Source organism: Acinetobacter sp. YH12094 (assembly GCF_013419295.1).
GTDB classification, from domain to species: domain Bacteria; phylum Pseudomonadota; class Gammaproteobacteria; order Pseudomonadales; family Moraxellaceae; genus Acinetobacter; species Acinetobacter amyesii.
Map to the genome: position 1 here is coordinate 1 of NZ_VPAK01000026.1, position 42,325 is coordinate 42,325.

At 40.5% G+C, this 42,325-nt stretch carries 41 protein-coding genes and 1 pseudogene; 21 read left to right on the forward strand and 21 right to left on the reverse strand.

Features of this window, described 5'->3' with window-relative positions:
- Positions 1–299 precede the first annotated feature (299 nt).
- Positions 300–644: a hypothetical protein gene (locus FTU34_RS14780; protein WP_228157220.1), complete on the forward strand. Its 345-nt coding sequence runs from the start codon at positions 300–302 to the stop codon at positions 642–644.
- A gap of 129 nt (positions 645–773) precedes the next feature.
- On the opposite strand, the gene FTU34_RS14785 is transcribed toward FTU34_RS14780, so the two are convergent.
- A complete protein-coding gene (locus tag FTU34_RS14785) occupies positions 774–1,112 on the reverse strand; it encodes a DMT family protein (protein WP_078189529.1) in 339 nt (112 codons plus the stop codon).
- Positions 1,113–1,386: 274 nt separating this feature from the next.
- Here FTU34_RS14785 and mpl point away from each other — a divergent pair, with 274 nt between their 5' ends.
- A complete protein-coding gene (gene mpl, locus FTU34_RS14790; protein ID WP_180036063.1) occupies positions 1,387–2,751 on the forward strand; it encodes a UDP-N-acetylmuramate:L-alanyl-gamma-D-glutamyl-meso-diaminopimelate ligase in 1,365 nt (454 codons plus the stop codon).
- A 61-nt stretch (positions 2,752–2,812) separates the two neighbouring features.
- Here mpl and FTU34_RS14795 read toward each other — a convergent pair whose 3' ends face one another.
- The 4 genes from FTU34_RS14795 to FTU34_RS14810 form a co-directional block, all read right to left on the reverse strand.
- On the reverse strand, positions 2,813–3,283 hold the full coding sequence (locus tag FTU34_RS14795) for a BLUF domain-containing protein (protein ID WP_180036062.1): 471 nt from the start codon (positions 3,281–3,283) through the stop codon (positions 2,813–2,815).
- A 161-nt stretch (positions 3,284–3,444) separates the two neighbouring features.
- Positions 3,445–3,630 (reverse strand): hypothetical protein, encoded by a 186-nt coding sequence (locus FTU34_RS14800; protein ID WP_168379504.1) that lies wholly within the window; start codon positions 3,628–3,630, stop codon positions 3,445–3,447.
- Positions 3,631–3,885: 255 nt separating this feature from the next.
- Entirely contained in the window at positions 3,886–4,212 is a 327-nt protein-coding gene (locus tag FTU34_RS14805) for a GNAT family N-acetyltransferase (protein ID WP_257226301.1), read from the reverse strand.
- A gap of 313 nt (positions 4,213–4,525) precedes the next feature.
- Positions 4,526–4,831 (reverse strand): GNAT family N-acetyltransferase, encoded by a 306-nt coding sequence (locus tag FTU34_RS14810; RefSeq protein WP_373686510.1) that lies wholly within the window; start codon positions 4,829–4,831, stop codon positions 4,526–4,528.
- A gap of 132 nt (positions 4,832–4,963) precedes the next feature.
- On the opposite strand from FTU34_RS14810, the gene FTU34_RS14815 reads away from it, so the two are divergent.
- The gene (locus FTU34_RS14815) at positions 4,964–6,157 is read left to right on the forward strand and encodes a sugar transporter (protein ID WP_180036059.1); all 1,194 of its coding nucleotides are present in this window, start codon (positions 4,964–4,966) and stop codon (positions 6,155–6,157) included.
- Positions 6,158–6,459: 302 nt separating this feature from the next.
- Complete coding sequence (locus FTU34_RS14820) at positions 6,460–7,425, forward strand: TerC family protein (protein ID WP_180036058.1); 966 nt, start codon at positions 6,460–6,462, stop codon at positions 7,423–7,425.
- Positions 7,426–7,491: 66 nt separating this feature from the next.
- Here the strand turns inward: FTU34_RS14820 and FTU34_RS14825 are convergent, their stop codons facing one another.
- A complete protein-coding gene (locus FTU34_RS14825; protein WP_180009163.1) occupies positions 7,492–8,094 on the reverse strand; it encodes a nucleotidyltransferase family protein in 603 nt (200 codons plus the stop codon).
- A 220-nt stretch (positions 8,095–8,314) separates the two neighbouring features.
- Here FTU34_RS14825 and guaD point away from each other — a divergent pair, with 220 nt between their 5' ends.
- The 3 genes from guaD (at position 8,315) to FTU34_RS14840 (ending at position 10,822) form a co-directional block, all read left to right on the forward strand.
- Positions 8,315–9,631 carry a guanine deaminase gene (gene guaD / locus FTU34_RS14830; protein WP_180036057.1) on the forward strand — a complete coding sequence of 439 codons (1,317 nt, stop codon included), beginning with the start codon at positions 8,315–8,317 and terminating at the stop codon, positions 9,629–9,631.
- Between the two features lie 225 nt (positions 9,632–9,856).
- A complete protein-coding gene (gene hpt / locus FTU34_RS14835; RefSeq protein WP_078194457.1) occupies positions 9,857–10,384 on the forward strand; it encodes a hypoxanthine phosphoribosyltransferase in 528 nt (175 codons plus the stop codon).
- 180 nt (positions 10,385–10,564) lie between these two features.
- Positions 10,565–10,822, forward strand: coding sequence for a GlsB/YeaQ/YmgE family stress response membrane protein (locus FTU34_RS14840; protein ID WP_180027157.1), 258 nt, complete (start codon positions 10,565–10,567; stop codon positions 10,820–10,822).
- 81 nt (positions 10,823–10,903) lie between these two features.
- Here FTU34_RS14840 and FTU34_RS14845 read toward each other — a convergent pair whose 3' ends face one another.
- The gene (locus FTU34_RS14845; RefSeq protein ID WP_180036065.1) at positions 10,904–11,602 is read right to left on the reverse strand and encodes a DsbC family protein; all 699 of its coding nucleotides are present in this window, start codon (positions 11,600–11,602) and stop codon (positions 10,904–10,906) included.
- Between the two features lie 116 nt (positions 11,603–11,718).
- Positions 11,719–12,651: a CDF family Co(II)/Ni(II) efflux transporter DmeF gene (gene dmeF / locus FTU34_RS14850; protein WP_180036056.1), complete on the reverse strand. Its 933-nt coding sequence runs from the start codon at positions 12,649–12,651 to the stop codon at positions 11,719–11,721.
- 56 nt (positions 12,652–12,707) lie between these two features.
- On the opposite strand from dmeF, the gene FTU34_RS14855 reads away from it, so the two are divergent.
- Together FTU34_RS14855 and FTU34_RS14860 are read left to right on the forward strand one after the other, a co-directional pair.
- The gene (locus FTU34_RS14855) at positions 12,708–12,974 is read left to right on the forward strand and encodes a metal/formaldehyde-sensitive transcriptional repressor (protein WP_180036055.1); all 267 of its coding nucleotides are present in this window, start codon (positions 12,708–12,710) and stop codon (positions 12,972–12,974) included.
- A 115-nt stretch (positions 12,975–13,089) separates the two neighbouring features.
- Positions 13,090–14,271, forward strand: a complete 1,182-nt coding sequence (locus tag FTU34_RS14860; protein ID WP_257222263.1) for an MFS transporter — start codon at positions 13,090–13,092, stop codon at positions 14,269–14,271.
- A 15-nt stretch (positions 14,272–14,286) separates the two neighbouring features.
- Here FTU34_RS14860 and FTU34_RS14865 read toward each other — a convergent pair whose 3' ends face one another.
- From FTU34_RS14865 to rpmH, 6 genes are all read right to left on the reverse strand, one after another.
- The gene (locus FTU34_RS14865; protein WP_180036054.1) at positions 14,287–14,727 is read right to left on the reverse strand and encodes a hypothetical protein; all 441 of its coding nucleotides are present in this window, start codon (positions 14,725–14,727) and stop codon (positions 14,287–14,289) included.
- Between the two features lie 13 nt (positions 14,728–14,740).
- Positions 14,741–16,096: a tRNA uridine-5-carboxymethylaminomethyl(34) synthesis GTPase MnmE gene (mnmE, locus tag FTU34_RS14870; RefSeq protein ID WP_180036053.1), complete on the reverse strand. Its 1,356-nt coding sequence runs from the start codon at positions 16,094–16,096 to the stop codon at positions 14,741–14,743.
- A 92-nt stretch (positions 16,097–16,188) separates the two neighbouring features.
- Positions 16,189–17,955, reverse strand: a complete 1,767-nt coding sequence (yidC, locus tag FTU34_RS14875; RefSeq protein WP_180036052.1) for a membrane protein insertase YidC — start codon at positions 17,953–17,955, stop codon at positions 16,189–16,191.
- A 5-nt stretch (positions 17,956–17,960) separates the two neighbouring features.
- Entirely contained in the window at positions 17,961–18,281 is a 321-nt protein-coding gene (yidD, locus tag FTU34_RS14880) for a membrane protein insertion efficiency factor YidD (protein ID WP_078189510.1), read from the reverse strand.
- A gap of 9 nt (positions 18,282–18,290) precedes the next feature.
- Positions 18,291–18,683, reverse strand: a complete 393-nt coding sequence (gene rnpA / locus FTU34_RS14885) for a ribonuclease P protein component (protein WP_078189509.1) — start codon at positions 18,681–18,683, stop codon at positions 18,291–18,293.
- A gap of 31 nt (positions 18,684–18,714) precedes the next feature.
- On the reverse strand, positions 18,715–18,849 hold the full coding sequence (gene rpmH, locus FTU34_RS14890; RefSeq protein ID WP_000831329.1) for a 50S ribosomal protein L34: 135 nt from the start codon (positions 18,847–18,849) through the stop codon (positions 18,715–18,717).
- 660 nt (positions 18,850–19,509) lie between these two features.
- Here rpmH and dnaA point away from each other — a divergent pair.
- The 5 genes from dnaA to FTU34_RS14915 all read left to right on the forward strand — a co-directional run bounded on the left by dnaA (position 19,510) and on the right by FTU34_RS14915 (position 26,315).
- Positions 19,510–20,895: a chromosomal replication initiator protein DnaA gene (dnaA, locus tag FTU34_RS14895; RefSeq protein WP_168379515.1), complete on the forward strand. Its 1,386-nt coding sequence runs from the start codon at positions 19,510–19,512 to the stop codon at positions 20,893–20,895.
- Between the two features lie 108 nt (positions 20,896–21,003).
- Positions 21,004–22,152, forward strand: coding sequence for a DNA polymerase III subunit beta (dnaN, locus tag FTU34_RS14900; protein ID WP_180036051.1), 1,149 nt, complete (start codon positions 21,004–21,006; stop codon positions 22,150–22,152).
- Positions 22,153–22,175: 23 nt separating this feature from the next.
- The gene (gene recF, locus FTU34_RS14905; protein ID WP_180009130.1) at positions 22,176–23,258 is read left to right on the forward strand and encodes a DNA replication/repair protein RecF; all 1,083 of its coding nucleotides are present in this window, start codon (positions 22,176–22,178) and stop codon (positions 23,256–23,258) included.
- Positions 23,259–23,301: 43 nt separating this feature from the next.
- Entirely contained in the window at positions 23,302–25,770 is a 2,469-nt protein-coding gene (gene gyrB / locus FTU34_RS14910; RefSeq protein WP_180027161.1) for a DNA topoisomerase (ATP-hydrolyzing) subunit B, read from the forward strand.
- Between the two features lie 170 nt (positions 25,771–25,940).
- Entirely contained in the window at positions 25,941–26,315 is a 375-nt protein-coding gene (locus FTU34_RS14915; RefSeq protein WP_180036050.1) for a hypothetical protein, read from the forward strand.
- 529 nt (positions 26,316–26,844) lie between these two features.
- Here FTU34_RS14915 and FTU34_RS14920 read toward each other — a convergent pair.
- Positions 26,845–28,782, reverse strand: coding sequence for an ATP-binding cassette domain-containing protein (locus tag FTU34_RS14920; protein ID WP_180036049.1), 1,938 nt, complete (start codon positions 28,780–28,782; stop codon positions 26,845–26,847).
- A 196-nt stretch (positions 28,783–28,978) separates the two neighbouring features.
- On the opposite strand from FTU34_RS14920, the pseudogene FTU34_RS14925 reads away from it, so the two are divergent.
- The 4 genes and pseudogenes from FTU34_RS14925 (at position 28,979) to erpA (ending at position 32,929) form a co-directional block, all read left to right on the forward strand.
- Positions 28,979–29,983: pseudogene (locus tag FTU34_RS14925) on the forward strand (putative solute-binding protein).
- A 256-nt stretch (positions 29,984–30,239) separates the two neighbouring features.
- Complete coding sequence (locus FTU34_RS14930; protein WP_180005536.1) at positions 30,240–31,250, forward strand: putative solute-binding protein; 1,011 nt, start codon at positions 30,240–30,242, stop codon at positions 31,248–31,250.
- 201 nt (positions 31,251–31,451) lie between these two features.
- Positions 31,452–32,459 (forward strand): putative solute-binding protein, encoded by a 1,008-nt coding sequence (locus FTU34_RS14935; RefSeq protein ID WP_180005535.1) that lies wholly within the window; start codon positions 31,452–31,454, stop codon positions 32,457–32,459.
- A gap of 134 nt (positions 32,460–32,593) precedes the next feature.
- Positions 32,594–32,929, forward strand: coding sequence for an iron-sulfur cluster insertion protein ErpA (erpA, locus tag FTU34_RS14940; protein WP_078189499.1), 336 nt, complete (start codon positions 32,594–32,596; stop codon positions 32,927–32,929).
- Between the two features lie 68 nt (positions 32,930–32,997).
- Here the strand turns inward: erpA and FTU34_RS14945 are convergent, their stop codons facing one another.
- The 4 genes from FTU34_RS14945 to grpE all read right to left on the reverse strand — a co-directional run bounded on the left by FTU34_RS14945 (position 32,998) and on the right by grpE (position 37,257).
- On the reverse strand, positions 32,998–33,375 hold the full coding sequence (locus FTU34_RS14945) for a hypothetical protein (protein ID WP_180005534.1): 378 nt from the start codon (positions 33,373–33,375) through the stop codon (positions 32,998–33,000).
- A 120-nt stretch (positions 33,376–33,495) separates the two neighbouring features.
- Positions 33,496–34,407: a matrixin family metalloprotease gene (locus FTU34_RS14950; RefSeq protein WP_180022964.1), complete on the reverse strand. Its 912-nt coding sequence runs from the start codon at positions 34,405–34,407 to the stop codon at positions 33,496–33,498.
- A 215-nt stretch (positions 34,408–34,622) separates the two neighbouring features.
- Complete coding sequence (gene dnaK, locus FTU34_RS14955) at positions 34,623–36,563, reverse strand: molecular chaperone DnaK (protein ID WP_078194438.1); 1,941 nt, start codon at positions 36,561–36,563, stop codon at positions 34,623–34,625.
- A gap of 154 nt (positions 36,564–36,717) precedes the next feature.
- Complete coding sequence (gene grpE / locus FTU34_RS14960; RefSeq protein WP_111885723.1) at positions 36,718–37,257, reverse strand: nucleotide exchange factor GrpE; 540 nt, start codon at positions 37,255–37,257, stop codon at positions 36,718–36,720.
- 936 nt (positions 37,258–38,193) lie between these two features.
- Between grpE and FTU34_RS14965 the strand changes: the two genes are divergently transcribed.
- Positions 38,194–38,415, forward strand: coding sequence for a hypothetical protein (locus tag FTU34_RS14965; RefSeq protein WP_257224324.1), 222 nt, complete (start codon positions 38,194–38,196; stop codon positions 38,413–38,415).
- Between the two features lie 184 nt (positions 38,416–38,599).
- Here the strand turns inward: FTU34_RS14965 and FTU34_RS14970 are convergent, their stop codons facing one another.
- Positions 38,600–39,169 (reverse strand): hypothetical protein, encoded by a 570-nt coding sequence (locus FTU34_RS14970; RefSeq protein ID WP_180036047.1) that lies wholly within the window; start codon positions 39,167–39,169, stop codon positions 38,600–38,602.
- Positions 39,170–39,370: 201 nt separating this feature from the next.
- Between FTU34_RS14970 and FTU34_RS14975 the strand changes: the two genes are divergently transcribed.
- Positions 39,371–40,441: an alpha/beta hydrolase gene (locus tag FTU34_RS14975; RefSeq protein WP_180036046.1), complete on the forward strand. Its 1,071-nt coding sequence runs from the start codon at positions 39,371–39,373 to the stop codon at positions 40,439–40,441.
- A gap of 63 nt (positions 40,442–40,504) precedes the next feature.
- Here the strand turns inward: FTU34_RS14975 and FTU34_RS14980 are convergent, their stop codons facing one another.
- A complete protein-coding gene (locus tag FTU34_RS14980; RefSeq protein WP_180036045.1) occupies positions 40,505–41,176 on the reverse strand; it encodes an acetoacetate decarboxylase family protein in 672 nt (223 codons plus the stop codon).
- Between the two features lie 101 nt (positions 41,177–41,277).
- Here FTU34_RS14980 and FTU34_RS14985 point away from each other — a divergent pair, with 101 nt between their 5' ends.
- Entirely contained in the window at positions 41,278–41,847 is a 570-nt protein-coding gene (locus tag FTU34_RS14985) for a peptidylprolyl isomerase (RefSeq protein WP_180005529.1), read from the forward strand.
- Positions 41,848–42,325: the final 478 nt, after the last annotated feature.

A 42,325-nucleotide genomic window follows, 5' to 3' on the forward strand; every position in this document is an offset into this window, starting at 1 on the left:
CTGATGCTAGTTGGTCTAACACCTTGCAATGTTTGTCTTTTATACGTAATTTAAGGGTTTTCATGTACTTATATTAACAATCAAAACTCAAGGAAAATAGTCCTTAGTTAAATCAAACGACACTTCAGGTCGTGTCGCTTATATCTCTGACCTGAAGGACAGAGTTTTACGCTCCATTTGATAAAATTTAACGGTTGTCTTTAAAGAGAAAACTCCATAATATTTTTATAAAATTATTTTTATTTTTTTCAATTTTATAAAAACTTTTATTAAATCAATATTTATAAGACACTTTAAAGATGAAACAGATCTTCATCCTGCTCACTTTAGCCTTAAGCTCTCAGAGTTTTGCCCAACTGGTTCAACTCAATACCAGCCAATTTGAAATAGAATTTAACCTCTTACAGAAACAAAAAGGCTATAACAGCCAGATTAAGAGTAATGGCTACATCCACGAAAAATTTTTAGTCACTGGCAAATCGATCATTGATGAACGTGAGTCGTTCAAGATGACAGGCTATTACAAAGCAGATGATGGCCGTGATAACATGTATTCAATTTCAGAATATCGTGTGTATTGTGATGACCAAAGCTTTGGTTTTGCACTCATGGACTTTGAAGCAGACGGTCAAAGACTGTACTAACCAATGAGAGTGATTATGCCTTTGACTATGAAGATCCCACTCCACGAGACCGTGAGTTTAGTAAAGTCCTCAAAAATGCCTGCAAACACGCCTCACTTAAATGATCAGAGCCATGCAGCATTGGATCAGTTAAGCACTGCGAAACACGAAATAGACACATCCAAAAAGGCATAAACCTGCCCACAAATAGTCCAACTTAAAGGGTTGTTTAAAAAGGAAAATCATAAATGGAACGAAGACCAATAGCGTCACGACTTCTTGTGTGATTTTCATTTGACCCAAAGACCACCCATGTTTGGCCAACAGTCGCGTTGCTGGGATCATAAAACTATATTCGAGTAATGCTATAGCCCATCCAAATAAAATCGCTTGCCAGAGCGGCGCATCATGTAGAAATTTCAGATGTCCATACCAGGCCAAAGTCATAAAACAGTTGGAGATAATCAATAAAAATAGGGCAAGTGACATAAGCAATCAAGATCGCAAAAAATTGCGCTTATTGTACGTTTTTCATCATGATTTCGCGCCTATTTTCCGTGTTTTTATCCTCAAGAAAATTGCGTACATTTGATCAGTTACGTGCTCAATCTTTTTGCACGATCTCATACAAAAAAATCTATCTTTTCGCTAAGACCCTTGCTATGGTTGCTCTCAAATGAAATTAACCTTTTCAACCAAATCTATAATGACAACACCACAATAACAAAGTGATGTGTCGATAAAAGCAGTGGAGTTAGAACGAATGCATCTGCATATCTTGGGTATTTGTGGCACCTTTATGGGTTCATTGGCGCTCTTGGCGCGTGATTTAGGACATAAGGTGACGGGTTCAGACCAAAACGTTTACCCACCAATGTCTACCCAATTGGAAAATGCAGGCATTACCTTAATGCAAGGCTATGACCGTAGCCACCTTCAACCACACCCAGATCTCGTGATTGTCGGCAATGCAATGAAACGTGGCATTGATGCAGTGGAATACATGCTGAACGAAGGCCTGCCTTATATTTCTGGCCCACAGTTCCTTGCAGACCACGTGCTACAAGGTAAACATGTCTTAGGTGTTGCAGGCACCCATGGTAAAACGACAACAACGACCATGCTCGCTTGGGTCCTCGATCAAGCAGGTTTAGAACCAGGCTTTTTGATTGGCGGTGTGCCATTGGGTTTCACTGAGAGTGCACGTTTAGGCGGTGGAAAATACTTCTGTGTAGAAGCCGATGAATACGATTCTGCATTCTTCGACAAACGTTCGAAGTTCGTGCATTATCATCCAAAAACGGCGATTTTAAATAACCTTGAATTTGACCATGCCGATATCTTCGACAACTTGGCGGCGATTCAAAAACAATTCCATCATCTAGTGCGTACTATTCCAAGTGAAGGCCGTATCATTGCGCCCATCACAGAGACAAATATTGATGAAGTCTTGGAAATGGGCTGCTGGACACCTGTCGTGCGTACATCTTTAGATGCCAATGAAAAGTCTGAACTGTACGCAGAACAACTATCGAACGATGGTTCTCACTTCAAAGTATTACAACACGGTGTGGTAAAAGGCGAAGTCAAATGGAATATGACTGGGCAACACAGTGTAGCCAATGCTTTGGCAACCATTGCTGCGGCTGAACATGTCGGTGTTTCGATTGAAACGGCGTGCGAAGCACTTTCAAACTTTGGCGGTGTAAAACGTCGTATGGAGCTTTTGGGCACAATCCGTGGCATTGAAGTGTATGACGACTTTGCACATCACCCAACGGCGATTGATACCACGTTAGAAGGTGCGCGTAAGCGTCTGGGTCAACGTAAGCTTTGGGCGGTAATCGAACCACGTTCTAACACCATGCGCATGGGTAGCCATAAAGATGGCCTTGCACATTCTGCACGCTTAGCGGATGAAGTGATTTGGTATCAACCTGAAGGTTTGGATTGGGATCTACAGCCTGTGCTTGAAGCTGCTACGAATAAAGCTGTGGTGGCTCGTTCACTGGATGACATCATTCAAACCATCGTAAGCGAGGCAGGCGAGGGCGATGCTGTGGTGATTATGTCGAATGGCGGTTTTGGTGGTTTACATCAGAAGTTGATCAGTGCATTAAAAGCCTAAACCCACTAGATAAAATAAAAAAAAGCCCGCTGCGCGGGCTTTTTTTTTATTCACACTCAGCTTAAAAATAATGCTGATAGCCTCGGTTTTTATAGCCTAAATCCAGCTTAACCGGCTGTTCAACATTTTCTAATCTTAACAATGTCGTTAAAAACGCCTGAATTTGTTCCGTATTAAGCAGGTTTGGTTGAAAGCTTGAATGTCCAAAGCGCTGGAATAAACTGGCAATTTCACTATGTCGATTTACATATTTCATCGACCATTTTGAAAAATCGATTTGATCAATAGTTTGATCAGGATAACGCACAATATCCCGATGCCGCGTATCTTGCATAATATGCTGAAAAAGCTGTTCGAGTGCCGCTTGCTCACCTTGCAGGCATTGGAAGAACCGGCCTTCTGCATAGTACAGCACGCCAAAAATATTTTTTTCAGTATTAAAGCTGCGGGCTCTCACCAAAATATCACTTAAATCTTGTATTAAATCAAATTGTTGTTCTACACGTGTACTGGCATAACAGAGTTGTATCATTGTGTTTATTCTTAAAGTATTTGCACGATTTTAACGTAGAAATCGCTACAGAATGAGTAAAATATTTGTATATTTTTTAATCAAATGTGCTTTTTAACTTACAACAGAAAACCGATATCACGGATACCGAAATTAGCTTCAAATTTTTAAACTGATCAACATTAAAACAATGAAACGATTCCTCTTTGAGGATGAATACAGAGGTCTCCCATGCTCAAAAATTTATTCATATTTTTATCGATCACTTGTGTATATTTTGCTGCCTTAATCATCCTGAATAATTTTGGCATTTCAGATTTTTTAAATGTCGTGATTTGCTCGCTTATCTTAGGAATAACACTGCGCACCGTGATTCCTCACTATCTTATTTATTTACTGATGATGATGACCATTGGCAGTATTTATTTTGTGCTGAATGATTTTGCTTTATTAAATATCATGTGTTTAAGCTTGGTTTTAGGAATATTGATCTGCTCAATTTTGTTCCAATTGTGGCCACATATCGTCAAAACACCATCAACGCTGTTGAAACTCAAGCTCAATTGAGCACAAAGCAGTTTTTAAATTTTCATACTGATAAAACGCCCGCATCGCGGGCTTTTTTAGGCTTGAATATCGGCTAATGTCTTGTCTCGGCGAAACATCACCTCTACATAAGAACAGGTTGGAATAATTATTAAGTGTTTGTCACGAGCAAATTCCACCAAATGATCCAATAACACACGAGCAACCCCTTGCCCGCGTAAGGAATCATCTACCCACGTGTGATTTGCCACAATGCTGTGTTCATCACGCCATAGATAACTCATTTCTGCGAGGCGTACACCCTCAGCATTTAACTGAAAAAATTCACCTTTTTGACCATTATCTTGATGTTGCATAGTCACTGTTTTTTCTTCCTTTTTATGAAAAAATACACCGTGTAACAAACGAGAAAGTGATTGGTAAAGAACTTAAACGACCTATATTCAACTGTAGGTGATAATAAATCCGTACACCTTTCACATTAATTAAAAAACAATTAAATCACATTTGCCGGATATTTTTATTATGGACCTTTATATCATCGCCATCTTTGTATTACTGATTGCTGCAGCATGCTTGGTTGTATCGCTGTATAAATCACGATCTTAATTCAACTTCACAACTAGATTTCAAATAAAACAGCCTGATTGCAATACGATCAGGCTGTTTTTATTTATCCAAATGATTAATTCACATCACGCTATACAATTTAGCGTATTAGCGTAGAACATCACGAATCGATTCATCTTTATCAAATACAGATTTTGCAAAAGGGCAGAGCGGAATAATTTTCACACTCTTTTCCCGGGCAAAACTCACTGCTGCATCGAGGAGATGTCGCCCAACACCTTGTCCTCGCAAGCTATCACTGACATCGGTATGATCAATAATAAATTTATCATCGCCTGCCCATGAGTAAGTCATCTCTGCCAAACGTTCCCCATCTTGCTCAACAAAAAAAGCCCCTTTTTTTTGATCATCATCTTGTTGTACAAACATCTTAAATTTCCTCCATTTTTTTATAAATTGGCATGTAATGCAGGTCAACTCTGTTGTTTTTGTATTAATTTAAACCGCATGCACAGGGCTTAAATCGGTTCCTGCTTGTGTATAGAGCATAGTAAAATAAGCCACTTTATTTATTTGAAGACACTCATGTCTGCCTCTCCCTCCGAAACGGCTTCTTCTGGCTCTTGGACGGCTGTGATTGCTTTGGCTTTCGCAGCATTTATTTTTAATACCACTGAATTTGTACCTGTCGCTTTACTCAGCGATATTGGCAAAACCTTTAGCTTAGCCGCAACCGATGTCGGTATCATGATTACGCTCTATGCATGGGTGGTTGCGCCGATTTCTTTGCCGATCATGTTATTGACAAAAAATATTGAACGTCGTTCACTCCTGATTTGCTTATTTATGGTGTTTATTGTCAGCCATATTCTGTCGTATTTCGCATGGAGCTTTAATACCTTATTACTCAGTCGAATCGGCATTGCATTCTCACATGCACTTTTTTGGTCCATTACTGCATCGCTGGCGGTTCGTGTTGCGCCGAAAGGCAAAGAATTTCAAGCCTTGGGGCTTTTGGCCACAGGCACAGCTTTGGCGATGGTTCTCGGTATTCCGTTTGGGCGTATGGTCGGAGAAGCCTATGGTTGGCGAAATACCTTTGCTCTGATTGGCATTGGGGCCAGTATCGTTTGCCTGATTTTAGCCAAAACGCTGCCAATACTGCCGAGTTTGAACTCTGGCTCGCTGAGCAGCCTAAAACAGTTTATTCGTCGTCCAAGCTTAATGATGGTCTTTGCATTAACCATTATCGTCATTAGTGCGCAATTTACCGCATATAGCTATATCGAACCGTTCTCGCTCAACATTGCTGCATTCAGCTCCATGCAAACCACCACGTTGTTATTAATCTTTGGTGCAGCAGGCTTTCTAGGTTCTTATCTCTTTGGAAAATTTGGTGGGAAATATCCCAAAGTTGCGATTCCTTTGAGTACAGCCACACTGGCTTTATCCATGCTGCTGTTGCTTCCTGTTTCTTTCAGTTTTGCAGGTGTAAGTGCAGTGTGCTTATTGTGGGGCATGAGTATCATTGGATTTAGTCTCGCATTACAGTCAAAGACACTACATCTCGCATCCGACGCCACCGATGTCGCCATGGCTATCTATTCAGGACTTTATAATGTCGGGATTGGCGGTGGTGCACTCTTGGGCGGTATCGTCAGCGTTCATTTCGGTTTGAGTTATATTGGTGTGATCGGAGGAATCATCGCCGTGATCGGCACACTTTTAGCCTTAGCGTTAGTACACCGTGGTGATTTTAACCCTCCTGTGGCACATTAAATGAATTCGCAAATTGCCGATTGCACTTTGTACTAAAAACTGTCATGCTTTGCCGCATATTTGGACAGTGTCCAAAACAAAATTTGAACAAGGGGAGTAGCCTCCTCCAAACGTAAACCTTGTTTTACGTGTCAGAATATCGTCATTACACTTTGCAAAAAGTCGGTATCTGAGCATCGCTGCTGAAAATCATTACAGTACGATGTAGGCAAGACCTTGATCATGTTGTCTCAGGCGTTTTATTTCGTCTGGCAACTGGTCGAGGTTTTTTTATGGCTGGTTGTTAGATGTGGAGAATACACATGGAAACGATTGGCTCATTATGGCTATATCTGGCATTTTTCGGTTTAGTCACCATCATGCTACTCATCGACTTTTTAGGCTTTAAAAATAACAAAGGCCAAGAAATCAAAGTCAAAACCGCTGCCTATTGGAGTATTGCATGGGTCTCTGTGGCTACCTTATTCGGTGGTGCACTGTGGCTCTACTTACAGCAAACCGCTGGTGTCGCTGTTGCAAACACCAAAGTCATGGAATATTTCGCTGGTTATCTGCTCGAAAAATCACTCGCAATTGATAACGTTTTTGTCTGGCTCATGATCTTTGCTGCCTTTGCCATTCCACCTGCTTTGCAGCGTAAACTGTTACTCTACGGTGTACTCGGCGCAATTGTACTCCGTACTATCTTTATTTTTATTGGGGCATGGTTCGTTCAAGAATTCTCTTGGGTGCTGTACATCTTCGGTGCATTCCTAGTGTATACCGGCTTTAAATTCCTTAAGGGTTCAGACGAAGACGACAAAGATATCGAAGATATGGCAATTTTGAAGTGGCTACGTAAACACATGCGTATTACCCCTCAGATGCATGAAGATAAATTCTTTGTTCGTCAAAATGGTGTCTTATGGGCAACGCCGCTCTTTTTAGTGTTGATCTTGGTTGAAGCATCGGACGTCATTTTTGCGGTTGACTCAATCCCAGCGATCTTTGCGGTTACCTCTGACCCATTCATTGTACTGACGGCAAACTTAATGGCGATTTTAGGTCTACGTGCAATGTTCTTCCTCTTGTCAGGTGCTGCATCGAAAATGCATTACTTACCATATGGTCTGGGCATTATCCTCGTGTTTATTGGCGCTAAGATGCTATTGCTCGATGTGTTCCACATGCCAATTTGGATTTCACTCGGTTTTATTGTGGTGACCTTAACCATTACTGCATGGTTATCAATCCGACACAGTAAGAAGTACCATCAAACCACGTTATAAAACGCTTAGATAAATAAAAGCCTTCTTTCGAGAAGGCTTTTATTTATTTTGTAACAAAGCCATGAACTAAGCTTCAGGCGTCATCAAGAGTTTGAGTTTCGGCCAACGTTGTAAAAATTGTTTCTCTTCTATACGTTGCAAAAAAGTCGCTCGACTAACTAAGGTTGAATTCCAACGCAGTTTTAATTCAAATAAATCAGCTAGTCCAAATGGTGCCACGATTTCTACTTGATCAAGCTCATTTAAACGGACGGCAACAGCCGTTGCAGTTTCAACCCACAAAGAAAGGGCATGGGAAATCGATGTTATGGGCAAAATAGAATCACCATTGTCTAAACGATACCAATGATGCACCAAAGCTTGGTTGGTCACATCCCACTGTATCAATGGAAAGAAAGACTGCATTTCTTTTTGGATCTGATCACTATGAGCACCGTTATCCTCAGCATCATAAAATATAATATCCACCTCAGTATGGGACAGTGTATAGCTGTGTTGGTGTAGCACTGACCACAGCATATTTCGAATGACACCTGCGGCAATATACGCACTGGCATCCACCAAATAAAGCTGCTTTAAAATAGACATGATGCCGTCATGTTGCTGAATCAGTTGCTGCAAGCGCTCAACATAAGTGGCTTCAAGCTGTGATTGATTCACAGGATGCATTGGATGGGACATAGATACACGGTTGAATTCTATTCTTTGATTCGATTTAGCCTGACACAAGCGCATTGATTTAATCAATCGCTTTGAAAAAATGACATGCTCTCGACATACATTAATGGCTGTTCGATGTTTTAGAACATGATCCTCTAATTACAACAACGCCTTTTCTAGCCAAATTAAGCTACAATCAACCGAAAAAATTCTAAACTGCAGGTATGTCATGTCTTCTGTTATCGCATCTACAGCGATCCGTGGTCGCTTTCTAGATATTCAGAATACAGTTGCCCAAGCACGTGAAATTCACGACCAAGTGCGCTATTTCGAAGATGGTTTGCTGATTACGCAAGCCGGAAAAATTCAATGGTTCGGTCCATGGTCTGAGGGACAACACCATCTCCCAGATCAGGTTGACGTACAGCATTATCCAGATCAATTGATTGTTCCGGGTTTCATCGACACCCACATCCATTATCCACAAACGGAAATGATGGGGGCTTATGGTGAACAACTGCTGGAATGGCTTGATACTTATACCTTCCCAACCGAAATCCAATTTGAAGATCCGGCTTATGCAGAGCAAATTGCACAGTTCTTCGTAAACGAGTTACTCAAAAACGGAACCACAACAGCCTTGGTTTTTTGTACCGTTCATCCACAATCGGTCGATGCTTTATTTAAGGCTGCAGAACAGCATCAGATGCGCTTAATTGCCGGTAAAGTGATGATGGATCGACATGCACCTGAAGCATTATGTGACACTGCAGAGAGTGGCTATAACGACTCCAAAGCACTCATCGAAAAGTGGCATGGCAAGGGCCGTAACCTTTATGCCATCACGCCTCGCTTTGCCCCAACCTCAACGCCTGAACAATTGGCACGGGCAGGGGAGCTAAAAGCCGAGTATCCTGATGTTTATGTACATACGCATTTGAGTGAAAATAAAAATGAAATTGCGTGGGTCAAATCATTATTCCCTGAGCAAAACGGCTATTTAGACGTTTATCATCATTATGGTCTGACCGGATCACGTTCCGTGTTTGCACACTGTGTGCATTTGGAAGATGCTGAATGGGACTGTATGCATCAGACCAACTCTGCCATTGCGTTTTGTCCAACCTCGAATTTGTTCTTAGGCAGTGGTTTATTTCCATTAAAGAAAACATGGGAAAAACAGGTGAAAGTCGGCTTAGGCACAGACATTGGTGCAGGCACCTCATTTAACCAACTACAAACCATCAATGAAGCCTACAAAGTTCAACAACTTCAAGGCGATAAACTGTCCGCATTTGAAGCGCTGTACCATGCCACGTTAGGGGGAGCAAAAGCCTTAGACCTACAGGACAAACTTGGAAACTTTGATTTAGGCAAAGAAGCAGATTTTGTGGTGCTCGATTTAAATGCCACGGCTTTACAAGCCTTACGTCAACAACGTGCCAAAAATCTGGAAGATGCTTTATTTGCCCTCATGCTGATGGGTGATGATCGTAATATCCATGCCACCTATGTGTTTGGACAATGTGCGTATGTCAAAGCATAAAACGGCTCGACCGAGACGAAAAACAGCGTTGAAAATTGGACTGATTGCCGTCGCTTGTTTGTGCTTACTCAAGCGTGACAGCACTTCCAAGAAAAACTGATTACATTTTCAACGGCAAAAAAGATGCATCTGCGAGCCAGATGTATTAAAATTGGTTCATCTTTAGAGGTGTTGCAAGTCAACACCTTTTTTATTTTTTTGATTTGCTTTTTTAGGTATCTACCCATGTCTGTTCAAATGAGCGTACTGATTTCCACTGAAGAAATTCAAGCTAAAGTGAAAGAGCTTGGCGCAAAAATTGATGCACACTATGCTAACAGCGACAAAGAGTTGGTGTTAATCGGTCTTTTACGCGGTTCTGTTATTTTTATGGCTGACCTTTGCCGCGCAATTTCAAAACCGCATGAACTCGACTTCATGACCGTTTCAAGTTATGGCGGTGGGACCGTATCTACTCGTGATGTAAAAATCTTAAAAGACTTAGACGGCGACATTAAAGATAAAGATGTCTTGGTGGTTGAAGATATTATCGATTCAGGAAATACCTTAAGCAAAGTTTTAGAAATTTTACAGACGCGCAATCCAAATTCAATCGAGCTTTGTACTTTGGTTAGCAAGCCTTCACGTCGTGAGATTGAACTCGAAGTGAAATTTTTAGGTTTTGAAGTCGAAGATAAATTTATCGTAGGTTATGGTCTGGACTATGATCAAAAATATCGTCACATTCCATTTATTGGCGAAATTGGTCTCTAAGCAAGATCAGATACTTAAGAGTGGCCGAAGGCCACTTTTTTTTTACTTTTCTTGCTATTTCAGAACAAAAAAACAACAGTTTTTTGCATGTTTAGGCTGTAGCTCAGCTTAGTTTTGATTAAAGATAAAGATTGAACATGTCGTAAAAAACAAATACATGATAACAAAAGGAGAGTTACTATGTGGTCACTCATTGTTGCGATTGTTGTTGGTTTTATTGCTGGTTTAATTGCACGTGCGATCCATCCTGGAGATGACAAAGCGGGTTTCATTATGACCACCCTTCTCGGGATAGCAGGTTCCTTACTTGCGACCTATGGCGGACGTTTATTAGGTCTATATGGAGAAAATTCTGCCGCTGGATTTATCGCATCCGTTATTGGTGCGATTATCGTGTTGTTTATCTATAATCTCGTTACGAAAAAAACCCGTGTCTAGTTTTTTTTATAACGCCATTAAAATACCCGCCTATAGACGGGTATTTTTTTAATTGTACTTTATTCATCGTACAGCTTGAAATTATTTAATCTCTTTTAAAATTGATTCTAATTCAGCAGTCGGGTATGCACCTGTTAAAATCGAACCATTAGCAAACACAATTCCCGGTGTACCATTTAATTTTAAGCTTTTTGCTAATTTTAAATTTCGCTCAATCGGGTTTGCACAGCTTTTCGCTGACTTCGGTTGAATTCCCTTATTGATTAAATTATTCCAGGCCATAGCAGGGTTTGACTCACAAAAAATCTGCTTCGATGGCGCCAACGACTGTGGTTTTATCGCTGTGACAAAAGTATAAATGGTCACATCATTGAGTTTTGCCAGTTCTACTTCAAGCTTCTTACAATATGGGCAATTTGGGTCAGAAAAGATCGCGATTTGGCGCTTCCCATTCCCCCTGACTGTTTTAATCGCATCTTGTAATGGAAGTTTATTCCACTCAGTTTTTTGCTGACTGAGGATCAATTGTTTGGTCAGATTTTTTTGATCTTTTAAACGAATCATAGAACCTGCGATCACATAATCCGCATTTTCACTCAAATACAAAACTTGATCTTCAACAAAACCGCTATATATGCCCGGCATTTCGGTACTTTGAATATTTTCAATTTTTAAACTGGGGTGCTTTTCTGCCAAGAGCTTTTGAACCTGTGCTGCATCTGCCAAAGCAAAAGTCGAAAGGGTGGTACTCAACGCCAACGCACATATTTTTTTCAACATAGACCGAACAACTTCAACATTTAATTGATTCAGCATTCTAAGCCTTAACACGTGAAAGTCTTGGGCATTTTTCAGTTCATTACGCAATAGCTACATGCCGTTTCACGTGGAACATATTAAGCTGCATCAGGTGAATTAATTTCAACAGACACATGTACAATTTCTTCATGAATCGACAGCGCTTGACGCACTTCATCTGCACTCAATGCCTGACTTGTTTCTAAAGCCACAATACATGAAAACTGACCTTTACCCACTTTCCATACATGTAAATCAGTTACATCGACGTCGACAGGTAATTGCATTAAAATCTCTCGAATCTCATCAACGACAGGATGATCCATTTCTGCGTCCAGTAATGTTTGTCCTGTTTCTTTCATCAGCCCAATGGCCCACTTACCAACAAGTACCGCACCAACAATCCCCAATAGCGCATCTAAAAATCCCCAGCCCATCCATTTTCCAGCAAATAAAGCCACAATCGCCAACACCGAAGTCACCGCATCAGCAACCACATGCATGAAGGCTGCTTTCTGATTGAGGTCGTGATGATGATCATGCTGCTCTTCATGGCTATGCTGGTGATGGTGATGGTGATGGTCATCATGCAATAACCAAGCACAGATTAAATTCACCACCAGACCTAAAATCGCAATAGGGATTGCTTCGTTATAATGAATTTGGACCGGGTTGAATAAGCGTTCCACCGAATGAAAAGCCATAAATACAGCAACGACCATCAATAATATCGCGCTGCTATAGCCCGCTAAAATTTCAATTTTCCAAGTTCCAAAGCTAAAACGAGCGTCTTTGGCATAGTGGCGTGCCGCACGATAGGCAAAATAGGCCAAGCCTAATGCCAACATATGTGAACTCATATGCCAGCCATCTGCCAATAATGCCATCGAATTAAAAATCCATCCGCCAATGACTTCTAACAACATCATGACTGCCGTTAAAATGGTGGCAATTAAGATCCGTTTTTGTGCGAGTGGATTACCTTCATCAAATTGATGATGATGAATTCGGATGGATGGGGAAGTTTTCATTAGGTTCTATGCTTAAATATACTCCCCCATAGTATATTTATTTTCGGGAGAAAGTGTTGAGTTATTTACATCAGGACAAAAAGATTTTAAATCGGGTTAAACGTCTACAAGGTCAGGTCAATGCGGTTGAACTGGCTTTACAGCAACCCGAAGCAGGGTGTATCGAGGTTTTACAACAGGTTGCGGCCATCAAAGGTGCTGTAAATGGATTAATGAATGAACTCATCGAAGCACATTTACGCCATCATGTATTGCCTCAAGATGTTGAAATCAATGAAGCAGAACTGGAAGATTTTGTAAAACTGCTTAAACGCTATGGATAACGTTACAACTGTGATTTGACCATGGAAAACAATCGGCATTAAACTGAGTCCATATATTCTTCTTTCTCATACAGCACAATATTGACCCTATTGACTGTACCTCTGCGACTTTAAAATGACCACATCTCCCTCTTGGCGACCGTTTATCATGGTGAGCCTTGCACTCTGTATGGGCACTATTGGTACAGCGCTAGCTAGTCCTCTGTATCCCATTTATCAGCAACTTTGGGGACTGCTGCCGAGTCATATCACCTATATCTTTGTTGCCTACATGTTTGGTTGCCTAGCGACCTTGCTGTTTTTAGGTCGTGCCAGTAACAGTTTTGGTTTTTTAAGAACCCTGCAAATCGGTATGGCGTGCATCATCTTAGGTTTAAGCTTGTCGGTGTTTGCCAGTAATGCGCTGTGGTTATCTATCGGGCGCTTTATTATCGGCATTGCCTCGGGTTTAATCAGCACCTCAGCCATGCTTGGTCTAGTCTATACCATCCCTGAACAGCATAAAAATAATGCACCGCAGCTGAGTTCAATCATTACCGTGATTGGTTTTGGACTTGGCCCATTTATTGGTGGGGTGATTGCCCAATTTTCGGAACAGCCTTTAGTCACCCCTTATATCCCTGTGATCTTTGGGGGTTTGGCGTGTCTAATAGGGTTATTTTTTATTCGCACACCGAATTTTGAGCCACAGCCTTTTTCAGTGGCACCACATTTGGAATTGCCTGAAAAGCGTGATCATTCACGATTTTATATCGCCGGACTAACTGCCTTTTGTGCCTTTGGCTCTTTTAGCTTATTTGCATCACTCGCACCCTCTTTCGTCAAAGATGCAATCCCATGGCATGGCCCTTTGGTCAGTGGTAGTGCCATTGCAAGTATCTTGCTGGTTTCCGCTGTCGTGCAATTTATGGCGAAATCGATTCCTTCTGCAAAATGTGTCAATGCCGGCTTAATGGTATTAATACTGAGCTATGCGCTCCTTGCGCTATGTATGACCCAACACTGGAGTGCATTGTTTTTTATTAGCGATATTCTAGTCGGTGTAGGGCATGGCCTGGGGCTTTTAGGCGCATTTGGCTTAGTTCATCAAATGACCAACAATCAAAACCGTGCTGCGGTGATCTCGACCTATTTATTTATTGGATATCTAGGCACCATTATTCCAATTATTGCAGCCGGCTATTTATCTGATCATTTTGGTTTAATCACAGGGGTACTGGGCTTTTGTATTGGTGTCGGCTTGCTGTGTTTATATTTACTGTATCAAAATTTATCGATGAAGAAATTTACAGTATGAAACCCTTAGATACGATTAATTTTCTTCTCTATACATCCATGCCTGTTCAGGAGGAATTTCATCTATTTGATCCTGAATGTAAAAAATCAAATTTTTAGTTTTTGATATTGCGGTCATTTTTTTATAGTCAACCTGCATTTCAGGATCTTCTTCCCATTGTTTTAAAAAGGATTCTTTGGGGTTCTGTTCGGTTGTTTCATGAAAATAAACCACACCACCATCAGATGTTTGTGGATCATGGTTGCCATCTAAAGATAAAATTTTGACATGAATAAAATATGCTTTTAATTCAGAATTTGTATCTTTAGTAGCGTTAGCAAGATTAGGATCTATATCCATTTGATGCTGAGTTTGTATCTGTGTTGATGTTGCAACATCATCAACAGAAGTTAAAGCCGCTTCCTCCTGAGAACAAGCGGCAAGCATCCATGCAAAACAAATCATGATTTTTTTCATATTTTTAGCGCATTTATTTACCAATACAAAACGATCCGAAGATCTTGCCGAGTAAATCATCCGCACTAAAGTCACCCGTAATTTCACCTAAAGCATTTTGCGCCAACCGTAGAGACTCGGCTACCAACTCACCCGCATGATAAACTACCAACTGCTCACGTGCTTCTGCAAGATAGCGCTGAGTGCGCTTCATTGCATCTAAATGGCGTGTTCGAGCAATAAAGGTATCTTCTTCTGGTTGAAAGCCTGCATGCGCTGTAATCGCATCAATAAGCGCTTGAACGCCAGTTTCTTGTTTAGCCGAAACCCTAATATGTCGAAAACCGTTTAAATCGGTAATTTCCGCGGTAGATCCCGTCAAATCGCATTTGTTACCAATCAACATCAACCGCTTCGGTTCAATATGATCGGCAAAGTACGCTTGAGCCAATTGTAGTGGATCTTCGCCCTGACTTAAGTCATAGACCAAAAGTAACAAGTCAGCTTGCTCAATTTCTTTAATTGCGCGGCGAATCCCTTCTTTTTCGACGATATCACCGGTTTCACGTAAACCTGCAGTATCGGTCAAGGTAATCGGCAAACCATTGAGGCTGATTTTTTCATGTAAAACATCACGTGTCGTACCCGCAATATCCGTCACAATCGCACGTTCAACACCCGCTAAAGCATTGAGTAGCGATGACTTACCTGCATTGGGTTTACCAGCAATCACCACTTGTAAACCTTCACGTAGTAACTGACCTTGACGGGCAGATTGCTGCACAGCATGGACCGAGCTTGCCACTTCATCCAATAAACCCAAAATCTTACCATCCGCCAAAAAGTCGATTTCTTCTTCAGGAAAATCAATCGCTGCTTCCACATGCAAACGCAAATGGATAAGTTTTTCTAGCACTGTATTGACCTTGCTCGAAAAAGCACCTTGTAATGAACGTACCGCAGAACGTGCCGCCGCTTGAGAGGTAGCATCAATCAGGTCGGCAATCGCCTCGGCTTGCACCAAGTCCATTTTGCCATTTTCAAAGGCACGCATCGAAAATTCGCCCGCTTTTGCAGCAATAGCACCCAATTCAAGTAACCGTGCCAATAATGCATTTTGAATAACCGGTCCGCCATGACCTTGAAGTTCAACAACATCCTCACCCGTAAACGAGTGCGGATTTGGAAAGCAAATCACCAAACCTTCATCCATGATTTCATTCGATGCATCATAAAACTTACGGAAACCAGCAAAACGTGCTTCTGGTAAGGATTGCTGCGTTAATGCTTCTGCAATGGCATAAGATTTGGGACCAGACAGGCGAATCACGCCGACACCACCACGACCCGGCGGTGTGGCAATTGCTGCGATGGTGGTTCGGTTTAACATAAAATTTACCTAAAAATTTTCAAACGACAGATAAAGAAAAATCCGCCTAAGATTACCATCTTAAGCGGATTTATTCAGCCCATCAGCAATGCTTAGTTTGCTGAGTCAGCTGCTTCACGTTTTAAACGTTCTTTTTCAACAGATTTGTTAATCAAACCTTGTTGAAGAATAGTAATACTGTTGTTACAGATCCAGTAAAGCACAAGGCCCGCAGGGAAGAACAACATAAATACCGTAAAGATCACTGGCATGATTTTGAAGACTTTCGCCTGCATTGGATCAGCCGGTTGTGGGTTCAAACTTTGCTGAATAAACATGGTTAAGCCCATTAATAACGGCAAAATAAACCACGGATCCATCGCAGATAAATCTTGAATCCAACCTAACCACGGCGCATGACGTAGTTCAACGGACTCCATTAACACCCAGTACAAAGCAAGGAAGATCGGCATTTGGAGCAATAACGGCAAGCAACCTGATAGTGGGTTTACTTGTTCACGTTTATACAATGCCATCATTTCTTGCGAGAAGCGCATACGGTCTTCACCGAACTCTTCTTTCATGCGTTGCATTTCAGGTGCAATCACACGCATTTTCGCCATAGAGCGGTAGCTCTTCGACGACAATGGCCACAAGATCAGTTTCACCAGAATGGTCAATAGAATAATTGACCAACCCCAGTTACCCACTAAACCGTGGAAAAACTCAAGACCGACGAACAATAATTTCGCAATTGGCCATAACCAACCATAGTCTACTGTTTGGTTTAAACCAACTGCCAATTCTTTTAATTCAGATTGGATTTTTGGACCTGAATAGAACGTTGCATCTACTTCTGCCACAGTTCCTGCAGGAACATTGATTGCAGGTGAAGTGAACTGAATAATGTTCATATCATCAGTAGATTTACGTGACTCAAGTTTCGCAGCATACGGTTGACCATTGGCTTGCGTTAATTTGATCTGTCCAGGAATCCACGCACTCACGAAGTAATGCTGAACCATTGCAACCCAACCGCCAGTTGCTTCAACATTCAATTTTTCTTCATTGAAGTTGGCAAATTTAAGTTTGTTGTAATGTTCTTCAGGCGAACCCCATGCACCACCAAGGAATGTACCTAAAGTGAAAATACCTTGATCAGATTTACCTGGATCTTCAGAGTTGTCGCGTTTAAGCTGACCAAACATCTGACCTTGCCAGTTCTGAGCACTGCGGTTCACGATTTTATGATTCACGACAACAGGGTATTCACCTTCAGTGAAGTTAAAGGTTTTAATAACCTCTACACCATCTGCTGTTTTATAAACCATTGGTACTGACAAAACTTTTGCTGTTTGGCCATCTTTACCCTTCACAGCTTTTGCGTCATTCAACGTATATGAAGATTTTTCAATCTCATAGGTTGGACGTCCTTTCGGATTGCTGTCAGGGCCATTAAGACCAATTAAGCCAGACTGAGCAACATAAGTCCGTTTCGCATCGCTTTCAAGCATTACAAACGGTTCGTCGCTGTCTTTATTTTTGTCATGATTGAGTAATTCAATACGAACAATATCGCCACCCTTTGGATTAATCCAAAGATGGTAAAGGTCAGTTTGTACTGAAATTAACTGTTGACTAACAGGTGCAGTGGCATCTGTTGTTTGTTGTGTAGCAGCATTATTTGCTTGCGGCACATCAGTAGCAGCCGTAGCTGTCTGGCCATTTGGCAAATCGGCAGATACTTCATGCGTTACCACCGCAGCATTTTGCTGAGGTTTTTGTTCCGCATTTCCATAATCTTTCTGCCAAGCCAAAATGAGCAAATATGCGACAACAAACATGGCCCCTAGAATTGCAATCCTGGCCCATTGTTGCATAGGTATTACCCCAAGTGGTTAGAGTGATTTTGGTTCAATAAACGTTCACGAAAGGGTACAGCAACGTGAAGCGTTTGAGAATCTATTTGCTGAAATGAAATAAAACGAATTGCTTTTGATGGAACAGGATCATAGCCTGAACCGCCCCAAGGATGACAACGGCAAATACGCTGAACAGCTAGACACACTCCACGTACAGCACCATGTTGATGGACTGCTTCCAAAGAATATTGAGAACATGTTGGAATATAACGACAGCGTGGTCCCAATAAAGGACTAATCGCAATCTGATAGAAACGAATGAGCCAATGCAGTAAACGAACCATTGGTCATCTCTACGCTTGTGGGGAGGTAGCTATTTTTTTATGCTTATTTGCAAGGCGCTGCAATTTTTGCCAAGCAAATTGTAATTGCTGATGCAACTCTGCATTCGGTACCGCCTCTATGCCCATTTTTGGCATAACGACAATATCTAATACATTAGACTGCTGTTGATGCAGGCGAAAACTTTCGCGTGCAAGTCGTTTTACTCGATTTCTTTCATGTGCGCGGCGCACTTTTTTCTTAGCAACAACAATACCCAAACGGCTATTCGGCTGTTCGGAGATTTTTGCTAGAAATAAGAAATGGGGTTGATGCACTTTAAAAAGCGCACCATCGAACACACTTTTATAATCGGCAGCACAGTGTATTCGCACATCTGTGCTAAAGCCGTAAAGTGTTGTCATAACACCCAAGTCTTGACAGTCTTAACTGAAATTAAACAGTTAAGCTGTGACGACCTTTTGCACGACGACGCGCTAATACTTGACGGCCAGCTTTAGTAGCCATGCGAGCACGGAAACCATGAACGCGTTTACGTTTCAACTCAGAAGGTTGGAAAGTACGTTTCATATCGAAACTCCAAAAATGATCTTTCAGTAAAGGTTCGCGATTTTAGTGCTCATTGCTTGAGCTGTCAATGAAAAACACGCTTTCTTTCAAAATCTAGGCTGTGATATATCAAGATAATATAAGGATTAGAAATCAGTCAGAAAGTTTTAAATTAAAATATCCACAAACTAAATCATTGTATATATTAATTATTTAAGTTATCTTCAAGTTTACTCACAGATTTATCCACAATCCCAAATTTGTGAATTGGTTTTTATGAATTTAAATTTGAATTTAAACTAACCATCAAGTTATCCCCAGAATGGGTCGATCTTATAAATAAATTCAAATTTTAAAATTTAAATTTATTACTATTAGTGTTGATATTTTCTGTGGAAAACGTGTTTTTAGATTTAAAAAACAAATGATTATATTGTGGATAACGATGTTTTTATAATTTTGATAGTTTGTGGATAACTTTGTGCTACAATTTATCCACAGCTTGCGGATAAACTTATCCACACGTGATTTAAATTTAAATTTAAACTCAATTTGCGTTTTTTTGATCGATTTCGACTGATTTGTTCATGACAGATGTGGATAAGATGGTTAGAATGGCTGCCCGCTTAGGCGGGGTTAAATTATTTTTTTACGTACAATGGACTGAAATAGGGGTTTCACATGCTTTGGACAGACTGCTTAACTCGCTTGCGACAAGAGCTTTCAGGAAATGTCTATACAATGTGGATACGCCCACTGGTGGCAGAAGATGCAGGTGATAGTCTAAAACTCTATGCACCGAATCCGTATTGGACACGCTATATTCAAGAGCACCATTTAGAACTTATTTCAATTTTAGCGGAACAGTTGTCTGAAGGTCGGGTACGTAAAGTTGAGATTTTGGTCGATTCACGGCCTGGTGCAATTTTATCTGCAGCTGAGCAACCGGCAACAACCACCGCAGCTTTAGAGTCAACACCACAAGTGTCGGCACCGACTCGTCCTAAAAAAGAAAAAGAAGAGACGTCATCAAAGAATAACCGTAAGCGTCAGCTTAACCCATTATTTACCTTTTCCTTGTTTGTTGAAGGCCGTTCCAATCAGATGGCGGCAGAAACCTGTCGTAAAGTCTTGACGCAGCCCGGTGCTTCGCAGCATAACCCGTTATTTTTATATGGACCGACTGGTTTAGGTAAAACCCATTTAATGCAAGCCGTAGGTAATGCATTATTGCAAGCGAAGCCGAATGCACGTGTGATGTACATGACGGCTGAAAGTTTTGTACAAGACTTTGTGAGCTCGTTACAGCAAGGTAAGGTCGAGGAATTTAAGAAAAACTGTCGTTCGTTAGATTTGTTATTGGTGGATGATATTCATTTGTTGGCGGGTAAAGAGGCCAGCTTGGTTGAGTTTTTCTATACCTTCAACGCTTTATTGGATGAATCTAAGCAAATCATTTTAACCTCAGATCGTTATCCAAAAGAACTGACTGAACTTGATCCACGTTTGGTTTCACGTTTTTCGTGGGGCTTATCGGTGGGTGTTGAACCGCCTGATATTGAAACCCGTATTGAAATTTTACTGAAAAAAGCGGAAAGCAATGGGGTGGAACTTCCACGGAATTGTGCGTTGTTTATTGCTCAACAAGTGGTTGCCAATGTCCGTGAACTAGAAGGTGCGCTGAATAAAGTCGTAGCCATTTCTCGTTTTAAAGGCACCCCAATCGATCTAGATGTGGTGCGTGAATCGTTAAAAGATGTATTGGCAATTCGTGCGCGCACCATCAGCACGGAAAATATTCAGCGTGTGGTCAGCGAGTATTTCCGTATTCCACTGAAAGAATTGATTGGTCCAAAACGTACACGCATTTATGCACGTCCACGTCAGTTGGCTATGGGGCTAGCACGTGAGCTGACAGGGGATAGTTTTCCTGAAATTGGTATGGCTTTTGGTAATCGTGACCACAGTACTGTGATGCATGCCTGTGAAAAAGTACAAAGCCTGCGTGAAGAAGATCCAATCTTCAATGAGGACTATAAAAACTTGCAACGTCTGCTGCAAAGTTAAGTCTTTTCGTTCAAATTCTGTTCTTGCAATGCGGTATATTCTGCCGCATAGTACACTGCTAAAAAATTAATTTATTTTGTCTGTCTTCAGTTTTTAGAGGAATGTATCGTGCGTTTAAAAATCGCGAAAGAAAGCTTACTGAATGTTCTATCACATGTCGTAGGAGCGGTTGAACGTCGCCATACCTTAAATATTTTATCCAATGTAAAAGTACAGGTAACAGAGCAAGCTTTGACCATTACGGGGTCGGATCTTGAAGTGGAACTGGTTGCAAGCACATCACTTACTGAAGGTGCATGTTTACAAGCAGGTGTGACGACTGTTCCTGCACGTAAATTGATGGATATCTGTAAATCATTACCGTCAGCGGCATTGATTGATTTGCAAATTACTGAAGATCAACGTTGTATTTTAAAATCTGGAAACAGTCGTTTTGTATTGGGTACTTTGCCTGCAGAAGACTATCCATTATTAACCACTGAAAATACTCAAGGCACTCAAGTCGGTGTGACTCAGCGTGAGTTAAAGCGTTTATTTGAGAAAACATCTTTTGCCATGGCGGTTCAAGATGTGCGTTTCTATTTGACAGGTACTTTGCTTGAAATTGATGAAAATCAATTGCGTACAGTAACGACCGATGGTCACCGTTTGGCGATGTGTGAAACAGCGGCAAGCTCGAATGCGACACAAGCAATGCAAGCGATTGTTCCACGTAAAGCTGTAGGTGAATTGCAGCGTCTATTGAGTGTTGAAGACGAGCAATTATCGTTGTTGATTGGTCGTGAATTATTAAATGTAACGATTACCATTGCCAGCCGTGATAAAGAGCAGGGTGATATTACCGTACGTTTCACCACAAAATTGATCGATGGTAAATTCCCTGACTACCGCCGTGTGATTCCACGTGGTGGTGATAAAAATGTGCGCATTGCACATGATGTATTTAAACAATCACTACAACGTGTGGCGATTTTAAGTAATGAAAAATTGCGCGGCGTATTCTTGAAGTTTGATGCGGACACTTTACAACTTCGTGCCAATAACCCTGAACAAGATGAAGCGATCGAAGATCTCGCGATTCAATATGCTGATGCACCGATGGAAATGTCATTCAATGCACAGTACTTATTGGAAGTTCTGAATGTGTTGGATGGTGATGATGTTGCAATGACCATGACAGAAGCCAACCAATCTGTATTGGTACAAGATCCACAACAACAAGATCAAACCTATGTTGTGATGCCAATGCGTGTTTAATTCGGACTGACGTCTCAATTATTATGCATATCACGCGTTTACATGTAGAACGTGTTCGAAATTTAAAGACGGTTGCACTCTCTGGGTTGCAGCCGTTTAATGTCTTTTATGGGCAAAATGGTTCTGGCAAAACTTCTGTATTAGAAGCAGTACATTTGCTGGCAACCGGCCGTTCTTTTCGAACCCATATTCCGAAAAACTATATTCAAAATAATAGCCCTGACGCTGTTGTCTTTGCGCAGTCTGCAACAGACCGCATTGGTATGCAAAAAATGCAGTCGGGCGAGCAAGTGATTAAAGTCAATGGCGACCTTGTGGGGACACAAGGGCAGTTGGCTAAGATTTTACCACTACAACTCATCGACCCACAAAGTACCGATATTATTGATCATGGTGCGAAGCCACGACGTCAACTTTTAGATTGGTTGATGTTCCACGTGGAACCGGAGTTTTACCATGCATGGCAATATTATGCGCGGGCATTAAAACAGCGGAATAGTTTGCTGAAATCACGACGTCATTTGAGTTTGTCTGACCTAGAACCGTGGAACAAAATGCTCAGTGATTATGGTGAGATATTACATAGTCTGCGCAGTAATGTGGTGGAACAGTGGACGCGATATTTCCAACAAGATCTCCAAGCATTATTGCCGCATTTAACAGTGACATTGGAATATAGTGCAGGCTTTCATGCTGAAACAGGACTGCTGAATGATCTGACCAATCAGCACTTTAAAGACTGCGAACGTGGCTATACTGAGTATGGTCCGCACCGTGCAGATTTAAGGTTAAAAACCGCTATGGGGGATGCAGATGTTGTGCTCTCTCGTGGGCAAAAAAAGTTATTGATCATGGCGTTAAAACTGTCACAGATTGCAATGCTACATGCTTGTAATAAGGAAACTGTGGTATTATTAGATGATCTGACAGCAGAATTAGATTTAACCGCACAACAGCGTTTAATTGAGCGTTTAAGCCATCTTGGTAGTCAAGTTTTTATTACCACTTTAGACCATGATTCAGTGCAAAAACACTTACATGATTTATCTATTTCTTATCAATTATTCAAAGTTGAAAATGGTACGGTGCAGGCTGTTGTGCAATGAAATACCACCTTTGGATAGACCTATTTTTCACTAGGGAGAAACCATGAGTTCAGAAGATCAAGCTGCTTCTCAAACAGAACAAACCATAGAAAAAGCTTATGATTCCTCTAGCATCAAAGTATTACGTGGTCTAGACGCTGTACGTAAGCGTCCGGGCATGTATATTGGTGATACTGACGATGGTACTGGCCTACACCACATGGTGTTTGAAGTTGTCGATAACTCAATTGATGAAGCGTTGGCAGGTCATTGTGACGAGATCAATGTAACCATTCATGAAGATGAATCTGTAAGCGTATCGGATAACGGTCGTGGTATTCCTACCGACATTCACCCAGAAGAAGGTGTTTCTGCTGCAGAAGTGATTTTGACGATTCTGCATGCGGGCGGTAAATTTGACGATAACAGCTATAAAGTTTCAGGCGGTCTACACGGTGTAGGTGTATCCGTGGTGAATGCGCTTTCAAGCAAGCTCGAATTAACCATTCATCGTGCGGGTCAAATCCACCAGCAAGAATATAAACACGGTGATTCCGTGTATCCATTAAAAGTGGTGGGTGAGACAGATCGTACCGGTACACGTGTACGTTTCTGGCCAAGTGCTGAAACCTTCAGTCAAACGATTTTTAATGTCGATATTTTGGCACGTCGTTTACGTGAATTATCGTTCCTGAATGCAGGTGTACGAATTGTCCTACGTGATGAACGTATCAATTTAGAGCACGTTTATGATTATGAAGGTGGTTTGTCTGAGTTTGTAAAATATATCAACCAAGGCAAAACCCATCTGAACGAGATCTTCCACTTCACTACTCAAGCGGATAACGGCATTGGTGTGGAAGTTGCATTGCAGTGGAACGATTCTTATCAGGAAAATGTTCGTTGCTTTACCAACAACATTCCACAAAAAGATGGTGGTACGCATTTAGCGGGTTTCCGAGCTGCATTAACCCGTGGCTTAAACAGCTACATGGAAAGCGAAAACCTACTCAAAAAAGAGAAAGTGGCGGTTTCTGGTGATGATGCCCGTGAAGGTTTAACTGCAATTGTTTCGGTGAAAGTGCCTGATCCAAAATTCTCTTCGCAAACCAAAGAAAAATTGGTGTCGAGCGAAGTGAAAACTGCGGTTGAGCAAGCCATGAATAAATCGTTCTCTGAATATCTTTTAGAGAACCCACAAGCTGCTAAATCGATTGCAGGCAAAATTATTGATGCAGCACGTGCGCGTGATGCAGCGCGTAAAGCACGTGAAATGACACGTCGTAAGAGTGCGCTTGATATTGCAGGCCTGCCAGGTAAATTGGCCGATTGTCAGGAAAAAGATCCTGCATTGTCTGAACTTTACTTAGTCGAAGGTGACTCTGCGGGCGGTTCAGCTAAACAGGGCCGTAACCGTAAGATGCAAGCGATTTTGCCGCTGAAAGGTAAAATCCTCAACGTGGAACGTGCACGTTTTGACAAGATGATTTCTTCTCAAGAAGTGGGAACGTTGATTACTGCTTTAGGCTGTGGTATTGGCCGTGAGGAGTACAACCCAGATAAACTGCGTTATCACAAAATCATCATCATGACCGATGCTGACGTCGATGGTTCGCACATTCGTACGCTATTGTTGACCTTCTTCTTCCGTCAAATGCCAGAACTTGTGGAACGTGGATATATTTATATTGCACAGCCACCGTTGTATAAGCTGAAAAAAGGCAAGCAAGAACAGTACATCAAAGATAATGATGCGCTTGAGACGTACCTGATTTCAAATGCAATTGATGAGCTTGAATTACACATCAGTGCAGAAGCACCTGCCATTCGTGGTGAGGCTTTAGCTGGCGTGATTGCGGATTATCAAACCTCTCAAAAGAGCTTGCATCGTCTGACTGTACGTTATCCTGCAAGTGTGTTGGATGGTTTATTGGCAGTAGAAGGCTTTAAGTTAGATCAAGCAAATAACCAAGACTATGTACAGACTTGGGGTGAGCAACTACGTGCCAATATTGAGAAAACTCAACCTAGCCTACGTCCTGAATTAAGCTTAGAAACGTTTGAGCATGAAGATACTGAAGGCAATAAGTCAGCGACCTATTTCCCGCGTATTACCATCTATGTTCATAATTTACCGCACCAATACTTGTTAGATTCAGGTCTATTGGGTTCAGGTGAATATGCGCGTTTACTCAAAAATTCGAAGAGTTGGTTCACCTTATTGGAAGAAGGTGCTTACCTACAAAAAGGCGAGCGCAAAATTCCAGTGAGCAGCTTCCATCAGGTTTGGCAAAACATCTTACAAGACTCACGCCGTGGCATGATGATTCAGCGCTATAAAGGTTTGGGTGAGATGAATGCTGAACAGCTTTGGGAAACTACAATGGATCCTGAGAACCGTAACATGCTGCAAGTAACGGTACAGGATGCGATTGAAGCTGATCGTATGTTCTCTTGCTTGATGGGTGATGATGTGGAACCACGTCGTGCTTTCATTGAAGAAAATGCGTTAAATGCGGATATTGATGCCTAAATTCTGATTACAGAATCATTCAAAAAAGCACTCTTCGGAGTGCTTTTTTTTGTGCTATCTTAAATAAAATTGAATATTAAATCGCCAATTTGTGTTTTATTAAATTGACTTATTCTGATGCTAAGCTCAAATCAATTTGAACTTAGCAGCTAAAAATAAGAGGTCTATATATGATGGACAATCAACTTGAACACATTCGTGACATCTGGGTAAATGCATTTTTTACCGGAAATTATACTGTTTTAGCCGAATACGAAGATGAGCACTTTAAGGTGGTTTATGAGCAAGACGGGCGTGTCGAAAGTAATTATGTCCGCTATGAACGTATTGCACATGCAGTGAAAAATGGGGTTTGGAAACCACAAAAACCAGACGTAGAATTTGAAGATTATGAGTTTAATCGTGACCAAACTGAGTGCAAAATTTTAATTGGTTTAGCTGAAACACAGCAGCAAATACAGGAAATCTGGCATTTTGATCAGACCTGGAAAATACAAGAATTACGTTTTTTAAAGGCAAAAACCCATCCTTCTGCCTTATCTTAAACAATAAAAAGTTTAAATTGATGTCGTGAGTGGAGATAAAATGCATCCATCTTGCAAATGTGGATAAGTTTTGTGAATTTTCACATTTAATAGTGTTCAACATCAAAGTCATTTATAATTGTGGATAACATCATTTAAAAATATTTATCCATAAAAAGGTGGTTCGATATTTTGAATTTAAAAAATAAAAATGAATTTAAAACTAAGATTTGAATTTAAAAATGGCTTTTGTGGGTAACTGCGGCAATGAGTTTGATGTGAAGTATATTTTTTGAATTCATTTACAAAATTAGGGTAATAGCTATCGCTGAATTTTTAGATTCTTTCCGAATAGAAATGCCTAACGATGCAATAACCAGTTGGATATGAACATTCGATTTTTTAAATATTTTTTAGATTTATAGTGTGATTATTATTGTGAAGTATAAATAAAAAATCGCCGTGGAACATTTAAACTTCACGGCGATTGATTTTTTGAGCTTAAGTTAGGTTTTCTTAATAATGCAGATCTAGGGTTTTGCTTTTTAAATTAAGCTTCAAAACTACTTTCCATTTCTTCTAATTCCATCATTAATTCAAGCATTTGCTCTTCGACAGATTCAAGTTTGGCTTTTAATTCTGTTTGCTCATTCATTAGTTTGAGTAAGTCATCTTTACGACTGGCTTCATATAAAGCACTGTCTGCCAATAATTCCTCGATTTCGTTTAAGCGTGGCTGAATTTTGCTGATTTGCGCTTCATTTTTTTCAATGTTTTTACGAATCGGGCGGGTCAATTCACGCTGACGTGCAGCTTCTTTACGTTGCGCTTCTTTATCGACTTTAGAAATCGTCTGTTTAGTTTCAACTTGAGATTTGATGGTAGTAGGGGCTTGTTGGCTATTTTTCATCATGTCAATCCGTGCTTGACGCAGCCAATCGGCATAAGCCACAAGGTCGCCATCAAATTCACGACATTTTCCATGATGTACCAACAATAATTCGTCACAAACACTAGCAATCAATTGACGTTCATGCGAAACCAAAACCACAGCGCCTTCAAAGTCTTGTAATGCCATAGTCAGGGCATGACGCATATCAAGGTCTAAATGGTTGGTCGGTTCATCTAGAATTAAAACATTGGGGCGCTGCCAAACAATCAAAGCCAAAGCCAATCGTGCTCGTTCACCGCCTGAAAAGCCTTCACTTGGCGTATCCATGCGTTCGCCACTAAAACCAAAGCTACCTAAGAATGAACGTAATGCAGCTTCACTGATTTTTTTGTCAGCAATTCGAGATAATTGCAACATAGGGCTGGCATTGCCATCTAAAGCATCCATTTGATGCTGCGCAAAATAGCCAATATTCAACAGTTCCGAGGCTTTGCGTGTCCCTTGTAATAAGGGAAGGTCTCCAACCAAGGATTTAATTAAGGTTGATTTACCTGCACCATTCATTCCCAGTAAACCAATACGACTGTTTGGGGTAATCTGTAAATTCACATTGGTGGCAATCAGTTTGTCACCATAGCCAATATCGACATGTTCCATTTGTAACAGTGGTGAGCTCATTTTGGTTGGCTCACGGAAACTAAAGGTAAATGGCGTATCGACATGTGCGGCAGAAAGTTCTTGCATGCGTTCTAATTGCTTAATACGGCTTTGCGCCTGCTTAGCTTTAGTGGCTTTGGCTTTAAAACGGTCAATAAATTTTTGGAGATGCGCACGGGTTTCGAGTTGTTTTTCATAGGCTTGTTGCTGTTGTGCCAAGCGCTCAGAACGGGTGCGTTCAAAGGTCGAATAGTTGCCGGTGTAAAGCGTCAGCTCTTGATTTTCGATATGTAAAATATGATCAGTCACCGCATCTAAGAAATCACGGTCATGTGAAATTAAGATCAGTGTGCCTTCATAAGCTTTTAACCAATCTTCTAACCACAAAATCGCATCTAAGTCTAAGTGGTTGGTTGGTTCATCGAGTAATAAGAGGTCAGAACGGCTCATCAGGGTACGCGCAAGGTTTAAACGCATACGCCAACCACCAGAAAAGCTTGAAACATTGAGTTGGGACTGATGTTCAAAGAAACCCAGGCCGGCCATCAGTTGTGAGGCTTTTGATGGAGCTGTATAGCCATGGATTTCATCAAATCGGCCATATAAGTGTGCCAGCGCTTCATTGTCTAATTGTTCTGGATGTTCAAGTTTATGTTGTATTTCCCAATATTCTTCATCGCCTGAAAGAACGAAATCAATCGCTTTCATATCGAGCGCTTTGATTTCTTGCGCCATATGCGCGACGGTCCATACCGCAGGACGAGTTAATGAACCACCATCAGATTCCATTCCACCTAAAAGTGCAGAAAAAAGAGTCGATTTACCTGCACCATTTACACCGGTTAAGCCGATTTTCCAGCCTGGATGCAATTGCATAGATGCTTTTTGAAATAAAACACGCCCACCGCGACGAATGGAAAGTTGGTCTAACTGAATCATGGAACTAACTAAACAAGAAGAATGTGAGGCTATTCTAATGGATGGCTTTGCAAAAGAAAAAACAAAGCATCGCAACCATCTGAAAAAATGTGACAGATTCCACGTATTTAGGTATATTGAATGGGCTTTAGTATTAAAAAAATATTTCAAGTTGTTGTTTTAAATGGATTAATAAAACATATTGGGAATATAAGAAATGAGAAAAGGGATTTTAATTTTATCGCTTCTTTCAGGTGTGATGTCTGCACAAAGCTATGCCAATCAGAAGGTCTGTGTGTTCGATTTACTTGGAAAAGCAGGGGAATCTTATAAGCTAATGGAAGAGTGGTCTCTAGCCAGTAAGGCATGGGGAGCACAAGTTCAACTGATTTCATATCAAGATGAATCCAAAGTCGATAAAGATTTTAAAGAAGGGAAATGTGACGCATTTTATATGACCTCGATGCGGGCACGTGCGTATAACAAATTTGCTGGTTCGATTGATGCCATTGGCGGTGTACCGAACAATACCATCGCACAAAAAGCCATTACCTATGTCTTAGATAAGCGGAACAGTAAGCGACTGATTACCAATTCAGGTAAAGATAGTTATGAAGTGGCAGGGATTGGGTAAATTGGTTCAGCCTATATTTTTGTCCGTGATCGCAATATCAATAATTTAGAAAAAGCTGAAGGTAAAAAATTTGCCATTTTGCATTATGACTATGCGCAAAAAGAGATGGTCGACCGTGTCGGCGCTGTGCCAGTCATGTCGGAAATTTCCAATTTTATTCGCAAATTTAATCAGGCCGAAGTTGAAATTGTGGCTGCGCCGGCTTATGCCTTTAAGCCACTCGAAATTTCAAAAGGCTTAGGCACTACTGGGGCGATGGTTAATTTTCCTGTGGTGAATGTCACGGCAGACCTGATTATTCGTAACAATAAATTCCCAGATGGTTTTGCTGAACCCTCTCGGCAATGGTTCGTTAAACAATTACCGAAAAGTTTTGCCATGGTAAAACGCATGGAAGCTGAAATTCCTGCCAAATATAAGATGAATCTCAGCAAAGATGATCAGTTGAAATATCAGAAAATTTTGCGTGAAGGACGGATGGATTTAACCAAACAAGGAATCTACGACTCCACCATGATGACGGTACTGAAAAAAGCACGTTGTACGATTGAGCGAACCAATTTTGAGTGTTCAGTGGCGGGTGAATAAGCTTTTTTCTGTATTTCTTTGTAAAGTTTCATAAAAAGGCTGTAAATGCAAAAAGCCTTTTTTGCATACAACATGATGATTATATTTATAATTTTGCCTTAAATAAAAAAGTGATATTAATCACAAAAAAACAGAATGTGCCAAAATGACATAAATAAATGGAGTAAATGCTCTATTTTTTTTAAATTAACTTGCTTAATATCGGCGTTGTGTAAGGACACCTCTGAACCATAAAAAGATTTGAAAGGAAAATAGAATGAAAAAAACCCTCCTATCATTGGCTACATTTGCTGCAATTGGCTTTGCTGGTTCAGCTCAGGCAGCAAAAGTAGATATCTGTGTATTTGACTTACTGGGTAAGTCAGGTGAGTCATACCAAATGGCTCAGGAATGGGCGCTTGCAGCAAAAGGCTGGGGTGCTGAAATTAACTTAATTCCGCGTCAAGATGAAGCAGTAGCCGACAATGATTTTAAAGCGGGTAAATGTGATGGCGTATTTATGACGGCAATGCGTGCTCGTCAATACAATAAATTTGCAGGTTCGATTGATGCGCTTGGTGGCGCACCGAGCAATGCAATTGCGCAACGTGCGATTACCTTTGCATTAGACCAACGTAATGCTGCAAAAATGGTCAGCAACCTAGGTGGTAAGAAATACGAAGTGGCGGGTATTGCTCCACTGGGTTCAGCATTCATCTTTGTCAAAGACAAAAAAATTGACTCAATTGAAAAAGCAGCAGGTAAAAAGTTTGCAGTATTAGGCTATGACGAAGCACAAAAAATTATGGTGCAACGTGTCGGCGCTCAAGCTGTGGTTTCAGATGTATCTAACTTTGTGGCGAAGTTTAATAATGGTCAGGTCGATATGGTGGGTGCGCCTGCGTATGCCTACAAACCATTAGAGATTTATAAGGGTTTAGGTACCAATGGTGCGATGTTTAACTTCCCAGTTTTACAAGTGACCGCGGACTTTATTATTCGTCCTGATCAGTTCCCAGCAGGCTTTGGTCAAAAATCTCGTGATTGGTTTGTGAAACATTTACCGAAGAGTATTGCGATGATTAACCGTTTAGAGGCGGGTATTCCTGCGAAATATAAACTTAACTTAAGTGCAGAAGATAAAACCAAATATCAAAAATTATTGCGTGAAGGTCGTATGGATATGACGAAACGTGGCATTTATGATGCGGGCATGATGTCAGTATTGAAAAAGGCACGTTGTTCTGTCGATAAAGCCAATTTTGAATGTTCACTTAGCGGCGAATAAACTGATATTTAAAGAAAAAAGCCTGGATTTATCCGGGCTTTTTTTCGCAAATGCACAGGTCATTTTCGCCATTGAGTCAGCAAAATATTCAGGTAATCTAAATTGAAATCGAGGGCTGTGAGTATATTTAATCATACTCCGCATGACCCAAAAATCAAAAAATGGTTAAAACAAAAACAGTAAAAAACAAGGAAAGTCAGTATGAAACAATGGACAAAGGCATTGAGTATTGCTGCTGCGTTAATGGCGGTGAATGGCGTAGCTCAAGCAAAGCAAGTGGTGTGTGTATTTGATTTGGTGGGTAAAAATGGTGATGTTTTTACCCTGATGAGAGATTACCAATTGGCGGCAAAAAACTGGGGCGCAGACATTGAGCTCCGCGTCAGTCAAAATGAAGCGGTGATTGCGGAAGATTTTAAAGCCGGTAAATGTGATGGGATCAGTGTCACAGGTATGCGTGGTCGTCAATTTAATAATTTTACCGGTTCTTTAGATGCGATTGGTGCAATTCCAGATTTGAAACTTGCGGTTAAAGTGATGCAAGGCCTTGCGAGTCCAACGTTTGCAAAGAGCATGGTCAATAGTAAATATGAAGTGGTAGGTGTGATTCCTGTAGGTGATGCCTACCTGTTGGTGAATGACCGTAGTATCAATACTGTCGCTAAAGCAGCAGGTAAAAAAATTGCGGTGCTTGATTATGATGAAGCGCAGAAAATTATGGTGCAACAGGTGGGGGCTCAAGCGGTCAGTGCTGACGTGACCAATTTTGGCTCTAAATTTAACAATGGTCAGGTGGATATTATTGGTGCACCTGCAGCGGTGTTTAAACCCTTGGAGTTACATAAAGGTTTAGGTAGTAAAGGTGCAATTGTTAATTATCCAATTTTACAAGTGACGGGTAATATCATTATTCGCCCAGATAAATTCCCAGCGGGATATGGGCAAAAATCACGTGATTGGGTCAAAACACAATTACCTCGTGCATTCACGATATTAGGCAAAATGAAGTCAGAAATCCCAGCTAAATATTGGATGGATGTTCCAACGGCAGACAAAGCTGGCTATCAAAAAATGATGCGTGAAGCGCGTATTGATTTGACTAAACGTGATATCTACGACAAGCGAATGATGAAATTATTATGGCAATTCCGCTGTAAACAAGACCCGAAAAACTTCGAATGTGCATTACAGGACGAAAACTATAAATAAGTTTTAAATGAATCTTGAGAAAAATACTCTGATTTAACTTTAAACTGTGAAGACTGACCATATATTGAGTATGTTATACTTGAAACATGGTCTTTTCTTTTTAAAGACACCCCAATGACTCAGAGGAATCCATCATGAATGCTCAAGCACTTGTGCTGACTGACAATGCTGCCAATAAAGTACGCCAATTGCGTGACAGTGAAGGTAATCAAGACCTCATGTTACGTGTATATGTGACTGGTGGTGGTTGTTCAGGTTTCTCATATGGATTTAATTTTGCAGAAAGCCAAAACGAAGATGATGCTGAATTTATCAATGAAGACGTGAAAATGTTGGTGGATTCACTTAGTTATCAATATTTAGTTGGTTCAACAGTCGACTATATTGAAGGTTTAGAGGGTTCTCGTTTTGTGGTACAAAACCCGAATGCGACAACCACGTGTGGATGTGGATCTTCATTCTCGATCTAATCACGATGATGAATTGAGCCATAAAAAAGCCCTCATTTTGAGGGCTTTTTTAATGTTTAAAATCGATATTAGGCTTCAAATTTTAGCGCTTCTAACAGATCTAAAATCACTGTGGTCACGTCTTGACTCAATTGATAATTATTAAAAATTTCATAAGCCGTAATGGTGATATCGGTATCACTCGGAAGCAGGCGTTGTTCTTCTTCGATGAGGTCACGGATCGGCAATAGGGTTTGTTTGACTTGTAAATGCAAGACATCTTTAAACTCAAGATTTTCGTCTTCGAGTTCGATGAGTTGCTCATTAAAAAATGGTAAAAGTACTGCATGGAGATAAGGTTGAATTTCGGTAATATCAAAAAGTTCAATATCACGGGTTTGTTCAATCGTGCTGATGTGGTCATTCACTTCAATTAAGATATGGTAGTAACTCACATTGCTCTCCACGGAAGATGTCATTGATATAAGGAAATTATTGCATATCAACAATAACATGAAATGCTGATTTTTGTTGGTGAATCCTGCAATATCCTTATAAATTGTATGGTTTTTTATGATCAGGGCACACTAGCGATAATACAGTAAGCTTTGGTCTGCTGGCATCAGTTTAAAGTTTTCTAATTGTTGCGCGCCCAAGATTGGGTACATTAATGCAGTAGGGTCATTATGGTGAGATAAGCCGAGAGCATGTCCGAGTTCGTGGGCAAGGGTGAGGCGTAAATCATCTTCGGCATCAAATTGATAAATCTGAATCTGATCGCCCATAAAGACACCTTTATGAAACTCTCGTGCAGGAAAGCGCTGACTGGCTTGTATCACGCCCGCATTATATTGATCGATTTGCTGGTTATAACTTGAGACTTGTTGGTTAAATTGATCATTTTGCTGATTAAATCGATCTATTTCTTGGTCTAATTGCATCGCTTGTGCTTTGACTTGCGCAAGTTCTTTTTCAACGCGTTGCATATTGGGGCCTTGCGCATGCTCGATTCGGCTCCAACCCATACGTTCTTGCGACAGTTGTACTATTTCAGCACGGATCATGGCTTGTTTTGATCGGAGCTGTTGCTCATTCATCTCCAGACCTTTTCTCGAATTTGCTAAGTTCTCGGCATATAAATCATTACGGGCTTTATCTGCGGCTAAGGTCTTTTGGACTTGCTTATAGGCATTGTATTGTTCTTGGCGGTCATCATAAATTAGATGGATCGCCAGTTGTGCATCTGGGTCATAGATAAATAACGGTTTGAGTGTCCCTTTATGCCATATCTCTGCGGCTTCTTGGCTAAGTTGAATGACTTGTTGCTGGCTTAATCCAAAACGCGGATCTACATCAGCAACCCGATAACGCAGTCGGGTATCGAGAGGGTGTAAAAGTCGATCTGAAATTGAATTAAATTTCAGTTGAGGATGCTGCTTGGTTTGATAGATCCACCAAGTACTCAAAACGATGACAACAATAATTAAAATCAAACGCATAGCGTCGCAAAACTTGATTATTTTGCATTAATTTAACTGAAATTTAGCGCTATGCAAATCTAAGTTTAGATTGATAGTGAGTCGAGAAGAATGTGGCTGTTTGAACGTTTGCGTGTTATTTGAATATTGCCTGATGCAGATAAAATCATCCACAAAAAAAACCGCGCTTTCGCGCGGTCTTTTTGAGCTTTGAAAGACTCAGTTAAAGCGACAAATTATTTTTTGTCATCTTTCACTTCAGTGAACTCAGCATCTACAACGCCGTCATCTGCTTTTTGAGCTTGACCTTCAGCGCCTTGGAAAGCGTTAGGATCAAAACCTTCAGCACCGCCTTGACCTTGTGCAGCTTCATAAGCACGTTGAGTGATCGGCATAATGATGTTTTGAAGTGCTTCAGTTTTCGCTTTGATTGCATCTACATCGTTTTCTTTAGTCGCTGCTTCGAGCTCAGCTACAGCAGCATCGATTGCAGATTTCTCATCAGCAGTTACCTGTTCACCAAGATCTTTTACTGCTTTTTGAGCAGAAGAAACAAGTGCATCAGCTTCGTTACGTGCTTTCGCTAATTCTTCAAATTTACGATCTTCTTCAGCATTCGCTTCAGCATCTTTGATCATCGCTTCAATTTCAGCATCGCTCAAACCAGAGTTAGCTTTAATTTGAATTGATTGCTCTTTACCTGTGCTCTTATCTTTTGCAGATACTTTCAAGATACCATCAGCGTTGATGTCAAATGATACTTCAATTTGTGGTACACCACGTGGAGCAGGTGGAATATCGCCCAATTGGAAGTTACCCAACAATTTGTTTTGTTGAGCCATTTTACGTTCACCTTGGTAAACTGAAATGTCTACAGCTGGTTGGTTGTCTGCAGCAGTTGAGAACACTTGAGATTTCTTCGCAGGAATCGTGGTGTTTTTCTCAATGATCGCTGTTAACACGCCACCCATTGTTTCAATACCAAGTGTAAGCGGAGTTACGTCAAGAAGAAGTACGTCAGTTTTATCACCTGAAAGTACTGCACCTTGAATCGCAGCACCCATCGCTACAGCTTCATCTGGGTTCACGTCTTTACGTGGCTCACGGCCGAAGAACTCTTGTACTTTTTGTTGTACAAGTGGCATACGAGACTGACCACCCACCAAGATTACGTCAGAGATGTCAGAGGTTGAAAGACCTGCATCTTTAAGTGCAATCTTACATGGTTCAATTGTACGAGCAACCAATTCAGCAACTAAACCTTCAAGTTTAGAGCGAGTCACGTTGATCACTAAGTGTTTAGGACCAGTCGCATCTGCTGTGATGTATGGAAGGTTGATTTCTGTTGCATTCGAAGAAGAAAGCTCGATTTTTGCTTTTTCAGCAGCTTCTTTTAAACGTTGAAGTGCAAGAGGATCTTGTTTCAAGTTTACGCTTTGTTCTTTCTTGAACTCTTCAACCAAGTATTCAATTAATGCATTATCGAAGTCTTCACCACCAAGGAATGTATCACCGTTTGTAGACAATACTTCGATTTGTTGGTCGCCATCAAGATCAGCGATTTCAATGATTGATACGTCGAAAGTACCACCACCTAAGTCGTAAACCGCAACTTTACGGTCGCCTTCTTTTTTGTCCATACCGAACGCAAGTGCAGCAGCCGTTGGTTCGTTGATGATACGTTTAACATCTAAACCAGCAATTTTACCTGCATCTTTCGTTGCTTGACGTTGAGCATCGTTAAAGTACGCAGGAACAGTAATTACCGCTTCAGTTACTGTTTCACCAAGGTAGTCTTCAGCTGTTTTTTTCATCTTTTTCAAGATTTCAGCAGAGATTTGTTGTGGTGCAAGTTTCTTGTCGTTTACATCAACCCAAGCATCGCCATTGTCAGCTTTGATGATTTTGTAAGGTACAAGACCGATATCTTTTTGCACAGCTTGGTCTTGGTACTTACGACCGATCAAACGTTTGATTGCAAATAAAGTGTTTTTAGGGTTAGTCACTGCTTGACGTTTAGCAGATTGACCGACAAGGATCTCGCCATCTTTATACGCAATAATAGATGGAGTTGTACGAGCGCCTTCAGCGTTGTCGATTACTTTTACTTTGTCGCCTTCAAGTACTGCTACGCAAGAGTTTGTAGTACCTAAGTCAATACCAATGATTTTCGCCATTTGGATGTTTCCTCTAAAATTCTTTTATTCCCAAACTCTTCCCTTTCTCAAAGGGAAATAAAAAGGGATTTACTTGTTATCCGATATGAGAGCCAATCAAAAATTTTCAAGTAATATTGGTTAAAATTTTTAATTCGTCTCAGAAAATTTGGGTTTATGCACCAACCATAACCATAGCTGGACGTAATAGACGACCGTTTAAGCTATAGCCTTTTTGCAATACTGTCCCGATTTCATTCGATTTGGCATTTGGATCGATGCCCACAGCTTGGTGAAGATCTGCATTGAAACCATTTGCAGTATCCACAGCAACCACACCAAATTTTTCTAAAGTGCTGAGCAATGATTTCAGTGTAAGTTCTACACCTTCAGATAAACCTGATTTTTCATCACCTGCCGCAGCAATCGCGCGTTCAAGGTTATCAACTGACTCAAGCAATTGTTTTGCAAATTTTTCCAGCACAGTATCTTTATGCTTTTCAGATTCGCGTTGAATACGCTCTACACTTTTTTGCGCTTCATATACGGCATTTGCAGTACGTGCTTTTTCAAGTTTTAAGCTTTCTTCTAAATTGGTGATTTGTGCTTGTAAATCTTCAACTGAAACTTCAGCTTGCTCGTTTTCAGCTTGAGTTTGCTGTTCTGCTTGCTCTTGTTGAAGATCTTGAGCGTCTTGGTTTTGCTCAGTCGCCATTGATTTACTCCGTTTAAATGGGTTCTTAAACATGTTCAGTCCTTATAGCTGTGCGTTCAAACGACATCGATGCGTAACTGCCATGCGTTTTGAATTCATGATTAATAGAAGAAATCGGGGCAGGGGATAAAAATTCAAGCGAAGTCAGCGATTAAATGCAGTTTTTTATTCAAAAAAATGGTTTTTCAGCCAAATATCGACTGCAAAATTAAATTCTATGAAAATATAAATTATTGATTTAAATGTATAATCACATTTTGATCGGATTTATAGATTTTCATCATAAATTTTAACGGTTTCTCTTTGTGCCTGAAAATTTGCATAATTTATCTATCGGAAGTGACCATATCCACTGGAGAGAGGGATATGGTGACTACCTCTAGATTTTAGAAACACTTTTCCATGCTGATTTCCCAAGAATCAGCATTTTTTTTGCCTCAAAAATAGTGGTTAATATTTATACATAAAAACTCTTAGTATCAGTTTTATTAAATATTTCACAAAAAATGATCAGCACAGTATTCTTTGTTTCAGATTCTATCGCTGTAGTTTCCGAATTTATTTCGAATGTGTTTTTCATGGCCTGCTTCTCTCATAAGCAGGCTTTTTTTTGCATGAAATTTATAAAAACAGCCACTTAAGTAACTGAGCTGCAAGTTTTGTTGGTCTTTGTTGTATTCAAAAGCTCTGATCACGCTTTATTTAAAACTATTTATATTTATTTTATTAATAAAAAACAAAGCACTTGAGTTAAATAAATGATGTAAAGCCTCAAAATGAATGAAAACTGCCTGATTAATAAAACGTTTCATAAGCTGTACCGTGCCTCGTACAAAGTACAACTTAGAAGGTGGGAACTTCACAGAATTATTTTCCATTATGACGCGGGCAAAGTTGAGCTTTGCTTTTAATGATTCAATGAAGGAAATAATGAAGATGAAAAAAATTGGTTTATTCGCTGTTGCAGTTTTAGGTTTTGGTTTAGCTGCGGTAGGTTGTACGTCTCAAGAAACTGTAGAATCTCCAGAAACCGCACAAGTAACGTCTGCAACTGAAGCATCTGTAACAACAGAGCAATCGGGTGCTGTGGTTCAAGCAGATCCATCAGCTCAAGGTGCTGAAGTTCAATCTGCACCACAACCTACAGTTCAGCAATAAGATTGTTTCATGCTCTCTGACCTGTAACAACAGGCAGTCAAGAATAGACAGAAGATAGGATGCCTCTTCTGTCTATTTTCTTTTCTATTGCTTTTTATATTACCTTTTCGATTTTTAGCGAGCAAAAAAAAGCCCATCATGTAGATGAGCTTTTTACTTCTAACCGATCTGCAAAAAGCATCAATTAACGGCGATTTTCCCATGCGCGACGACGTTCTTCAGCCGCTTTACGTTGTTGATCTGATGCCTTTCTTAAATCTTGAATATTCTTTTTGCGCTCTTGCTCAGTTTGTTTTCTACGATCTTGACTAGCTTTACGGCGCTGTTCTTCTAAACGCTGACGCTCTTTGCTGACTTTTTGACGATCTTGTTCAGCACGTTTACGACGTTCAGCTTCAGAGTATTTACGCTGTTGTTCTAGACGTTGACGTTCGAGTTCGTTTTTACGACGATCCCACTCTTGTTGATTTTTACGATTCTGTTCCCAGTTACGCTGGTCAAGTTGCTGCTTTCTACGTTCAAGCTCTAAACGATTACGTTGTTGTTGTTGACGTTCCCATGTACGGCGGTCTTGTTCATAACGACTGTCGTAACGGCGATCATAACGATTGTCATAGCGTTGATCATTATTATCATAACGGCGGTCATAACGTTGATCATAACGTCCATCGTAGTAACCATCTTCAGGGAATGCTACGCAGCCTACAGCCAAAAAAGCAGTCGCAAAAGACAGAAGGATGATCTTTTTAGCCATGGTGAGTATCCTTTATCGAGAATGGGTTAGCATAATCAACCCATAAAACTTGGGTAAATTGTCAATGACAACTCTATAAAAGAAGATTAGCTTAACTAGGTCTGTACTATGTATGTTGATGTTGAGACTTATATGTGAATATGGTCACATTTGACCTAGATCATGTAGAAAGTATGAAGAGCATAATTCGAAGGATAGAGCATGTTTGCATTGAATGAATCACTTAAAAATATGAAAGATAAAGGCCAAGGTACGGCTGCTCGGTTACTTGATCGTCTTCCTAACTTTGCCAAAGAAAGCCTCGCAAAACGTCTCGATTATCCGTTTATTTTTCCAGAATTAGATCCGCTGGTGAAATGCATGATGGCGGCTCAACTCAAGCAAGGTAAGTCAGGCTTTGTGACTGAAGACTATGTGAAGTCTCGTAAATTATTTGATTTACAGATGGAGTCGATCAAGACCAAGCCGACCTTTGTGAAACAAGTGCAAGATATACGTCTACCTTTACAAAGTGCTACGCTGTTTGCGCGTCATTATCATCCTGCTCCAAATAAAAAATTACCGATGATCGTGTTCTATCACGGTGGTGGTTTTGTGGTGGGTGGTCTAGACACGCATGATGAAGTTTGTCGTTTATTGGCCGTGCATGCCAAAGCACAAGTTTTAAGTATTGATTATCCTTTAACACCAGAAGCCAGCCCAGCTCAATTAATGCAAAGCTGTGAAGATGCCTTGGCTTGGACTTATCAAAATAGTCGTCAGTTTAAAATTCTAAAAAATCGAATTGCGGTGGCAGGGGATAGTGCAGGCGGCAATATTGCTACTGCGGTTGCGCAGCGCAGTGCTCAGAAAGTTTTTGCCCCGCAAGTTCAGCTATTAATTTACCCAGTAGTGGATTTCAAAAGTCGCCACCCATCTTTCTATGCGTATAAAGATGGTCTAGTTCTGACTGAAAAAGATATTGATGTCGTAACCGCTTTATATGCAGAACAACATGCTGTGGCCTTGGATGATCCATTAATTTCACCGACCTATGGAAAATTGGCAGGTATCGCACCTGCGTATATCGTGACGGCAGGGCATGACGTTTTACATGACGAAGGTGAAATTTATTCGCATAAACTCCGTCAGCAAGGGGTAAAAGTGTTTTATCAAGAATATACCGATCAAACCCATGGTTTTATCAATTTAACCCCGGTTTCGCACCGAGCTAAAAAATACGTGATCGAGATCAGTACGAAGTTCCGTAAATTTTGGGATAAACGTAGCTAATCATTCCTTTATATAAAGTAAACCCAGTGTTTCACGTGAAACACTGGGTTTTTATTTATTGGGTTATTTATCTTGGATTTTTGCAGCAGGAAAAACGAGGCTAAATTCGGGGACATAAAAGCTTTGCAATAATCGTGCTTCAGAAAAATTTGGAAAAATGTCCTGTGTGTTGTGCCATTCTACCTGTTTCAGTTTAGAGAGCCGTCCACGAAACTTCGGTGAAAATTGATAACGCTTACCTTCCCACGCTTGTCTGATTTGCAACATCGCTGCAGGGATATGATGACTATTAATATAGAAAGAACGCTGTGAACGTGATTTTTTTAAACGGATCTGCATTTTGTGTTGTTCAACTTCTATAGTACAGACCACTTCATTGTCATGTTGTTGCCATTCAAACTTTGCCAACTCTTTAGGAATACCCCAGAGTTTTTGACCATGAATGACAGAGATATCTGTCGAAACATAAATCTTAGGAATCGAACTTAACCTTTTCTTACTCCATAAAGGGTGATCTAAAATTAGCAATTCGTCATAAGGGCCCACAGGTGAATCATGGTATCGGACCAATAACACCTGAACCACACGACCTAAAGGCGATGTCGCTAAACGGAACATCTGCGCTTGTTGGATAAAACTCGGAGAGATCCAATAATTCAAAATAAAAGCATCGCCACGCAGTTGCCAAGGCGGTAAATGTGTCAATGCAGTGTCCGACGGTATTATTTGCGTCATCATTGTTCTCGTTTTAATAATGGCAGAATAATTACTTTTTAATCATCAAAGACTAATATACAGTCAATAACAAGTACGAGATCAACCAGAAGAGTTAGCAAATGTTAAAACAGATTTTATTTACCGCAGCACTTGGCTGTGTGAGCTTAAGCAGTTTTGCTGCCAATACTATTGTCGAAATGAAAACCTCTCAAGGCAATATTGAAATTGAGCTATTCAATGACAAGGCACCTATCTCAGCTAAAAACTTTGAAAGCTATGCAAAAGAAAAATTTTATAACGGCACGATCTTTCATCGCGTGATTCCTGGATTTATGGTTCAGGGTGGGGGCATGGATGTCAAAATGCAGGAGAAGCCAACAAAAGCGGCTATTAAGAATGAATCAAGTAATGGCTTGAGCAATAAGCGCGGCACATTGGCAATGGCACGGATGAATCATCCTGATTCAGCAAGTAGTCAGTTCTTTATTAATGTTGCAGACAATGACTTTCTCAATAAAAGTGCAATGAATGCGGGATATGCTGTTTTTGGTAAGGTCACTAAAGGGATGGATATCGTCGATAAAATCGTAAAAGTTCCAACTGCGAACTATGGAATGCACCAAAATGTCCCTGTAAACCCAGTGGTTATACAGAGTGTGGTGATTAAAGCAGCACCTGTAAAAAACTAAGCACACAAAATAGGAAAAATATTTTACATGATATTTGTAATAAATATCATGTATTTATGTGAATAAAGTGTGTTTTTTGAACCATAATGGTGCATAAAAATAAAACACTCGTGTTCTTTGTGAGTGAAAAGCACTTGCACGTGTAAGAAATTGCCCTATAATGAGCACCATACCGACGAGATAGACGGAAACGAACGAAACGCGAAGCGTTGAATTGTTAAGTTTATCGAAGTTCAGCTTCTAGCATTGACGAGATGTTAGAAAGATCATTAAGAGATTATGAAGAACAACTTGTGTGGATTTTTACTGATTGATCGATCGAAATTATTTTCATTGATTAATGGTAGAAAATACTCGAAGTTTATTTGAGCAAATTTTTGTCAGTAATTGATGAGCCAAGATTGGTACACTATATGTACTATTGATTTTAAACTGAAGAGTTTGATCATGGCTCAGATTGAACGCTGGCGGCAGGCTT

Excerpts from the sequence above, each read along its gene's own strand:
- guaD (WP_180036057.1), top strand. The coding sequence starts at position 8,315 with ATGTCTTCTGTTATCGCATCTACAGCGATCCGTGGTCGCTTTCTAGAT.
- FTU34_RS14970 (WP_180036047.1), bottom strand. The coding sequence starts at position 39,169 with ATGGCTAAAAAGATCATCCTTCTGTCTTTTGCGACTGCTTTTTTGGCT.
- FTU34_RS14930 (WP_180005536.1), top strand. The coding sequence starts at position 30,240 with ATGAAAAAAACCCTCCTATCATTGGCTACATTTGCTGCAATTGGCTTT.
- FTU34_RS14860 (WP_257222263.1), top strand. The coding sequence starts at position 13,090 with ATGACCACATCTCCCTCTTGGCGACCGTTTATCATGGTGAGCCTTGCA.
- FTU34_RS14815 (WP_180036059.1), top strand. The coding sequence starts at position 4,964 with ATGTCTGCCTCTCCCTCCGAAACGGCTTCTTCTGGCTCTTGGACGGCT.
- rnpA (WP_078189509.1), bottom strand. The coding sequence starts at position 18,683 with ATGACAACACTTTACGGCTTTAGCACAGATGTGCGAATACACTGTGCT.
- grpE (WP_111885723.1), bottom strand. The coding sequence starts at position 37,257 with ATGGCGACTGAGCAAAACCAAGACGCTCAAGATCTTCAACAAGAGCAA.
- mpl (WP_180036063.1), top strand. The coding sequence starts at position 1,387 with ATGCATCTGCATATCTTGGGTATTTGTGGCACCTTTATGGGTTCATTG.
- hpt (WP_078194457.1), top strand. The coding sequence starts at position 9,857 with ATGTCTGTTCAAATGAGCGTACTGATTTCCACTGAAGAAATTCAAGCT.
- yidC (WP_180036052.1), bottom strand. The coding sequence starts at position 17,955 with ATGCAACAATGGGCCAGGATTGCAATTCTAGGGGCCATGTTTGTTGTC.
- gyrB (WP_180027161.1), top strand. The coding sequence starts at position 23,302 with ATGAGTTCAGAAGATCAAGCTGCTTCTCAAACAGAACAAACCATAGAA.
- FTU34_RS14920 (WP_180036049.1), bottom strand. The coding sequence starts at position 28,782 with ATGATTCAGTTAGACCAACTTTCCATTCGTCGCGGTGGGCGTGTTTTA.
- FTU34_RS14865 (WP_180036054.1), bottom strand. The coding sequence starts at position 14,727 with ATGAAAAAAATCATGATTTGTTTTGCATGGATGCTTGCCGCTTGTTCT.
- recF (WP_180009130.1), top strand. The coding sequence starts at position 22,176 with ATGCATATCACGCGTTTACATGTAGAACGTGTTCGAAATTTAAAGACG.
- FTU34_RS14950 (WP_180022964.1), bottom strand. The coding sequence starts at position 34,407 with ATGCGTTTGATTTTAATTATTGTTGTCATCGTTTTGAGTACTTGGTGG.
- FTU34_RS14980 (WP_180036045.1), bottom strand. The coding sequence starts at position 41,176 with ATGACGCAAATAATACCGTCGGACACTGCATTGACACATTTACCGCCT.
- erpA (WP_078189499.1), top strand. The coding sequence starts at position 32,594 with ATGAATGCTCAAGCACTTGTGCTGACTGACAATGCTGCCAATAAAGTA.
- FTU34_RS14965 (WP_257224324.1), top strand. The coding sequence starts at position 38,194 with ATGAAAAAAATTGGTTTATTCGCTGTTGCAGTTTTAGGTTTTGGTTTA.
- FTU34_RS14785 (WP_078189529.1), bottom strand. The coding sequence starts at position 1,112 with ATGTCACTTGCCCTATTTTTATTGATTATCTCCAACTGTTTTATGACT.
- rpmH (WP_000831329.1), bottom strand. The coding sequence starts at position 18,849 with ATGAAACGTACTTTCCAACCTTCTGAGTTGAAACGTAAACGCGTTCAT.
- FTU34_RS14780 (WP_228157220.1), top strand. The coding sequence starts at position 300 with ATGAAACAGATCTTCATCCTGCTCACTTTAGCCTTAAGCTCTCAGAGT.
- FTU34_RS14840 (WP_180027157.1), top strand. The coding sequence starts at position 10,565 with ATGTGGTCACTCATTGTTGCGATTGTTGTTGGTTTTATTGCTGGTTTA.
- dnaA (WP_168379515.1), top strand. The coding sequence starts at position 19,510 with ATGCTTTGGACAGACTGCTTAACTCGCTTGCGACAAGAGCTTTCAGGA.
- dmeF (WP_180036056.1), bottom strand. The coding sequence starts at position 12,651 with ATGAAAACTTCCCCATCCATCCGAATTCATCATCATCAATTTGATGAA.
- FTU34_RS14795 (WP_180036062.1), bottom strand. The coding sequence starts at position 3,283 with ATGATACAACTCTGTTATGCCAGTACACGTGTAGAACAACAATTTGAT.
- FTU34_RS14985 (WP_180005529.1), top strand. The coding sequence starts at position 41,278 with ATGTTAAAACAGATTTTATTTACCGCAGCACTTGGCTGTGTGAGCTTA.
- dnaK (WP_078194438.1), bottom strand. The coding sequence starts at position 36,563 with ATGGCGAAAATCATTGGTATTGACTTAGGTACTACAAACTCTTGCGTA.
- FTU34_RS14845 (WP_180036065.1), bottom strand. The coding sequence starts at position 11,602 with ATGTTGAAAAAAATATGTGCGTTGGCGTTGAGTACCACCCTTTCGACT.
- mnmE (WP_180036053.1), bottom strand. The coding sequence starts at position 16,096 with ATGTTAAACCGAACCACCATCGCAGCAATTGCCACACCGCCGGGTCGT.
- FTU34_RS14825 (WP_180009163.1), bottom strand. The coding sequence starts at position 8,094 with ATGCATCCTGTGAATCAATCACAGCTTGAAGCCACTTATGTTGAGCGC.
- FTU34_RS14935 (WP_180005535.1), top strand. The coding sequence starts at position 31,452 with ATGAAACAATGGACAAAGGCATTGAGTATTGCTGCTGCGTTAATGGCG.
- FTU34_RS14915 (WP_180036050.1), top strand. The coding sequence starts at position 25,941 with ATGATGGACAATCAACTTGAACACATTCGTGACATCTGGGTAAATGCA.
- FTU34_RS14820 (WP_180036058.1), top strand. The coding sequence starts at position 6,460 with ATGGAAACGATTGGCTCATTATGGCTATATCTGGCATTTTTCGGTTTA.
- yidD (WP_078189510.1), bottom strand. The coding sequence starts at position 18,281 with ATGGTTCGTTTACTGCATTGGCTCATTCGTTTCTATCAGATTGCGATT.
- FTU34_RS14975 (WP_180036046.1), top strand. The coding sequence starts at position 39,371 with ATGTTTGCATTGAATGAATCACTTAAAAATATGAAAGATAAAGGCCAA.